55 protein-coding genes (2 of these 55 cut by a window edge) are annotated in these 54,793 nt (G+C 68.7%); 34 read left to right on the forward strand and 21 right to left on the reverse strand.

Going from position 1 to position 54,793, the window contains the following annotated elements:
• The 4 genes from BM345_RS12890 to BM345_RS12905 all read left to right on the forward strand — a co-directional run.
• Positions 1-560, forward strand: partial view of an ABC transporter substrate-binding protein gene (locus BM345_RS12890; protein WP_093380041.1) — the 3' portion only. Its footprint begins 271 nt before the window's first position; the window shows 560 of its 831 coding nt (coding positions 272-831); its start codon lies off the left edge, out of view; the stop codon is at positions 558-560.
• Positions 561-591: 31 nt separating this feature from the next.
• Positions 592-1,314, forward strand: a complete 723-nt coding sequence (locus BM345_RS12895) for an amino acid ABC transporter permease (RefSeq protein ID WP_093380043.1) — start codon at positions 592-594, stop codon at positions 1,312-1,314.
• A gap of 10 nt (positions 1,315-1,324) precedes the next feature.
• Positions 1,325-2,779: a dihydropyrimidinase gene (gene hydA, locus BM345_RS12900; RefSeq protein ID WP_093380046.1), complete on the forward strand. Its 1,455-nt coding sequence runs from the start codon at positions 1,325-1,327 to the stop codon at positions 2,777-2,779.
• A gap of 68 nt (positions 2,780-2,847) precedes the next feature.
• Positions 2,848-3,534 carry a GntR family transcriptional regulator gene (locus BM345_RS12905; protein ID WP_093380205.1) on the forward strand — a complete coding sequence of 229 codons (687 nt, stop codon included), beginning with the start codon at positions 2,848-2,850 and terminating at the stop codon, positions 3,532-3,534.
• Here BM345_RS12905 and BM345_RS12910 read toward each other — a convergent pair.
• The 4 genes from BM345_RS12910 to BM345_RS12925 all read right to left on the reverse strand — a co-directional run bounded on the left by BM345_RS12910 (position 3,524) and on the right by BM345_RS12925 (position 7,705).
• Entirely contained in the window at positions 3,524-4,945 is a 1,422-nt protein-coding gene (locus BM345_RS12910; protein WP_093380048.1) for an MFS transporter, read from the reverse strand. The genes BM345_RS12905 and BM345_RS12910 overlap by 11 nt on opposite strands.
• Before the next feature lie 19 nt (positions 4,946-4,964).
• Positions 4,965-6,560: an OpgD/OpgG family glucan biosynthesis protein gene (locus tag BM345_RS12915; protein ID WP_093380049.1), complete on the reverse strand. Its 1,596-nt coding sequence runs from the start codon at positions 6,558-6,560 to the stop codon at positions 4,965-4,967.
• Between the two features lie 81 nt (positions 6,561-6,641).
• Entirely contained in the window at positions 6,642-7,145 is a 504-nt protein-coding gene (locus BM345_RS12920; RefSeq protein WP_093380051.1) for a Crp/Fnr family transcriptional regulator, read from the reverse strand.
• A gap of 59 nt (positions 7,146-7,204) precedes the next feature.
• Complete coding sequence (locus BM345_RS12925) at positions 7,205-7,705, reverse strand: hypothetical protein (RefSeq protein ID WP_093380052.1); 501 nt, start codon at positions 7,703-7,705, stop codon at positions 7,205-7,207.
• A gap of 194 nt (positions 7,706-7,899) precedes the next feature.
• Here BM345_RS12925 and BM345_RS12930 point away from each other — a divergent pair, with 194 nt between their 5' ends.
• Together BM345_RS12930 and BM345_RS12935 are read left to right on the forward strand one after the other, a co-directional pair.
• Positions 7,900-8,268 carry an ArsR/SmtB family transcription factor gene (locus BM345_RS12930; protein ID WP_093380054.1) on the forward strand — a complete coding sequence of 123 codons (369 nt, stop codon included), beginning with the start codon at positions 7,900-7,902 and terminating at the stop codon, positions 8,266-8,268.
• The gene (locus BM345_RS12935; RefSeq protein WP_093380055.1) at positions 8,243-8,740 is read left to right on the forward strand and encodes an SRPBCC family protein; all 498 of its coding nucleotides are present in this window, start codon (positions 8,243-8,245) and stop codon (positions 8,738-8,740) included. The genes BM345_RS12930 and BM345_RS12935 overlap by 26 nt, the downstream gene beginning before the upstream one ends.
• Positions 8,741-8,747: 7 nt before the next feature.
• On the opposite strand, the gene BM345_RS12940 is transcribed toward BM345_RS12935, so the two are convergent.
• The 3 genes from BM345_RS12940 to BM345_RS12950 are packed head-to-tail and all read right to left on the reverse strand — an operon-like array spanning position 8,748 to position 11,189.
• Positions 8,748-9,584: an urease accessory protein UreD gene (locus tag BM345_RS12940; protein ID WP_093380057.1), complete on the reverse strand. Its 837-nt coding sequence runs from the start codon at positions 9,582-9,584 to the stop codon at positions 8,748-8,750.
• Positions 9,585-9,602: 18 nt separating this feature from the next.
• On the reverse strand, positions 9,603-10,106 hold the full coding sequence (locus BM345_RS12945) for a nucleoside deaminase (RefSeq protein ID WP_093380058.1): 504 nt from the start codon (positions 10,104-10,106) through the stop codon (positions 9,603-9,605).
• 57 nt (positions 10,107-10,163) lie between these two features.
• A complete protein-coding gene (locus tag BM345_RS12950; RefSeq protein WP_093380060.1) occupies positions 10,164-11,189 on the reverse strand; it encodes a Bug family tripartite tricarboxylate transporter substrate binding protein in 1,026 nt (341 codons plus the stop codon).
• Between the two features lie 121 nt (positions 11,190-11,310).
• Between BM345_RS12950 and BM345_RS12955 the strand changes: the two genes are divergently transcribed.
• The 5 genes from BM345_RS12955 to BM345_RS12975 all read left to right on the forward strand — a co-directional run bounded on the left by BM345_RS12955 (position 11,311) and on the right by BM345_RS12975 (position 14,710).
• Entirely contained in the window at positions 11,311-11,562 is a 252-nt protein-coding gene (locus tag BM345_RS12955) for a DUF3297 family protein (protein ID WP_093380062.1), read from the forward strand.
• A gap of 49 nt (positions 11,563-11,611) precedes the next feature.
• A complete protein-coding gene (locus BM345_RS12960) occupies positions 11,612-12,223 on the forward strand; it encodes a sulfite oxidase-like oxidoreductase (RefSeq protein ID WP_093380063.1) in 612 nt (203 codons plus the stop codon).
• Entirely contained in the window at positions 12,220-12,960 is a 741-nt protein-coding gene (locus BM345_RS12965; RefSeq protein WP_217653982.1) for an FAD-binding oxidoreductase, read from the forward strand. Before BM345_RS12960 ends, BM345_RS12965 begins: the two co-directional genes overlap by 4 nt.
• Before the next feature lie 27 nt (positions 12,961-12,987).
• Positions 12,988-13,386 carry an OsmC family protein gene (locus BM345_RS12970; RefSeq protein WP_093380065.1) on the forward strand — a complete coding sequence of 133 codons (399 nt, stop codon included), beginning with the start codon at positions 12,988-12,990 and terminating at the stop codon, positions 13,384-13,386.
• A 187-nt stretch (positions 13,387-13,573) separates the two neighbouring features.
• Positions 13,574-14,710, forward strand: a complete 1,137-nt coding sequence (locus BM345_RS12975) for an ABC transporter substrate-binding protein (RefSeq protein WP_093380067.1) — start codon at positions 13,574-13,576, stop codon at positions 14,708-14,710.
• 6 nt (positions 14,711-14,716) lie between these two features.
• Here the strand turns inward: BM345_RS12975 and BM345_RS12980 are convergent, their stop codons facing one another.
• Entirely contained in the window at positions 14,717-15,502 is a 786-nt protein-coding gene (locus BM345_RS12980; RefSeq protein ID WP_093380068.1) for an IclR family transcriptional regulator domain-containing protein, read from the reverse strand.
• A 167-nt stretch (positions 15,503-15,669) separates the two neighbouring features.
• On the opposite strand from BM345_RS12980, the gene BM345_RS12985 reads away from it, so the two are divergent.
• From BM345_RS12985 to BM345_RS13045, 13 genes are all read left to right on the forward strand, one after another.
• A complete protein-coding gene (locus BM345_RS12985; protein ID WP_093380070.1) occupies positions 15,670-16,590 on the forward strand; it encodes a shikimate dehydrogenase family protein in 921 nt (306 codons plus the stop codon).
• A gap of 37 nt (positions 16,591-16,627) precedes the next feature.
• Positions 16,628-17,812 (forward strand): ABC transporter substrate-binding protein, encoded by a 1,185-nt coding sequence (locus tag BM345_RS12990; protein ID WP_254789711.1) that lies wholly within the window; start codon positions 16,628-16,630, stop codon positions 17,810-17,812.
• Positions 17,813-17,819: 7 nt separating this feature from the next.
• Complete coding sequence (locus BM345_RS12995) at positions 17,820-18,695, forward strand: branched-chain amino acid ABC transporter permease (protein ID WP_093380071.1); 876 nt, start codon at positions 17,820-17,822, stop codon at positions 18,693-18,695.
• Positions 18,692-19,687 carry a branched-chain amino acid ABC transporter permease gene (locus BM345_RS13000; RefSeq protein WP_093380073.1) on the forward strand — a complete coding sequence of 332 codons (996 nt, stop codon included), beginning with the start codon at positions 18,692-18,694 and terminating at the stop codon, positions 19,685-19,687. Before BM345_RS12995 ends, BM345_RS13000 begins: the two co-directional genes overlap by 4 nt.
• A 61-nt stretch (positions 19,688-19,748) precedes the next feature.
• A complete protein-coding gene (locus BM345_RS13005) occupies positions 19,749-20,498 on the forward strand; it encodes an ABC transporter ATP-binding protein (RefSeq protein WP_093380074.1) in 750 nt (249 codons plus the stop codon).
• Position 20,499: 1 nt separating this feature from the next.
• Positions 20,500-21,237, forward strand: coding sequence for an ABC transporter ATP-binding protein (locus tag BM345_RS13010; RefSeq protein ID WP_093380076.1), 738 nt, complete (start codon positions 20,500-20,502; stop codon positions 21,235-21,237).
• 35 nt (positions 21,238-21,272) lie between these two features.
• Entirely contained in the window at positions 21,273-22,496 is a 1,224-nt protein-coding gene (gene pcaB / locus BM345_RS13015) for a 3-carboxy-cis,cis-muconate cycloisomerase (protein ID WP_093380077.1), read from the forward strand.
• Positions 22,493-22,927 carry a carboxymuconolactone decarboxylase family protein gene (locus BM345_RS13020; protein WP_093380079.1) on the forward strand — a complete coding sequence of 145 codons (435 nt, stop codon included), beginning with the start codon at positions 22,493-22,495 and terminating at the stop codon, positions 22,925-22,927. Before pcaB ends, BM345_RS13020 begins: the two co-directional genes overlap by 4 nt.
• Positions 22,924-24,141: an MFS transporter gene (locus BM345_RS13025; protein WP_093380080.1), complete on the forward strand. Its 1,218-nt coding sequence runs from the start codon at positions 22,924-22,926 to the stop codon at positions 24,139-24,141. The genes BM345_RS13020 and BM345_RS13025 overlap by 4 nt, the downstream gene beginning before the upstream one ends.
• The gene (locus BM345_RS13030; protein WP_093380082.1) at positions 24,138-24,905 is read left to right on the forward strand and encodes an alpha/beta fold hydrolase; all 768 of its coding nucleotides are present in this window, start codon (positions 24,138-24,140) and stop codon (positions 24,903-24,905) included. Before BM345_RS13025 ends, BM345_RS13030 begins: the two co-directional genes overlap by 4 nt.
• Positions 24,906-25,117: 212 nt before the next feature.
• A complete protein-coding gene (locus BM345_RS13035; protein ID WP_093380083.1) occupies positions 25,118-25,813 on the forward strand; it encodes a DsbA family oxidoreductase in 696 nt (231 codons plus the stop codon).
• Between the two features lie 4 nt (positions 25,814-25,817).
• Positions 25,818-26,882 carry an NAD(P)H-dependent flavin oxidoreductase gene (locus BM345_RS13040; RefSeq protein ID WP_093380085.1) on the forward strand — a complete coding sequence of 355 codons (1,065 nt, stop codon included), beginning with the start codon at positions 25,818-25,820 and terminating at the stop codon, positions 26,880-26,882.
• 27 nt (positions 26,883-26,909) lie between these two features.
• Entirely contained in the window at positions 26,910-27,818 is a 909-nt protein-coding gene (locus tag BM345_RS13045; RefSeq protein WP_175544987.1) for a DUF3014 domain-containing protein, read from the forward strand.
• 74 nt (positions 27,819-27,892) lie between these two features.
• Here BM345_RS13045 and selD read toward each other — a convergent pair whose 3' ends face one another.
• Positions 27,893-28,957, reverse strand: coding sequence for a selenide, water dikinase SelD (selD, locus tag BM345_RS13050; protein ID WP_093380088.1), 1,065 nt, complete (start codon positions 28,955-28,957; stop codon positions 27,893-27,895).
• Positions 28,958-29,041: 84 nt separating this feature from the next.
• Between selD and mnmH the strand changes: the two genes are divergently transcribed.
• The gene (gene mnmH / locus BM345_RS13055) at positions 29,042-30,088 is read left to right on the forward strand and encodes a tRNA 2-selenouridine(34) synthase MnmH (protein ID WP_093380089.1); all 1,047 of its coding nucleotides are present in this window, start codon (positions 29,042-29,044) and stop codon (positions 30,086-30,088) included.
• A 12-nt stretch (positions 30,089-30,100) separates the two neighbouring features.
• Here the strand turns inward: mnmH and BM345_RS13060 are convergent, their stop codons facing one another.
• The 3 genes from BM345_RS13060 to BM345_RS13070 all read right to left on the reverse strand — a co-directional run bounded on the left by BM345_RS13060 (position 30,101) and on the right by BM345_RS13070 (position 32,283).
• On the reverse strand, positions 30,101-31,015 hold the full coding sequence (locus BM345_RS13060) for a dienelactone hydrolase family protein (RefSeq protein WP_093380091.1): 915 nt from the start codon (positions 31,013-31,015) through the stop codon (positions 30,101-30,103).
• Positions 31,016-31,404: 389 nt separating this feature from the next.
• Positions 31,405-31,953, reverse strand: coding sequence for a CinA family protein (locus BM345_RS13065; RefSeq protein ID WP_093380092.1), 549 nt, complete (start codon positions 31,951-31,953; stop codon positions 31,405-31,407).
• A gap of 66 nt (positions 31,954-32,019) precedes the next feature.
• On the reverse strand, positions 32,020-32,283 hold the full coding sequence (locus tag BM345_RS13070; RefSeq protein WP_093380094.1) for a VF530 family protein: 264 nt from the start codon (positions 32,281-32,283) through the stop codon (positions 32,020-32,022).
• Between the two features lie 140 nt (positions 32,284-32,423).
• Between BM345_RS13070 and BM345_RS13075 the strand changes: the two genes are divergently transcribed.
• Complete coding sequence (locus tag BM345_RS13075) at positions 32,424-33,602, forward strand: amylo-alpha-1,6-glucosidase (protein WP_093380096.1); 1,179 nt, start codon at positions 32,424-32,426, stop codon at positions 33,600-33,602.
• 7 nt (positions 33,603-33,609) lie between these two features.
• Here the strand turns inward: BM345_RS13075 and BM345_RS13080 are convergent, their stop codons facing one another.
• From BM345_RS13080 to BM345_RS13095, 4 genes are all read right to left on the reverse strand, one after another.
• Positions 33,610-34,602 (reverse strand): Bug family tripartite tricarboxylate transporter substrate binding protein, encoded by a 993-nt coding sequence (locus BM345_RS13080; RefSeq protein ID WP_093380210.1) that lies wholly within the window; start codon positions 34,600-34,602, stop codon positions 33,610-33,612.
• 56 nt (positions 34,603-34,658) lie between these two features.
• Positions 34,659-35,885 carry an acyl-CoA dehydrogenase family protein gene (locus tag BM345_RS13085; RefSeq protein ID WP_093380097.1) on the reverse strand — a complete coding sequence of 409 codons (1,227 nt, stop codon included), beginning with the start codon at positions 35,883-35,885 and terminating at the stop codon, positions 34,659-34,661.
• 1 nt (position 35,886) lies between these two features.
• On the reverse strand, positions 35,887-37,476 hold the full coding sequence (locus BM345_RS13090) for an AMP-binding protein (RefSeq protein WP_093380099.1): 1,590 nt from the start codon (positions 37,474-37,476) through the stop codon (positions 35,887-35,889).
• A 539-nt stretch (positions 37,477-38,015) separates the two neighbouring features.
• Positions 38,016-38,363, reverse strand: a complete 348-nt coding sequence (locus tag BM345_RS13095) for an RNA recognition motif domain-containing protein (RefSeq protein WP_093380100.1) — start codon at positions 38,361-38,363, stop codon at positions 38,016-38,018.
• Between the two features lie 632 nt (positions 38,364-38,995).
• On the opposite strand from BM345_RS13095, the gene BM345_RS13105 reads away from it, so the two are divergent.
• Complete coding sequence (locus BM345_RS13105) at positions 38,996-40,087, forward strand: zinc-binding metallopeptidase family protein (protein WP_093380103.1); 1,092 nt, start codon at positions 38,996-38,998, stop codon at positions 40,085-40,087.
• A gap of 164 nt (positions 40,088-40,251) precedes the next feature.
• On the opposite strand, the gene BM345_RS13110 is transcribed toward BM345_RS13105, so the two are convergent.
• Both BM345_RS13110 and BM345_RS13115 read right to left on the reverse strand, forming a co-directional pair.
• Complete coding sequence (locus BM345_RS13110) at positions 40,252-41,256, reverse strand: LysR family transcriptional regulator (protein WP_093380211.1); 1,005 nt, start codon at positions 41,254-41,256, stop codon at positions 40,252-40,254.
• A 32-nt stretch (positions 41,257-41,288) separates the two neighbouring features.
• Positions 41,289-41,630, reverse strand: a complete 342-nt coding sequence (locus BM345_RS13115) for a PRC-barrel domain-containing protein (protein WP_093380105.1) — start codon at positions 41,628-41,630, stop codon at positions 41,289-41,291.
• 298 nt (positions 41,631-41,928) lie between these two features.
• Here BM345_RS13115 and BM345_RS13120 point away from each other — a divergent pair, with 298 nt between their 5' ends.
• The 4 genes from BM345_RS13120 (at position 41,929) to BM345_RS13135 (ending at position 47,536) form a co-directional block, all read left to right on the forward strand.
• The gene (locus BM345_RS13120; RefSeq protein WP_254789712.1) at positions 41,929-43,269 is read left to right on the forward strand and encodes an MFS transporter; all 1,341 of its coding nucleotides are present in this window, start codon (positions 41,929-41,931) and stop codon (positions 43,267-43,269) included.
• 81 nt (positions 43,270-43,350) lie between these two features.
• Positions 43,351-44,769 carry an FAD-binding oxidoreductase gene (locus tag BM345_RS13125; RefSeq protein WP_093380214.1) on the forward strand — a complete coding sequence of 473 codons (1,419 nt, stop codon included), beginning with the start codon at positions 43,351-43,353 and terminating at the stop codon, positions 44,767-44,769.
• Positions 44,770-44,815: 46 nt separating this feature from the next.
• Complete coding sequence (locus tag BM345_RS13130; RefSeq protein ID WP_093380106.1) at positions 44,816-46,444, forward strand: tannase/feruloyl esterase family alpha/beta hydrolase; 1,629 nt, start codon at positions 44,816-44,818, stop codon at positions 46,442-46,444.
• 111 nt (positions 46,445-46,555) lie between these two features.
• Positions 46,556-47,536 carry a LysR substrate-binding domain-containing protein gene (locus BM345_RS13135; RefSeq protein WP_093380108.1) on the forward strand — a complete coding sequence of 327 codons (981 nt, stop codon included), beginning with the start codon at positions 46,556-46,558 and terminating at the stop codon, positions 47,534-47,536.
• Positions 47,537-47,551: 15 nt separating this feature from the next.
• Here BM345_RS13135 and BM345_RS13140 read toward each other — a convergent pair whose 3' ends face one another.
• On the reverse strand, positions 47,552-49,729 hold the full coding sequence (locus tag BM345_RS13140; RefSeq protein ID WP_093380109.1) for a hypothetical protein: 2,178 nt from the start codon (positions 49,727-49,729) through the stop codon (positions 47,552-47,554).
• A 161-nt stretch (positions 49,730-49,890) separates the two neighbouring features.
• Between BM345_RS13140 and BM345_RS13145 the strand changes: the two genes are divergently transcribed.
• Positions 49,891-50,268: a DUF6632 domain-containing protein gene (locus BM345_RS13145; RefSeq protein ID WP_175544989.1), complete on the forward strand. Its 378-nt coding sequence runs from the start codon at positions 49,891-49,893 to the stop codon at positions 50,266-50,268.
• Here BM345_RS13145 and BM345_RS13150 read toward each other — a convergent pair.
• The gene (locus tag BM345_RS13150; RefSeq protein ID WP_093380111.1) at positions 50,243-51,817 is read right to left on the reverse strand and encodes a sensor histidine kinase; all 1,575 of its coding nucleotides are present in this window, start codon (positions 51,815-51,817) and stop codon (positions 50,243-50,245) included. The two genes, BM345_RS13145 and BM345_RS13150, sit on opposite strands and share 26 nt — an antisense overlap.
• A 339-nt stretch (positions 51,818-52,156) precedes the next feature.
• Between BM345_RS13150 and BM345_RS13155 the strand changes: the two genes are divergently transcribed.
• Positions 52,157-52,723 (forward strand): hypothetical protein, encoded by a 567-nt coding sequence (locus BM345_RS13155; protein ID WP_093380112.1) that lies wholly within the window; start codon positions 52,157-52,159, stop codon positions 52,721-52,723.
• Positions 52,724-52,805: 82 nt separating this feature from the next.
• On the opposite strand, the gene BM345_RS13160 is transcribed toward BM345_RS13155, so the two are convergent.
• Positions 52,806-53,711 (reverse strand): LysR family transcriptional regulator, encoded by a 906-nt coding sequence (locus tag BM345_RS13160; RefSeq protein ID WP_093380114.1) that lies wholly within the window; start codon positions 53,709-53,711, stop codon positions 52,806-52,808.
• Between the two features lie 135 nt (positions 53,712-53,846).
• Here BM345_RS13160 and BM345_RS13165 point away from each other — a divergent pair, with 135 nt between their 5' ends.
• Positions 53,847-54,793: the 5' end (the start) of a 3-hydroxyacyl-CoA dehydrogenase NAD-binding domain-containing protein gene (locus BM345_RS13165; RefSeq protein ID WP_093380115.1), read on the forward strand. Its footprint extends 1,177 nt past the window's final position; only the first 947 of its 2,124 coding nucleotides appear in the window; it begins with the start codon at positions 53,847-53,849; its stop codon lies beyond the right edge, outside the window.

Below are 54,793 nucleotides of genomic sequence, written 5' to 3' on the forward strand. Positions count from 1 at the left end.
TTCCCGGCCTGCAGGCCGGTCGCTGGGACGTGATCAACACCGGCATCTTCTATACCGAAGAGCGCGCCAAGCTGATGCAGATGCTGATCTACGAGGACCAGGCCATCAGCATCAGCACGAGCCGCGGCAACCCCCTGAAGATCGCCAAGCCCGAGGACCTGTCGGGCAAGAGCATCGGTGTGGAGATTGGCGGCTTCGAGGAGCGCAAGGCGCGCGAGCTCGACAAGCAGCTCACCGACAAGGGCCTCAAGGGGCTGACCATCCGCACCTTCGAGAACTTCGCGATGGCGTTCCAGTCCCTGCGGGCGGGGCAGGTCGACGTGGCGCTCTCGATCGACTCCACGGGCGCCGAGTACCAGAAGCGCGGCGAGTTCGAGCGTGTGCTGCACGGGCTTTTCCCGACGCCCGTTGCCCTGGCGACGAAGAACCGCGAGCTGGCCGACGCCATGGCGAAGGCGCTCAACGACATGAAGGCCGACGGCAGTTTCCAGAAGCTATTCGACCAGTACGGCGTCAAGGCCATCGACGGTGCCGTGGCCGTGAAGGGCCCGGCGGGCTGATCGCGGGCGCGAACGCAAGCAAGGACATTCCATGGGACAAGGCTGGAGCTGGTCGGGATTCGCCGACTACCTGTTCAACCCCTATCTGCTGAGTGGCGCCGTGACCACCCTGTGGCTCACCCTGGTGGCCATCGCGGGCGGCCTGGTGGTCGGCGGCGCGCTGGCGCTGGCTCGTCTGTCCAGCCACCGCTGGCTGTCGGCGCCGGCCCACTTCTACATCTGGGTATTCCGCGGCACGCCGCTGCTGGTCCAACTCATCATCATCTACACCGGCCTGCCCCAACTGGGGATGAAGCTGTCGGTGATCGAGTCGGCGCTGGTGGGACTGATCCTCAACGAGGCCGCCTACCTGGCCGAGATCATCCGCGGCGGCATCCAGTCGATTTCAGTGGGCCAGACCAACGCCGCGCGCGCGGTGGGCTTCAGCAGCGCGCAGACCATGCGCTACATCGTGCTGCCGCAGGCCATGCGCCTGATCGTGCCGACGCTGGGCAACAGCATCAACGGCCTGCTCAAGACGACCTCCATCACCTCGGTCATCTCGATGGAGGAGTTGCTGCGGCGCACCCAGGTGCTGATCCAGGAAAAATTCATGGTGCTCGAACTGTTCCTGGTTGCTGCCATCTACTACCTGCTGATGACCAGCGCCTGGGACTTCGTCCAGCGCCGCATCGAACGCCACTACGGCCGTGCCTACGGCAGCAACAGCGAGCCCATGTCAGCGCCGGTCGAAGCGGCACTCGAACAGCGATGAAGGAATGCCGATGAGCAAATACGACCTGATCATCCGCAATGCCGACATCGCCACGGTGGGTGACCGCTACCGGGCCGACATCGGCGTGCGCGACGGGCGCATCAGCGCCATCGCCCAAGGCCTGGAAGGCCAGGCCGTCCGGGAGCTCGATGCCGGCGGGCGGCTGGTGACGCCCGGTGGAGTGGACGGCCATTGCCACTTCGACCAACCCACCAGCGACGGTTCGCGATTCGCGGACGACTTCTTCACCGGCACGCGCTCGGCCGCCTGCGGCGGCACCACCACCGTGCTGCCCTTTGCCGCACAGCAGCGGGGCCACAGCCTGCAGGAAGCGGTGGACGACTACCACCGCCGCGCGGAGGGCAAGGCGGTGATCGACTATGCCTTCCACCTGATCGTCTCCGACGCCACGCGAGACGTGACACAGCGCGAGCTGCCGGCGCTGATCGAGAAGGGCTACACATCCTTCAAGATCTACATGACCTACGACGACATGAAGCTGGACGACCGGCAGGTCATCGAGGTGCTGGCCGCCGCCCGCAAGCACGGCGCGATGACCATGATCCACGCGGAGAACAGCGACTGCATCGCCTGGCTGACCGAGCAGCTGCTCGACGCCGGCCTGACCGCGCCCCGCTACCACGCGAGTTCGCGACCCATGGCAGTGGAGCGTGAGGCCACGCACCGTGCCATCGCACTGGCTGAACTGGTGGACACGCCGATCCTGATCGTCCACGTGTCCGGCCGCGAGGCGGTCGAGCAGATCCACTGGGCGCGCGGGCGCGGCCTGCCCATCCATGCGGAAACCTGTCCGCAGTACCTTTTCCTGAGTGCCGAGGATCTGGGCATCGACGACGCAGACCCGATGCACGGCGCACGCTGCATCTGCAGCCCGCCGCCGCGCGACAAGGCGAACCAGCCCTTCATCTGGAACGGGCTTGCCAGCGGCCTCTTCAGCATCGTGTCGTCGGACCACGCACCCTTCAACATGAACGGTCCCGACGGCAAGCGGGTGGCGGGCGAGAACGCCTCCTTCGACCGGATTCCCAACGGCATACCGGGCGTGGAAACCCGGCTGCCGCTGCTCATGAGCGAAGGCGTGCTGGCCGGGCGCATCGACGTGCATCGCTTCGTCGAGCTCACCGCCACCAATCCGTCGCGCCTGTACGGCCTGTATCCCCGCAAGGGCACGATCGCCGTGGGCAGCGATGCGGACCTGGTGATCTGGGACGTGTTCGGCGAAGGCGAGGAAAGGACCATCGAGAACGCGATGCTGCACCATGCCGCCGACTACACGCCCTACGAAGGCATGAAGCTGCGGGCCTGGCCGGCTGTGACCGTCTCGCGTGGCCGCGTGGTGTGGAAGGACGGCGAATTCCAGGCCGAGCCGGGCAGCGGCGCCTTCCTGCCTTGCCTGAGGCCGCGCGCGCCGAATGCGGGCAATCCACTGCAGAAATGGATTTGAGCCCGGCGCTTCGCACCTGGCGGGCCTGCTAAGCTTTTGCCGCCCTCGTGCCTTTCGCCTACCTCCGCATGCCAAGCCTTCCCAGTCCGGCGCAACCCGCCACCATCACCATCGCACCCCTGGAGGTGCGTTCGACCAGCCTGGCCGAGCAAGCGTACGACAGGCTGCGTACGCTCATCCTTGATCGGCAGATCTCTGCAGGCAGTCCCCTCCAGGAGGCGCGGCTGGCCGAGGAACTGCGTATCTCACGCACGCCCATGCGCGAGGCGCTGGTGCGCCTGGCTGGGGAGGGCCTGTTGGTGCGGCGCGATGCACGCTCCTATGCGGTCCGTGCGCTGGGTACCAAGGAATATTTCGACTGCATGCGCGCCCGCGAGGTCATCGAGTGCGAGTGCATAGCGCTCGCCGCCTCCAAGATCACGGACGCGCAGATCGACGAACTGGAGGCCGACATCCGAGCCCTCCATGATGGCGAGCACAGCGAGATCGAGCATTTCCACCTTGACGACCGCTTTCACCTGGTGATTGCCAGTGCAAGCGGGAACGTGGTGTTCCCCCGATTGGTGGAGGAACTGCGTGTGAACGCGCGGCTTTTCCGGCTGCACAGCCCCCTGCACCGGCAGCGCGAGAACCATGACGAGCACGGCGAGATCGTCGAGGCGCTGCGTGCGAGGGACGCGGATCGGGCGCGCGCTGCCATGCGCGCCCACCTGCGCAGCCTGCAGGAAGACGTGCGGCGAGCTCTCATCGAGTAAGGGGCGGCGCGATCTCCTCCAACGGCTTTCGCTCCGCATCCACCGCGAAACGCAGCGCAATGAGCCCGGCGCCCACCACCAGCACCGCGCCGATCGCGTAGCCCGCCGCCACCGCGCCCTTGCTGCCGGTCTCGATCAGCGCGCCGAACAGCCAGGGCGCCGCGAAGCCGCCGGCGCCCGTGCCCACCGCGTAGAAGATGGCGATGGCCAGCGCGCGCATCTCCAGCGGAAAGACCTCGCTCACCGTCAGGTAGGCCGAGCTCGCGGCGGCCGAGGCCAGGAAGAACACCGCCGACCAGCACAGCGCCTGGCTGCGCGCGTCCAGCCAGCCTTGCATGAAGGCCCAGCCGGTGATCGCCAGGCCGATGCCCGACAGCACATAGGTCAGCGCAATCATCCGCCGCCGCCCGACGCTGTCGAACAGCGGCCCCAGCAGCAGCGGCCCCAGCACGTTCCCCAATGCGAAGGGAAAGATGTAGAGCGCCACCTTCGAATCCGCCACGCCATGGAATCGCGTGAGCACCAGCGCGTAGGTGAAGAAGATGGCGTTGTAGAAGAAGGCCTGCGAGATCATCAGCGCCAGCACCACCAGGCTGCGCCGCGGATAGACGTGCAGCAGCACATGCATGACCTCGCGCGCCGTCGGTGTCCTGCGGGTGCTGCGTGTCGCGCTCGCCGCCGTGGCCGCGGGTTCGGCCAGCGCGCCGTGCTCCCGCCGCACCTGCGCCTCGATGTCGTCCACGATGCGCAAGGCCTCTTCCGGCCGTCCGTGCATCGCGAGCCAGCGGGGGCTTTCCGGCACGTCGCGCCGCACCAGCAGGATGGCCACGGCCAGCACCGCGCCCAGGCCGAAGCAGGCGCGCCAGCCCCACTCGGGGCCGAGCACCCTGGCATCCAGCAGCACCAGGCTCAGGCCCGCGCCCAGTGCGGCGCCCAGCCAGAAGCTGCCGTTGATCGCCAGGTTCACCCGCCCGCGCACCCGCGCCGGGATCAGCTCGTCGATGGCCGAGTTGATGGCCGCGTACTCGCCACCGATGCCCAGGCCGGTGGCGAAGCGGCACAGCGCGAAGAATGCGAAGTTGGGCGAGAAGGCGGTGGCGAAGGTGGCGCAGGCGTAGAGCACCAGCGTCAGCAGGAAGAGCTTCTTGCGCCCCAGCCGGTCGGCCAGCCGTCCGAAGAGCAGGGCGCCCACCACCGCGCCGCCCACGTACAGCGAGGCGCTGGCGCCCACCTGCGTGGCGCTCAAGGCCAGCGTGTCGCCGCGCTCCAGCACGCCGCCTAGCGAGCCCACCAGCGTGACCTCCAGCCCGTCCAGCACCCAGGCCACACCCAGCGCGATGACCACGCGCCAGTGCCAGCGCGACCAGGGCAGGCGGTCCAGCCTCGCGGGGATGTCGTCGCCGGCGCTCACGTCGCTCGCACCGCCAGGGTCAGACCTTACGGTCTTCCAGCCCTGGCGGCACCCATTCGTAGAGCCAGGTCTCGCTCAGGCTTTGATCGCCCATCTTCAGGTACAGGCGCACGGTGATCGGGTCGAGGCTCTCGCCGGGCACGACGTCGAACATGGCACGCGCACCCCTGACCGAAGCCAGCGGGCGGACAGACTTGACCTCGGCGCGGCCGCTGCTGAGCGTGATGACCGGCTCCACCTTGGCCTTGCCCCAGTCCAGCCGCGCAAGCGGGCCGCCGGCGAAGTCGACGGCGAAGCGCCAGGCGTAGTACTCGCGCTTCTTGCCCACCACGCCGCCGATGCCGGTGCGCGTGGCCACGCAGGTCGCCAGCGGCGATTGCATGTGCGGCTTGCTGCCCCAGTACAGGCGGTAGCCGAACAGCGCCTCCTGCCCCGGCTGCAGCTTCTGCGCGGGGTTCCAGAAGGCCACGATGTTGTCCAGCGTCTCGTCCACCGTGGGGATCTGCACCAGCTGCACCGCGCCGTCGCCCCAGTCGCCCTTGGGTTCCACCCACAGGCTGGGGCGCCGGTCGTAGAACACGCCGTCGTCCTGGTAGTGGTCGAAGTCGCGGTCGCGCTGCAGCAGCCCGAAGCCCAGCGGGTTGCGGTCCCCGAAGGAATTGAAGCTGAGCTTCGCCGGGTTGGTGAGCGGCCGCCAGATCCATTCGCCCTTGCCGCTGTGCATCGACAGGCCGTCGGAGTCGTGGATCTCGGGCCGCCAGTCGGTGGCCATGCGGCGGTCGTTCTCTCCGACCTGGTACATGCTGGTGCAGGGCGCGATGCCCAGCCGCTCGATGGCCTTGCGCGGATAGAGCGCGCAGTCGATGTCCATCAGCAGCGGCTCGCCCGGCGTGATCGCGAAGCGGTAGGCACCGGCCACGCTGGGCGAGTCGAGCAGCGCGTAGACCACCACGGTGGACGACTTGGGGTCGGGCGCCTCGAAGTAGAAGTCGGTGAAATCCGGAAACTCTTCCTCGCGCTGCTGCAGCGCGGTGTCGATCGCCAGGCCGCGGGCGGAGAGGCCGTACTGCCCCTGCGCGCCCACCGCGCGGAAATAGCTCGCACCCAGGAAGGCCGCCACATCGCTCTTGAAGTTGTCGCGGCGCGAGTTCACCCGAAAGCCGGCGAAGCCCAGGTCTCGCGGCTGCTTCGCGCCGTCCAGGCCGCTCTTGCCGTAGTCGAACATGGCGGGGTCGTAGGCCAGTTCCTGTGCCTTGCCGCCCGTCACCTCGAACATCCGCACCGGGCGCTTGTAGTACAGGCCCAGGTGGAACAGGCCGATGCGGAACTGCAGCTTGCGGTCGTTCCACACCGTGTGGTCGGGCTTGAAGCGGATGGCCTGGTACTGGTCCCAGTCGAGCGCCGCGACCTCTGGCGGCAGCGCCTTTCCGTGTGCTTCGTAGGGACGCGAGGCCACGTTGCTTGCCACGCCCTTGAGCCAAGCGAAATCGAAGGGGCGCGCATCGCCCAGCGGCGTGAGGCCGGCGGCACGCGCGGCCGGCGAGATGGACGCGACGCCCGCCAGGCCGGAAGCCATCAGGGCCCCGGCCGCTCCCAGCAGGGTTCGTCTGTGCATGCGGGAAAAGTCTAGGCATCACCCTGCGTTCCCCCTGTCGGACGGCAGGCCAAGCCATCCGCCCATTTCCTCCACAGCGCGCTACACGCGGCGCAGGATGCCCTCGACGATCGCGCGCTCGGGCGCCGTGCTGGCGCTGAAGAGCAGGTCGAAGGTGCGGCGCAGGCGGCGGCTCAGCTCGCGCGCAATGTTCATCTGCAGCAGCGCGAACTGGCTGGCGTCGTGCTCGAAGAAATCGTGCAGCAGGTCCGTGCCCATCTCCAGCGCCGTGCAGTCTTCCAACGCGAGGATCGAGGCGCTGCGCTTGCCCAGGTCCAGCAGGGCCATCTCGCCGAAGCAGTCGCCCTGGCCGAGCTCGCGCAGCTGCACCTGGTGGTCGTTCCAGTAGCGCTGCACCGAAACGCGGCCGCGCAGCAGCACGAACAGGCCGGTGGCTACGTCGCCTTCCTTCGCGATGTAGCTGCCCGCCGCATGCTCGCGGATGCGCGCTCGTGCCAGCAGGAAGTACAGCGCCTCGTCGTTGACGCCGCCGAAGATGGCCATCTGCTGCAAGGCTTCGCATAGCAAGGTGTTGTCCTGCTGCATCGCGGCTCCCTTGTCGTCTCCGTATGGGCCGGCCAGTGTAGGCCTGCCGCGCCGTTTTGCTAGTGCGGCAGGCGAACCAGCAGGGCCACGCCGAGCAAGGCGATGATGATCGCCAGGATGATCCACACGAGGGGCGAGTGTCGCTTGGCCTTCGTCTGCTGCTGCAGGGCCTCGAGCCGGCCGGGCAGGGTGCTGGCCTCCTCGATGGCATGGTCGGGGTCGAAGCGCCTGTCGGTCTGGATCGCCTCCAGCTGCCGCCGCAACTGGTCTGAATCGTTCACGTCGTCGTGGCCCTGCAGCTTCTCGCCGCGCAGGCGCCGGCAATAGGCCACGAACACGCGGCCTTGCGCCGTGATGCCGATGTCCTCGCCGACCATCGCGAGGATGCCGTGGTCGATCAGCGCGTCGAAGCCGCGCCGCACGGCAGGACGCTCGTGCACCGGCACGCGCAATTGCAGGCCGGTGCGCGAAGTGCGGTTCGCGTTGGTCTCGACGCAGCGCTGCCGCACCAGCGTCACCAGCACGGCGGCAAACGTCGCGCGCTCGGTCAATGCTTCCATCTCGCGGTTTCTAGAGGCGGCTGTGTCCATCGCAGAGGGTGCCGGCAAGCCGGCTTCTCGGAGAAACGATTCTGTCAAAGGCAGCCCGCGAAAGATGTGTCCGAATGCATTCGCGGCGTCGGAGAAGGGCGCATTGACAAGCAGGCATTCGCTTATTACATTGCCGGTCAGCTATATATCTCTTTAGCTATCCAATGCGTCCTGATCCGCTGAGCCAGGCCTTTTCCGCGCTGGCCGACCCCACCCGGCGCGCCATCCTGGCGCGGCTTGCCGCTGGCGAAGCCACGGTGAACGAACTGGCCGAGCCCTTCGACATGACCCAGCCCTCCATCTCCAAGCATCTCAAGGTGCTGGAGCGGGCCGGCCTGATCTCGCGAAGCCGCGCCGCGCAGACGCGGCCCTGCCGGCTGGAGCCGGCGCCGCTCAAGAAGGTTGCCCAGTGGGTCGAAAGCTACCAGCAGCTGTGGGGAGACAGCTTCGATCAGCTCGACGCCTTCCTGCAGTCCACCTCCACCCCCGCCCGCAAAGGAAAGACCCATGTCAGAAAGACCAAGCAAGTCTGAGTTCCGCATCTCTCGGCGCTTCGCGCAGCCCCTGGCGCGTGTCTGGCAGGCCTGGAGCACGGCCGAGCAGTTCCAGATGTGGTGGGGCCCCAAGGGCTGCCGCATCGACCTGCGCCACTTTGAGCTGCGGCCCGGCGGCTTCGTGCACTACGCGATGAACTTCCCCCAGGGGCCGGCCATGTGGGGGCGCTTCGCCATCCGAGAGGTGGTGCCGCGCGAGCGTCTGGTGTGGCTCAACTCCTTCTCCAACGAGCGCTGCGGCATCGCCCGCGCACCCTTCAGCGAGCGCTGCCCGCTGGAGATACAGAACACCGCCACTTTCGTGGAAGAAGACCGGGCCACCGTGCTCACGCTGCGGGCGCAGCCCTTCGGCGAGTTGGACGACGAGCGCGCCTATTTCGAGGAACTGCAGCCCTCCATGAACGAAGGGTACGGCGGCACCCTCGATGCGCTCGAGGCGCACCTGAAGTAGGGCGCGGTTACATCGCCCAGATGCGCGGCGTGCTGGCAGGCATCTGCCACAGCGCGGCGCGCCACGCCTGCCACACCTGCCGCAGCAGCTGCATCGCCGGCTCCACCACCGGGGCCAGCACGCGCAGCACGATCACCTCCTCGTGCGGGCTGGTTACGCCCGCCGCCACCTGAGCACCGACCGATTCGGCGATGGCGCGCGCGGTGTCCAGCGCCGCCTCGCGCCGGGCCCGTTCGATAGGCGAGCCGGACACGAAGAAGAGCGACGCCAGGCAGCGCTGCCCCGCCAGGCCGAGCGGGCTGGCAAGCAGCCGCGTGTCCGCCGCGTCGATGCGACCGCGCTCCAGCCACACGCCCGGCACCTCGATGTGCTGCAGCAGGCTGCCGCGCTCGAAGGGCTGGCCGGCGCCGGGCAGGCCCAGCGCCGTCACGTCCCAGCCGATGAGTTCGGCGCCGGGCGCGGCCTCGATGCGCAGGCGGTTCTCTGCGCGGCAGGCGCTGTAGCAGATGGCTTCCAGCGGCAGCCATTCCAGGCGCGCGCCCTCGTCGAGCACCAGCCGCGTGCGCTGCACCGCAAGCTCGCCCTCGCTGCGATAGAAGCGGCTCGCGCCCGGCGTGGTGATGAGGCCGTGGCTGCCCCGCTGCGCATGCACGCCGATGTCCAGCGTGTCACCGCCCACCAGGCCGCCGGGCGGATGGATCAGCACGTTGTGGCAAACGGTGCCGCCCTCGGGGTAGAGGCTTTGCAGGATGCGCAGCGGCCCGTCGTGGCTGAAGCGGGCGATGCTGCGTTGAGTGGCCTCATCGCGCTGGTAGCGCAGGTCAAGCCGGGCGTGCCAGGACATCAGTGCTCATCTTCGGGTTCATTCCTTCCACGCGCCGATGTGGGCCGCCGCGGCTTCGTCGACCAGGGCGGGGCCGATGCATTCGATGGTGTGCGGCGAGGCGTCGAACACGTCGCGGCAGGACAGCTGCGCATCGCGCTGCTCGCCACGCTCGCCGCGGTACACGCGAAGGCGCTCGGCGTCGATGCCGTACACCACGCGGCCGATGGCCGACCAGAAGATCGCGCCGGCGCACATCACGCAGGGTTCGGACGAGGAGTAGATGGTGGACCGGGCCAGCACGTCGCGCGGCACCTTGCGCGCGCCCAGCAGGCGGATGGCGTTGGTCTCGGCGTGGCCGGTGCAGTCGCCCGTCTCGGTGCTGTCGCAGTAGGCCTCGGCCAGCACCTCGCCGGCCTCGGAGACCACCACCGCACCGAAGGGCCGGTTGCCGCGCCGGCGCCCGGCGTGCGACCAGACGATGGCCTTGCGCAGGTAGCGGCCATCGCGCTCATCGAGGTTGTTTTCTTCTGGAAAGCTCATGCACCGCAATCATGCACGAGCCGTGCCACCTCCCCATTGCGGGGCGGCGGGCAGGCTTCACTCGGCGCGGATGTCGTTGTTCTTCACCACCTCGCCCAGGAGCTTGTAGTTGTCGCGCGTCATCGCGCCCAGCTGCTCGGGCGTGCCGCCGCCGGGTTCGTCGCCCCGGTCGGCAATGGTCTTGAGCACCTTCGGGTCCTTCAGCGCCGCGTTGGCGGCCGTGTTGACCTTGCGCACGATGTCGGGGTTCAGCCCCGCCGGCCCGTACATGCCGATGAAGGAGATCACCTGGAAGTCCTTGATGCCGCGCTCGGTGGCCGTCGGAATGTCGGGGAAGGCCGGGATGCGCTTGGGCCCGGTGGCCATCAGCGCCTTGAGCTGCCCCGACTTGACGAAGGGCGCCACCACCGAGGCCGCGTCGAACATGCAGGGAATGCGCCCGGCCACCAGGTCGGTCATGGCCGGACCGCTTCCCTTGTAGGGGACGTGGCTCATCTTGGGCTTGCCGATGCGCTCGCGGAACAGCTCCATGGTGGTCTGCACCAGGCTGCCGGGGCCGCCCGAGGCGTAGTCGACGATCTTGCCTTCCTTGTCCTGCTGCTTGACCCAGGCGATGAATTCCTCCACCGTCTTCACCGGCAGGCTGGTCGGCACCACCAGCAGCAGGCCCGATGTCAGCAGCAGGCCGATGGGCGTGAGCTTGAGCGGGTCGGCCACCGGCGTGTTGCGGTAGGTGTGCGGGTTGAGCACCATGTTGCTGCCGTTGCCCACCAGAAGCCGGTAGCCGTCGGGCGCCGACTTGGCGATGTAGTCGGTGGCGATGTTGCCGTTCACCCCGGGCTTGTTGTCGATCACCACGCTCTGCCCCAGGCTCTGCTGCATGGCGGCGGTGAGGATGCGGCCGGCGAAATCGGTCTGTCCGCCGGGCGGGTAGCCCACCACCAGCGTCACCGGTTTGGTGGGCCAGGCGTCCTGGGCGAGCGCCAGCTCGGGGATGAGGGCCGCGGTCATGCCGCCCATGCCCAGTTGCCGCAGCACGCCGCGCCGCGAAAGAGAGAGCGCCGTGTCTTCGTCCAAAGCCATCGCGTGTCTCCCTCCGGCAAAAGCCGGGTGGCGCATCATAGGAGCGTGCTGCGGGGCCCACAAGCGGTCCTATCATCGGGCGTTCTGCGGGCCGCCGTGCCTGCGCTTCAAGACCTGTTCCATGACCGAAACGACGCCCCAGCCACCCCTTCCCGACCACCTGTCCATCGACCCGCGCAGCCCGCACCACGTGGCGGCCATCTTCGAGCACGACATCGGCATCCGCTTCAACGGCAAGGAGCGCCACGACGTCGAGGAATACTGCGTCAGCGAAGGCTGGATCAAGGTGCCCGCCGGCAAGACGCTGGACCGCAAGGGCAACCCGCTGATGATCAAGCTCAAGGGCGCGGTCGAGCCCTTCTACCGCAGCTGAGGCTTGGCGCCTCGGCCTCGCGTTCCAAACACTGCAAGGAGCCGCACGCATGGCCAACCGAGGATTTACCGGCCGGCGCCCCGGCGCCGCCACCGCCAGCCGGCTGCCGCCGGGCCAGTACCTGACCGAGGACTTCCCGGTCCTGGCCAAGGGGCCCACGCCGCGGGTCGAGCTTTCGCAATGGCGCTTCACGCTGTACGACGGCCCGCGCCCGCTGGCGGCCTGGAGCTGGGATGAATTCAACCAGCTGCCGCGCACCCGCTGGCAAGGCGACATCCACTGCGTCACCAAGTGGTCGAAGTTCGACACGCAGTGGCAAGGCGTCGCCATCGACGACCTCTTCGCCGCCGCCGGACTGGCCGCGCCGCCCACGCCCTGGCTGCTGGCCTTGAGCAGCGACGACTACGACACCAACGTGCCGCTGGCCGACCTGGCGGGCGGCCGTGCCATGGTCGCCACGCATTTCGACGGCCAGCCGCTGCATCCCGAGCACGGTGGGCCGGCGCGCCTGCTGGTGCCGCACCTGTACTTCTGGAAGAGCGCCAAGTGGCTGCGCGGCCTGCGCTTCACGCAGCGCGACGAGGCCGGCTTCTGGGAGCTGCGCGGCTACCACATGTACGGCGACCCGTGGAAGCAGCAGCGCTTCTCGGACGACCCGTGAGCGGCGCCGCCGCTTCGCCCTGGCACGAGGCGCGCATCGAGCGCATCGCGCCGATCACGCCGCGCATCGTCAGCGTGATGCTCGCAGCACCGCTCGCGCGCCCGGTCGCGGGGCAGCACGTGGACGTGAAGCTGAGCGCGGAGGACGGCTACAGCGCGCAGCGCAGCTACTCCATCGCCTCGGCGCCTTCGGCGCCGCACATCGAGCTCATCATCGAGAAGCTGGACGAGGGCGAGGTCTCGCCCTACTTCCACGAGGTGGCACAGGCCGGCGACACGCTGGAGTTGCGCGGTCCGCTGGGCGGTCACTTCATCTGGCGACCGCAGGACGGCGGGCCGCTGCTGCTGGTGGCCGGCGGCTCGGGCATCGCGCCGCTCATGGCCATGGTGCGCGACTGGCGCGAAGCGGGTGGCACCACGCCGCTCATGCTGGTGTATTCGGCGCGCACCTGGGCCGAGCTCGCCTTTGCCGACGAGCTGGAGCAGCTTCAGGCGCAGATGCCGCAGCGCTTTCTCTTCGTGGCCGCCACCACGCGCGGGGCGCCTCGCCGCGAGGGCGACCTGGGGCGCCGGCTGGATGCCGTGCAATTGCAGGATCTGCAGGCCCGCTGGGGCCAGGTGCCGCGCCACGTCTTCGTATGCGGCTCCAACCGCTTCGTCGAGGCCGCCGCCGACGGGCTGCTGGCCGCGAACGTGCCCGCCGGCGCGATTCGCACCGAGCGCTACGGCGGTGCCTGAAATCGAACATCAACCCAAGGAGCACAAATGACCGTCACCGTTCGCCGCGACGACCCGTCCGGCACCCGCCACCGCGTCCAGATCCGCCAGCACAGCTTCACGATCGACGCCTCCGTCGCCGGCGGCGGCAAGGACGAAGGGCCGACGCCGCATGACCTGTACGACGCCTCGCTGGCCTCGTGCAAGGCGCTGACCGTGCTGCTCTACGCGCAGCGCAAGAACATGCCGCTGGAGGACATCGAGGTGCAGGTGGAGCGCGACGACAGCCAGGAGCGCCAGGGCACCTACAAGCTCAAGGCCTCGCTCAAGCTGGTCGGCCCGCTCGACGAGGTGCAGCGCGCCGAACTGCTGCGCGTGGCCGGCAAGTGCCCGGTGCACAAGCTCATGACCGAGGTGAAGACCGAGGTCGAGACTGTGCTGGCCTGAAGGCAGCAGCCGCGCAACGCGGCAACTGCGGATGGTTCGCGTGGCAGTGGTGCAGGGCGCGAGTACTTTCGAGGGAAGGGGCGCCCCTGATGGGAATCGTCTCGAAATTACATAAAGATACAGATGGCGCTACCCGATCGCTGGTGGCCGCCTGACTCGCACTGACACCACCCACGGAGGGATTCGGATGAAGGCCTTGCTGCTGCGCGCCCGCGGGCGATCGATCGTCACCACCGCGCTTCTGGCCATGGCCGCGCAGGCCGCCGTGGCTGCGCCCATCGTCGTGGGGCAGGTGGCGCCGCTGTCCGGACCCGAGGCGCGGCAGGGCCGGGCCTACGGCGCCGGCATGCAGCTGTACTTCGACGCGGTGAACAAGGATGGCGGCGTCAACGGCCACACCTTCACCCTGGTGCGCAAGGACGACCTGGGCCAGCCGGCCGAGACGCTGGCCCTCACGCGCAAGCTGGTGGCCGAGGACAAGCCGCTGGTGCTGGCCGGCTACTTCGGCAGCCGCAACATCTCCGACCTGGTGGCCTCGGGCCTGCTGGACAACGAGCGCCTGGCGCTGGTGGGCTACCGCAGCGCCGAGATCCGCGATGACATGCCCATGCTCTACAACGTGCGCGCCGGCCTGCGCGACGAGCTGGCGCGCATCACCACGCACCTGGCCACCGTGGGCATCCGCAAGCTGGGCCTGTTCTACGAGGACGGCCCCAATGCGCAGGCGCTGGTCGCCGCCGCCGACGCCGCGGCAAAGAAGGTGGACGCCACCATCGTCAAGCGCGCCTCCTACGCGGCCAACAGCACCAAGGTGGCCGATGCGGCCGAGCAGTTCATCGAGGCCAAGCCGCAGGCAATCATCATGGTCTCCAGCGGCGCGGCGGCCGGCGCCTTCATCGAGGCCTACCGCAGCGGTGGCGGCACCGCGCAGCTGCTCGCCCATTCGGGCACCGAGCTGGAGCAGCTCTCGCAGCGCCTGGGCGAGGAGCAGATGGCCGGCGTGGTGATCGCGCAGGTCACCCCCAGCCCCTACAAGATCAACGGCCGGCTCACCAAGGAGTTCGCCGACAGCGCGAAGGCGCAGAAGCTGGACACGCCGGTGAGCTACGCGATGATGGAAGGCTATATCGCCGCCCGCGTCATTGTGGAAGCGGTGCGCCGCCAGGGCGCGCGGCCCACGCGCGAAGGCATGGCGACCGCACTCAACGGAATGGACAGCCTGGACCTGGGCGGCTACAGCCTGGCCTTCAAGCCCACGCAGCGCACCGGCTCGCGCTACGTGGAGCTGTCCATCGTGAACAGCACCGGAAAGATCCGGCAGTAAGCAGCGCTAGATCAGGTTGCGCATCGCCTGCGCGGTCTCGCGCAGCACGGGCAGCACGCGTGCCACGGCGTCTTCGCTCGGCTCGTGTCCCATGGGCATGGTGATGTTGAGCGCGCCCACCAGGTCGCCACGGCGGTCGCGCAGCGGCACCGCGATGCCGCGCGAGTTCAGGTCCAGCTGCTGCTCCGACAGCGCCCAGCCCTGGGCGCGGATGCGCGCCAGTTCCAGCTTCATGCGCTCCTTGCTGGAAATGGTGTGCGAGGTGAACACCGCCAGCTCGTGCGAGGCCAGCCAGTGGGCCTGCTCCTCGTCGGTGCGCAGGGCCAGCATCAGCATGCCCGAGGCCGTGACCTGCGCCGGCACGCGCGCGCCCAGCACGTAGCCGGTGCTCATGCTGCGGTTGGGGCCGTTGCGCGCGATGTAGACCACCTCGTCGCCGTCCATCACCGACAGGTAGGCGATCTCGTGCGTGCCCGCGGCCACCCGCTGCAGGAAAGGCTGAACGATGCGCGGCAGGCGCGCCGATTCCAGGTACGACTGGCCCAGGCGCAGCACGCGAGGCGTCAGCCAGAAGAGCTTGCCGTCGGTGGCCACATAACCCATGTGCTGCAGCGTCAGCAGGTAGCGGCGCGCTGCAGTGCGGGTCATGCCGGTACGCTGGCCGGCCTGGCTGGCGGTCATGCGGGGGTTGGCGTCGTCGAAGGCCTCGATGACGCTCACGCCGCGCTCCAGGCCGGCGATCCAGTCGCGCTTGTCCAGGCCTGGCGGCGGTTGCTTTTCGTCCACGATCATGGGGCGCAATGCTAGGTCATTCCCTGGAAGCGCTCAATCGGCGCACATCGCTGTTCGATGATCGATCGTTTGCTCGATTTCAGGCTTGGCATCGATCGAGGTGCGGCTACAGTGCGAGGCTGCCAGAAAGCCGCCGAACGATAGTCGAACAGCGCAGGACCCCCTCAATGCACTCCATCCAAGGCTCCACCGACCTGTACCTGATGCCGGGCGACCCGGTCACCAACGTGCGCGTGCCGCGCATGTTCAACGCGGTGTTCGAGCGCTTCGGCATCGACGCGGTGATGGTGCCGGCGCGGGTGCCGGTGCGCGACCTGGCGGTGTTCCTCAAGGCCAGCTTCCTGGCGAAGAACGTGCGCGGCATGGTGATCGCGCCGCCGCACAAGCCGCTGGTGACCACGCTGCTGGACGGCTGCGGTCTGCTGGGCCGCGTGGCCGGCTCGGTGAACATCGTGCGCCGCACCGACAGCGGCGAACTGGAAGGCGACCTCTTCGACGGCGAAGGCTTCACCAGCGCGCTGGAGTACTTCCACATTCCCTACCGCGGCAAGCGCGTGCTGATCCTGGGCGCAGGCGTGACCGGCGCCGCCATGGGCGTGGCCCTGGCCGACGGCGGCACGGTCGACGGCGCCGAGCACGTGGCCTTCTACGACCCGGTGGCCGGCAAGGCCGCGGGGCTGGCGGCGCAACTGAATGCCTTCTTCGATGCCACCGTGGTGGCGGTGGATTCCAGCGACCCGGCCGGCTACGACCTGGTGGTCAACGCCTCGCAGAGCGGCCTGGGGGCGGACGATTCGCTGCCCTGCGACGTGGCCCGCATCGAGCCGCACGCGGCCGTCTTCGACGTGCTGCTGCGCGGCCAGCCCACGCCCTTCGTGCGGGCGGTGCGCGCCCGCGGCGTGCACGCGCAGCCGGGCTTCGAGATGCTGATCCAGCAGATTCCCTACTACCTCGACTACTACGGCTACACCGAGGCGGCGCAGGGCGTGCGCGATGACTTCGGCTTCCTGCGCGACCTGGTGTATCCGGCAGCGCTGGCCGAGGAAGCGCGCAACCCGCAGCGCTACCGAACGTCGAGCGTTGCCTGAAAAAGCTTTCCCATTCCAACGACGAGGAGACATGCAAATGATGAAGACGATGATGAAGAACACGATGGCCCGCCGACGACTGCTGAGCCAGGCCCTGGTGCTCGGTGCCCTGGCAGGGGGCGCGGGCGGTGCCTGGGCCCAGCAGACCATCAAGATCGCCAACATCGTCGAGCTCTCGGGCGGTGGCGCCACCGCCGGCACCAACTTCAAGAACGGCGTGGAGCTGGCCGTGAAGGAGATCAATGCATCGGGCGGCATCCTGGGCAAGAAGATCGAGTCGACCACCAGCGACACGCAGAGCAACCCCGGCATCGCCAAGGGCCTGACGCAGAAGGCCATCGACGACGACGTGTTCGCCATCTTCGGCCCGGTGTTCTCCGGCTCGATCATGGTCAGCATGGCCGAGAGCCGCCGCGCCGAGGTGCCCAACTTCACCGGCGGCGAGGCCGCGGCCATCACCGAGCAGGGCAACAAGTACGTGTTCCGCACCAGCTTCACGCAGGCCACGGCCATGCCCAAGCTGGCGCGCTACATCGACCAGAAGATGAAGGTGAAGACGCTGGCCGTCATCTACGTCAACAACGACTTCGGCAAGGGCGGGCTCGATTCGATCAAGAAGGCGCTGGCCGCCACGCCGGTGAAGGTGGCCGCCGAGATCTCCACCGAGCCGGGCCAGATCGACTTCGCCGCCGCGGTGCTGCGCGCCAAGCAGAGCAACGCGGACGCGCTCTTTGCCTACAGCAACGAGGAAGAGTCGGCGCGCCTCCTGCGCGAGCTGCGCAAGCAGGGCTATGCCAAGCCCATCGTGGGCGAGACCACGCTCACCGGCCAGAAGGTGATCGACCTGGCCGGCGACGCGGCCAACGGCGCCATCGCGCATGTGGGACTCACGGTGGATGCGCCCAGCCCGGCCATCCGCGCCTTCCGTGCCAAGTTCGAGAAGGAATACAAGTACGTGTCGGACCACAACGGCATGAAGGGCTACTCGGGCGTGTACCTGCTCAAGGCCGCCATCGAGAAGACCGGCAAGCTCGATGCGAAGGCAGTGGCACAGGCCCTGCACGGCCTGAAGGTGACGGCGGCCCAGCAGCCCGGCGTGCTGATGGACGTGTCCATCGACGGCAAGGGCGACCTGGACCGCGAAAGCTTCATCGTCGAGGTGAAGAACGGCAAGCAGGAAGTGATCGCCACCGTGCCGGCCTTGGGCGCCGCCGCGAAGTAGGGGGCGCATGACCGACTTGCTCCAGCTGGTGCTCAGCGGCCTGGCCACGGGCAGCATCTATGCGCTGGCGGCCCTGGGCTTCACGCTGCTGTGGCAGGCCAGCGGCACCATCAACTTCGCCCAGGGCGAGTTCGTGATGCTGCCGGCCTTCGCCATGCTGGCCTGCATGTCCTTCGGCGCGCCGCTGGGCATCGCCTTCGTGCTCACGGTGCTGCTGGCGGTGGTGGTGCTGGGATGGGGCTTCAAGCGCGGCGTGGTCGACCCGCTGCTGCGCTTCGGGATGATGCCCATCGTGGTGGCCACCATCGGCCTGTCGATCGCGATGCGCAATGGCGTGCGCGCGGGCTTCAGTGCCGAGGCGCATCCTTTCCCGAGCCTCTTTGCCGACAGGATCTTCAACGTCGCGGGCGTGACCGTCACGCTGGCCGACATCGGGACCTTCGCGCTGGCGGTGGCGATCGTGCTGGCCACGCAGGCTTTTCTCTCGCGCACCGTCACCGGCCGCGCGATGCAGGCGGTGGCGCAGAACACCGAGAGCGCGCAGGTGCTGGGCATCGACGTGCCGCGCATGGTCTTCTACACCTTCGCCATCAATGCCACGCTGGCGGTGGCGGCGGCGCTGCTGGTCACGCCCACCTACCTCGCCAAGTTCGACATGGGCGAGGGCCTGGGCACCAAGGCTTTCTTCGCGGCCATCATCGGCGGCTTCAACAACTCGCGCGGCGCGCTGGTGGGCGGGCTGATCGTGGGCGTGGCGGAAAACCTGGCCTCGGCCTACATCTCGCCGGCCTACAAAGACGCGGTGGCGCTGCTCATCTTCATGGTGGTGATCCTGTTCAAGCCGCAGGGGTTGCTGGGCCGAAAAGAGGAGCGCAAGGTATGAAGGCGCGCCATCTCGTTTTCGCGGCGGTCGCCGCGGCAGCGCTGCTCACCGTGCCGCACTTCCTCAAGAACTACGGCATCTACCTGCTGAGCTACTGGCTGGTCTACATCATCGCCACCATGGGGCTGAACCTGACGGTGGGCTACGCGGGGCAGAAGTCGCTGGGCCACGCGGCCTTCTTCGGCATCGGCGCCTACACGGTGGCGATCCTGATGAAGGCGGGCGCGAGTTTCTGGCTGGGGCTGCCTGCCGCCGCGCTGCTGTGCTTCGCGGTGGGGCTGGTGCTGGGCTTTCCGGCGCTGCGGGTGCAGACCATCTACCTGGCCTTCGCCACGCTGGGCTTCAACACGGCGGTTTGGCTGATTTTGCGCAACGAGGAGTGGCTCACCGGCGGCACCTTCGGCATCAACAACATCGCGCGGCCCGAGCTGTTCGGCATTCCGCTGGAGGGCAACCACGCCTACTACCACCTGGTGCTGGCGATCACGGTCGTGATGGGCCTGCTGCTGTGGGGCTTGCTGCGCTCGCCCTGGGGCAAGGCTTTCACCGCGCTGCGCGACAACTCCATCCGTGCCGAGAGCCTGGGCGTCAGCGTGCGCGGCTACACCTTGCTGTCCTTCGCCATCGGCGCGGCCTACGCGGGCGTGGCGGGCGGGCTGTTCGCCTCGCTGGTGGGCTTCATCGAGCCGGCCCCCTTCACCGTGGCGGCGTCGATCATGATGTACCTCATGGTGGTGGTGGGTGGCTCGGGCTACTTCCTCGGGCCGGTGCTCGGTGCCGCCGTCGGCGTGGTGTTGCCCGAGTGGCTGCGCGACGTGCCGGGCGTAGCCAACTGGTACCTGCCGGCCTTCGGCGCAGCGGTGGTGCTGCTGATGGTGTGGCTGCCCGACGGGCTGCTGTCCATTCCCGATCGCCTCAGGGCCCGGCGTGAAGCGCGCGAAGCCTCAGCTGCGCGAAGCGCGGCTGCGACGCGGCAGGAGGTGTCGGCATGAGCACCCGCACGGCCACGCCGAAGGCTGCTCGCACCGCAGCCCGCGAGGCGGAGGTTTCAGAATGAGCGCGGCACCGCTGCTCAAGGTCACGGACTTGCGCAAGTCCTACGGCGCCATCCGCGCCGTGGACGGCGTGAGCTTCGAGGTGCGCCCCGGCGAGATCTTCGGCGTCATCGGGCCGAACGGCTCGGGCAAGACCACCCTGTTCAACAGCATGCTGGGCCAGATCCGCCCCGACGCCGGCCGCATCGAGCTGCAGGGCGAGGACGTGACGCAGCTGGGCCCGCTGCAGCTCAACCGCCGCGGCGTGGGCCGCACCTTCCAGACGCTGCAGGTGTTCGGCAAGATGAGCGTGCGCGACAACCTCATCGTGGCTGCGCAGGAACACCAGGGCTCGATGCTGCGGCGCCTGTTCATGCCCGGCGACAGCGGGCTGGGCGCGAAGGCCGATGCACTCATCGCGCAGTTCCGCATCGGCCACGTGGCCCACAAGAAGGCGGGGCAGCTGTCCTATGGCCAGCAGAAGCTGGTCGACATCGGCATGGCCTTCATGAGCGAGCCCGAGCTGGTGCTGCTCGACGAGCCCTGCGCGGGCGTCAACCCGAGCCTGGTGGGCGGGCTGTCGCGCCTGCTCAAGGAACTCAACGCCAGCCGCCGTGGCAGCTTCGTGGTGATCGAGCACAACATGGACTTCGTCATGGACCTGTGCCACCGCATCATGGTGATGGTGGAAGGCAAGGTGATGGCCATCGGCACGCCGGCCGAGATCCGCGCCAACAAGCAGGTGCTGGACGCCTACCTCGGGAGCTGAGATGGACGCAGCAGATTCGTACATCCGCTTCGAAGGCGTGCTGGCCGGCTACAAGGACTTCATGGTCCTCAACGAGCTGAGCTTCTCGGCCCGGCGCGGCGCCATCACGCTGCTGCTGGGCCCCAACGGCGCGGGCAAGTCGACGGTGCTCAAGACGCTCTTCGGGCTGCTCAAGCCGAAGGCGGGGCGCATCCTGCTGGGCGGCGAGGACATCACCGGCGCCACGCAGAAGGCCTTGCTCGCGCGCGGTGTGGCCTTCGTGCCGCAGGGGCGCAATCTCTTCGGCCAGCTCACCGTGTGGCAGAACCTGGAACTGGGCGGCATCACGCTGGGCATGAAGGCCACGCACGAGCGCATCCCGCAGGTGCTGTCGCTCTTTCCGCGCGTGAAGGAGCGCATGCACAGCATGGCTTCCTCGCTCTCGGGCGGCGAGCAGAAGCAGCTGGAGGTGGGCCGCGCGCTGCTGCTCGCGCCCAAGGTGCTGCTGATCGACGAGCCTTCCATCGGCCTCTCGCCGCTGGTGGTGCGGGACGTGTTCCGCCTGCTGCGCCGCCTGGCCGACGAGGGCACCACGGTGCTGATGGTGGAGCAGAACGTGAAGAGCGCCCTCAAGTACGCCGACGAGGCCATCGCGCTCGAATCGGGCCGGCTGGTGCTGCAGCGCAAGGCCGAAGACCTGCTGGCCGACCCGGACATCGAGCGCCTCTTCCTCGGCGGAGCCGTGGCCGCCTCGTCCTGAGGCAGGACAGACATCAATTTCAGGGATGAACCGACATGAGTGTTTTTGAAGGCTTTCTTTCCACGCCGGAGGTGCTCGACGCCTTCAGCGACCATCGCTTCGTCGACGCCATGCTGCGCTTCGAGGCGGCGCTGGCGCGCGCGCAGGCGCAGCTGGGGCTGATCCCCGAGTCGGCGGCGCACTCCATCGTCGGCAGCTGCAAGGTGGAGCTCTTCGACGTGGCCAAGATCCTGCGCGAGAGCGGGCGGGCCGGCAGCGTCGCCATTCCGCTGGTCAAGAGCCTGAAGGAGGCGGTGGGGCTGTTCAACGCCGAGGCGGTGCCCTTCGTGCATTTCGGCAGCACCAGCCAGGACGTGATCGACAGCGCGATGGCGCTGGTCACGCGCGATGCGGTGCGGCTGGTCGATGCCGACCTGGGCAAGGCCATCGAGGCGCTGCTGCAGCACGCGGTGCGGCATGCGGAAACGCCGGTGCTGGCGCGCACGCTGATGCAGCCGGCCTCGGTCACCAGCTTCGGCCTGAAGTGCGCCAACTGGGCGGCGCCGCTGGTGCGCAGCCGCGCACGCATCGCAACCGCCGCGCACCATGCGCTCAAGCTGCAGCTGGGCGGCGCCGTCGGCACGCTGGCGCAGATGAAGGGGCAGGGCGCGCAGCTGCGCCAGCACGTGGCGCAGGCCCTGGGCCTGGCCGATGCCGGCATCGCCTGGCACACGCAGCGCGACGAATGGGTGGCCCTGGGCTGCGAGCTGGCCATCGTGGTCGGCAGCCTGGGCAAGATCGCCACCGACATCGCGCTGATGGGCCAGTACGAGGTGGGTGAGCTGGCCGAGCCCACCGAGCCCGGCCGCGGCGGCTCGTCCGCCATGCCGCACAAGCGCAACCCGGTCGCCTCGATGGTGGCGCTGGCCGCCTCGCAGCGCGCGCCGCAGCGCGTGGCGGCGCTGCTGGCCACCATGCCGCAGCAGCACGAGCGCGCGCTGGGCGCCTGGCAGGCAGAGCTGGCCGAGTGGCCGCAGCTGCTCATGAGCACGCACGGCAGCGTCCGCGCCATGGCGGGCGCCTTGCCCGGCCTGCAGGTGGATGCAGCCAGCATGCTGGCCAACATCGAGCACCTGCGCGCCGAGCTGCCGCGCGAAGCCGCCGACGAATGGTTCGACCCGGCGCTGGCGAAGAACGCCGGCACCCTTGCCCTGGCGCAGGTCGATGCACTGCGTGCATCCGCCGCTGCCACAACCACATCCAAGGAATCTGTCCGATGACCACTACCCCGAAGAACGAGGACCAGCCGGCGAGCGACTACGACGCCGGCATGATCAACCGCCGCCGCGTGCTGGGCGATGCCTGGGTCGACAAGTCCCTGGCCAACCGCAACGGCTTCAACAGCGAGTTCCAGGAACTCATCACCCGCCACGCCTGGAACGACATCTGGGGCCGCCCCGCGCTGGGCGACAAGACGCGCCGCTTCATGGTGCTGTCGATGCTGCTGGGCGTGAAGGCCTTCGAGGAATTCGTGATGCACGTGCGTGCCGCGCTGGACGGCCCGCCCGAGTCGCGCCTGACGCCCGAGGACATCAAGGAAATCATCATGATGTCGGCCATCTACGTGGGCGTGCCCGCAGCCAACCATGCCTTTGGCCTGGCCACGGCCGTGCTCAAGGAAAAAGGCCTTCTGACGGACGCGCCTGCGTGACGCCTGCGACAGCCTCGCCGCTGAGTTTCGCGCTGCTGCTGCCGCTCTTGCTGGCCGCGCAGCCGGTGGCCACCGACAGCTACCTGCCCGCGCTGCCCGCGATTGCGGGCGCGCTCGGCTCGGCCAGTTCCAGCCTGACCATGTTCGTGCTGGCCTTCGGCATCGCGCAGATCCCGGTTGGGAGCCTTGCGGACCGCATCGGCCGCCGGCCGGTGCTGCTCGGCGGCCTGGCCTTGTACGTGGTGGCGGCGCTGGTGGGCGCCCTCGCCGTGAGCGCCACCATGCTGGCCTGTGTGCGCGCGGTGCAGGGTGCAGCCATGGCTGCCATCCTGGTGTGCTCGCGCGCGGCGGTGCGCGACCTGTATCCGGCGCATGAAGGCATGCACGTGATGGCTCGCGGCCTGACGGGCCTGGGCTTCGTCGCGCTGATCGCGCCGGTGCTGGGCGCCTTCGTCGTGCAGTGGGCCGGCTGGCGCTGGGTGCTGGTGCTGATGGCGGTCTACGGCGCGGTGTTGCTGGCCATGTGCTGGCATTCCTTCGGCGAGACACGCGTGCCGCAGGCCGGGGGCCAGCCGGCTGCCAAGGGCGGGGTGCGCGAGGTCTTCGCCAGCCGAAGCTTTCGGGTGTGGACCAGCGTGTCGGCGGCCAGCTATGGCGGCATCTTCTGCTTCCTGCTGCTCTCGCCCCTGGTCTACATCGGCTACCTGGGGCTGGAGCCGGCGCTGTACGGCTGGATTCCATCCTTCGGCTCGGCCATCTACATCTGCGCCACCACGGCCTGCCGGCGCCTGCTGTACCGCTGGGGGCCGCTGCGCACGGTGCGGCTGGGCGCTTCGCTCAGCGTCACCGGCGCGCTCATCCAGGCCTTGGGCGCCTGGCAGCTGCCCGAGAGCGCCTGGCCGCTGATGCTGGGCCATGCCTTCTACAGCATGGGCCACGGCATCCATCAACCCTGCGGGCAGGCGGGTGCCGTGGGCGAGCTGCCGCAGCTGGCCGGCCGCGCGGTATCGTGGTCGGGATTCACCATGATGGCGGTGGCCTTCTGCGTGGGGCAAGTCGCCTCGCGTTTCATGGAGGCGCCCTACGTCCACGGCGCCTGGCCGATGGTGGTGCCCATGCTGCTGGCGGCAGCCACGCTGCTGCTGATCGCCTTCCTCTGGCTGCCGCGGGTATTGCAGCAGCCACACCAGACACACAAGGAGAAACAGACATGATCCACCTCAACCTCGTTCGCGAAGGGCAGGGCCCGGTCGTCGTGCTGAGCCACGCGCTGGGCTGCGACCTGCACATGTGGGACGGCGTGGCGCCGCTGCTGGCACGCGACTTCACCGTGCTGCGCTACGACCACCGCAACCACGGCCGCTCCGACGTGGTGGACGGCGCGCTGAGCATGCAGACGCTGGCGCAGGACGCGGCCGACCTGATCGCGCGCGAAGCCGGCGGCAAGCCGGTGCATTTCGTCGGCCTGTCGATGGGCGGCATGACCGCGCAGGCGCTGGCCGTGGCACGGCCGGAACTGCTGGCCAGCGTGGTGATCGCGAATTCGTCTTCCTACTACCCCGACCGCGCGCCCTGGCAGGCCCGCGTCGAGACGGTGCAGGCCCAGGGCGTGGCCGCCATTGCCACCGGCGCGGTGGCCCGCTGGCTGACGCCCGAGTTCGCCGCCACGTCCGATGGCGCGGCGCTGGCCAAGAAGCTGCACGACACCTTGATCGCCACCGACGCGGCCGGCTACATCGCCGCCTGCCAGGGCGTGGCCGCCATCGACTTCCGGGAGAGCAACCGGAAGATCGGCCGGCCCACGCTGGTGATCGCCGGCGCGCGCGACGAGGCCACGCCGCCGGCCATGTCCGAGGCGATGGTGCAGGCCATTCCCGGCGCGAAGCTGGGAATGATCGAGGCGGCGCACCTGAGCGCCGTCGAGCGCCCGGATGAATTCGCCGAGCTGCTCAAGGACTTCTACGCCGCTACCCGATAGGCACCCGCGCCGGGCCCGCCCGCGGAACCTGCTTCACCGGGCTCGCAGTGCGTGCCAGCCCCCGCACCGCGGAACCGGCTTTGCCAGGCCGCAGGTGCGGTCCCCTCCTCGGGAGGTGGCGAATTACACGCAGCGAAGCGGAGTGAAAAGCCGGGAGGCCTCAAATACCCGCGCTCTGGCCGCGCCTGCCTGACGGGGGGAGAATGCGCGCCATGAGCACCCCCACCCCCAACACACCCCGTCAGCTGCGCATCGATTTCGTCTCCGACGTCTCCTGTCCCTGGTGCGCGGTCGGCCTTGGCGCGCTGGAGCAAGCGATGGCGAGCGTATCGCCCGAGATCGAGGTCGAGCTGCATTTCCAGCCCTTCGAGCTGAACCCCGACATGCCGCGCGAAGGCCAGGACTCGGTCGAGCACCTGGTTGAAAAGTACGGCATCGACGAGGCGCAGGTGAAGGCCAACGGCGATCGCATCCGCGAGCGCGGCGCCACGGTAGGCTTCGACTTCGACATGGCGCGGCGCAAGCGCGTGTGGAACACCTTCGACGCCCACCGCCTGCTGCATTGGGCCGAGGAAACGGACGTGGAAAAGCAGCGCGCTCTGAAGAAGTCGCTCTTCAAGGCCTACTTCACCGACGGCCTCAATCCTTCCGACCCCGAACTGCTGGTGCGCCTGGCCGGCGAAGCGGGGCTGGATGCGCAGCGCGCGCGCGAGATCCTGGCGGGCGACGAATTCGACGCGGCCACCCGCGCCCGCGAGCGCCTCTACACCGGTGCGGGCATCCACTCCGTGCCGGCGATCATCATCGACAACCAGCACCTGATCTCGGGCGGCCAGCCGGCCGAGATCTTCGAGCGCGCGCTGCGCCAGATCGCCGGCGCTGCGCCGCAGCAGACGGCCGAGGCCTGAGGCCATGCCTGCGCCATCGATCGCCCAGTTGCTGGGAACCCAGCTTCCCCTGATCCAGGCGCCCATGGCCGGCGCCCAAGGCAGCGCGATGGCCATCGCGGCGAGCAATGCCGGCGCCCTGGGCTCCCTGCCCTGCGCCATGCTCTCGGCCGATGCCATGCGCGCCGAACTGGAGGCCGTCCGCTCGGCCACCGGCGGCAGGCCCTTCAACGTCAACTTCTTCGCCCACCACGCGCCCACGCCCGATGCGCAGCGCGAGGCCGCGTGGCGCAAGGCCCTGGCGCCTTACTACGCCGAGTTCGGCATCGACCCCGCGGGCATCGCGGGCGGCGCAGGCCGCAACCCGTTCAGCGATGCGGCCGCCGACGTGCTGGAGGACTTCAAGCCCGCGGTGGTGAGCTTCCACTTCGGCCTGCCCTCGGAAGACCTGCTGGCCCGCGTGCGCAAGTGGGGTTCCAAGGTGCTGAGCTCGGCCACCACCGTGGAAGAGGCCCAGTGGCTGGCCGCGCGCGGCGTGGACGCGGTGATCGCCCAGGGCTTGGAAGCGGGCGGGCACCGCGGCCATTTCCTGTCGCACGACCTCAGCCGCCAGATGGGCACCTTCGCGCTTCTGCCGCAGATCCTCAAGGCGGTGAAGCTGCCGGTGATCGCCGCGGGCGGCATCGTGGACGCGGCCACCATCCGCTCTGCCATGGCCATGGGCGCGGCCGGCGTGCAGGTGGGCACTGCCTACCTGTTGTGCCCCGAGGCGACCCTCAGCGCGCCGCATCGCGCGGCCCTCTCGGGCAGCGACGCGGCGCACCGCCACACGGCGCTGACCAACCTGTTCACCGGCCGGCCGGCGCGCGGCATCATGAACCGCGTGATGCGCGAGCTGGGCCCGATCAGCGATGCGCCGCCGGAGTTTCCGCTGGCCACCGCGGCCTTCGCGCCGATCCGCGCCAAGGCAGAAAGTCAGGGCAGCGGGGATTTTTCTCCGCTATGGTCGGGTCAGAACGCAAGCGGCTGCAAGGCCATCGGCGCGGAGGAACTCACGCGTGAGTTGGCCGCAGCCTTCCAGAGCCCATGACACCTGAGAGGAAAGGATTTCGTCGACATGCCTGAGCGCGAGGACCCCAGAGACTTCAGACCCGTTCGCGAATCCTCGGTCTGGACGGCCGTCATCCTGGTGGTGGTGCTGCTGGGCGCCGGCGCCCTGTGGTGGCGCTGGTCGCAGACGCAGGCGCCGGTGCAGCCGGTGGCCGTCACCACGCAGCCCGACACCCCCGCGGCGGCGCCCGTGGATGCGCCGCCGCCTGCGCAGCCCGAGCAGGTGGCACCGCTCAACCCCATCGACACCCCGCCCGATCCGGCGCTGCCGCAGCTGTCCGATTCCGACGCCAGGGTCACGGCCGCGCTGAACCAACTGCTGGGTGCCAGGAGCGTCACCAGCTTCCTGAACGTGGACGGCTTCGTGCGCCGCTTCGTGGCCACGGTGGACAACCTGCCTCGCGAGCATGCGCCCTCGCGCGTGTGGCCGGTGCAGCCGGTGGGCCAGCGCTTCGCCACCGGCGGTGCCGGCGACAACACGGCCATCGCCCTGGACAACGGCCAGCGCTACACGCCGCTGGTGCTGCTGTCCGAGAACGTCGACCCGGCCGCAGCGGCCACCGTCTACTTCAAGCTCTACCCGCTGTTCCAGCAGGCCTTCGAGGAGCTGGGCTACCCGGGCAAGTACTTCAACGACCGCCTGGTCGCCGTCATCGACCACCTGCTGGCCGCGCCCGAGCCCGAGGGGCCGGTGAAGGTGAAGATGGTCGAGGTCAAGAGCGACACGCCCATGGCCCGGCCCTTGGTGCACTACGAGTTCACCGACCCGCAGCTCGAGGCCATGTCGGCCGGCCAGAAGATGATGGTGCGCACGGGCCTGGTCAACGAGCGACGCCTGAAGACGCGGCTCAAGGCCTTCCGCGCCCAGATCGTCGCCGGCTCGCCGGCCACGCCGGCCGTGTCGCAGAAGAAGTAGGCCCGCGGCCGCAAGCGGCCGCATTGCGCAGGCGCACTGCCGCGCCACGTGTGCGGGCTCTCAGTCGGCCAATTTCAGCCGGCCGAGAAGCGCAGACGCGCCGCGCCGGCTGCCGGTGCGGTCTTTTCCATGTGGCCGATGAGCGCCGCCTGCTCGAAGCCCGCGCCGGCGAAGGCGCTCAGCACCGCATCCACCGCGTCGGGCGCGCAGCTCACCAGGAGCCCGCCGCTGGTCTGCGGGTCTGACACCATGGCGCGCTGCCACTCGGGCGCGGCGGCGGGCCAGTCGACCTCGCTGCCATAGCCGCCCCAGTTGCGCCCCGAGGCGCCGGTGACGATGCCCTGGGCCGCGAAGCCGGCCGCCACCTCGATGAGCGGCAGGCGAGCGAGCGACACCTCGGCCGAAAGATCGGCACCGCGGCACATCTCCAGCAGATGGCCCGCCAGGCCGAAGCCCGTCACGTCGGTCATGCCGTGCACCGCGTCCATGGCGGCCAGCTCGCTGCCCACCTTGTTGAGCCTGGTGGTGTGGCGCAGCATCTGCGCATAGCCCTCGTCGCCCAGCACGCCCTTCTTGAGCGCAGCCGACAAGATGCCCACGCCCAGCGGCTTGCCCAGCACCAGCGCGTCGCCAGGCTTTGCATCCGAATTGCGGCGCACGCGCGAGGGGTGCACCAGGCCCAGCCCCACCAGGCCGTAGATGGGCTCCAGCACGTCGATGCTGTGGCCGCCCGCAATGGGGATGCCCGCCTCGCGGCAGATGCTGGCGCCGCCTTCGAGCACCCGGCCGATCACGTCGGGCGGCAGCTTGGCGATGGGCATGCCCACCAGCGCCAGCGCCAGGATGGGAGTGCCGCCCATGGCGTAGATGTCGGACAGCGCGTTGGTGGCGGCGATGCGGCCGAAGTCGAAGGGGTCGTCGACGATGGGGGTGAAGAAGTCGGTGGTGGCCACCAGCGCCTGCTGGTCGTTGAGCTGGTAGACGGCGGCGTCGTCGGCCGTCTCGGTGCCCACCAGCAACTGGGGCGGCACCAGGCCTTGCGGGGCGCGTGCCAGAATCTCCGACAGCAGGCCGGGGGCGATCTTGCAGCCGCAGCCGCCGCCGTGCGAGAAAGAAGTGAGAGCGATCGGATTCGTCATGAAAGTAGAGCAAGCCCGTTTTTGCAGGGCCTTCGATTTTGCATTGGATGCGCCAGGCGCAGCAGCGTGCGGGGTGATCGAGGAATGAGCCATAACGCACCCGTGCGCGTGCCCGACATGCACGCCTTCGACACCCTCATCGACGCGCGCTCGCCCGCGGAGTTCGCGCTCGACCACGTGCCCGGCGCCATCAACTGCCCGGTGCTGGACGACGAGGAGCGCCGCATCGTCGGCACGCTGTACAAGCAGCAGGGCGCCTTCGAGGCCCGGCGCGTGGGCGGCGCCATGGTGGCGGCCAACCTGGCGCGCCACCTGCGTGAGCGCTTCGCCGACCGGCCGGCCCACTGGAAGCCCCTGGTCTACTGCTGGCGCGGCGGCCTGCGCAGCGGTTCCATGGTGACCTGGCTGCGCCTGGTGGGCTGGGACGCGCAGCAGCTGGCCGGCGGCTACAAGAGCTTTCGCCGCCACGTCATCTCGCAGATCGACGCGTTGTGCCCGCGCCTGGACCTGCGCGTGATCTGCGGCGCCACCGGCAGCGCCAAGACCCGCGTGCTGCAGGCCCTCGCCGCGCAGGGCGAGCAGGTGCTGGACCTGGAGGAGGCCGCCTGCCACAAGGGCTCGCTGCTGGGCGGCCTGCCCGGCGTGCCGCAGCCTTCGCAGAAGAACTTCGAGACGCAGATCGCCACGCGCATGGAGGGCTTCGACCTGGCGCGGCCGGTCTACGTGGAAGGCGAGAGCCCGCGCATCGGCAAGCTCTCGCTGCCGCTCACGCTGGTGGCGCGCATGCGCGAGGCACCGGTGATCGAAGTCGCGGCCACGCCGCCCGCGCGACTGGCCTACCTGCTGCGCGACTACGCCTACCTGGGCGACGAGCGCGAGGTCCTGGCCACGCAACTGGGCAAGCTCAAGGAGATGCAGGGCAAGGAGACGGTGGCGCGCTGGCAGGAATGGGCGCTGGCCGGCGAGCTCGCGCCGCTCTTCGAGGAGCTGATGTCGCTGCACTACGACCCGCACTACCAGCGCTCGCAGGAGCGGCACTTTCGCGCCTGGGGCGAGCGCCGCAGCGTCGAGGCACAGGACCTGGACGAGGCGGGCATCGAGTCTCTCGCCGGCCGGATCCGGGCCCTCTGAGCCGGCCGCGCTTCAGGCGGCGCTGCCCAGGTTCGCCCTGAAGAACTCCACCGTGCGCGACCACGCCAGCTTCGCTGCGGCCGCGTCGTAGCGCGGCGTGGTGTCGTTGTTGAAGCCGTGCTGCGTGCCCGGGTACTGGTACTCGGTGAAGCGCACGCCGGCCGCCTTCAACGCGGCCTCGTACGCCGGCCACGCGGCGTTGATGCGCTCGTCCACCTCGGCACGCTGCACCAGCAGCGGTGTCTTCACCTTGGCTGCCTCCGACGGATCGGGCGTGTTGCCGTAGAAGGGCACCCCGGCCGCCAGGTCGGGCATGCGCAGCGCCAGCTGGTGCACCATGCCGCCGCCCCAGCAGAAGCCCACCGCGCCGATCTTCCCGGTGGTGTCGGGCCGGGCCCTGAGCCAGTTCACCGCCGCCACGAAGTCCTCGCGTGCCTTGCCCTGGTCCAGCTTGGCGAACGCGGCACGCGCATCGTCTTCGTTGCCGGGGTAGCCGCCCAGGGGCGTGAGCGCATCGGGCGCGAAGGCCATGAAGCCGTCCAGCGCGAGGCGGCGCGCGATGTCCTCGATGTGAGGGTTCAAGCCCCGGTTCTCGTGGATCACCAGCACAGCGGGAAGCTTCGTGGTTCCGGCGCTCGCGGGCCGTGCCAGGTAGCCCTTCATCGTGCCGCTGCCGCTGGGCGAGGGAAAGCTCGGGCGCTCGGTCTTCAGCCGCGAATCTTCCGCCGGCACCTGCTGGCCTGCCGCGAAGTTGGGGCTGAGCGCGGCCAGCAGGCCCGCGGCCGTCATGCCGGCCTTGGCGAACTTCTGCGCCTGCGAGAGAAAGCCGCGCCGGTCGAGGCCGCCGTGCACGTAGGCATCGAAAAGAATGAGCAGGTCCTGGTCGAAATCGGCTGCGGTGAGTCGCCGGGGCAGGGGTTCGTGCATGAGGCAATGCTCCTTTCGGTGGGGCCTGGGCCGTTGGAAAGCACCCAGCTTGACACAGCCCGATGCCGCGTCCGCACTGGTCCGACTTGGGCCCCTTCAATGTCCCTAGTTTTCCCTGTTGATACCTTCAACTAGGAATGCGTGCTGCTGGACCTGGGCTTCCAGGCACCGGGTGCGTAGCTGCTGGGTCGAATTCCCCGTGGGTGCGGCAGCAAGCCCTCCCAGGAAGCCCAGGCGCTTGCGCGCGATCTTCGTGCGCTGGCCGACAAGTACCGCAACCTTGCGCTCGCCGCAAAGGATGTCGCAGGCCCTGGAGCCGCCCAGAATTGACGGGGTCCCGAAGGTGCCAGGCCCAACGCCGACCCACCCAGAGTCAGTCGTCCGCGCCTTCAGACTTCGGGGTGTTCGCCAGCAACCAGGCCCTGACCGGAACCCGCTCGCAGCACCTCGTGAAAAAGCTGGAGCAGGTGGCGCGCGAACAGGTCCATGTTCGCGGCCCGGTCGGCAGTCCCTGTTTCGATGGTCCTGGCCATGGATGCCGCGCCGACGACCGCAAGGCACACGCGACCAGGGGGGTCTCCGTACGGGCTGGCAGAAGGGCCCGAGGCGCCGCTCTCGGTGAGCCCCCAGCTCGCGCGGTGACTGCCCCGCATCCTGCCGGCGACCAGCAGGGCATAGGGCTCGGTTTCCCCGCGCATGCCCGCGAGATCCTCTGCGGTCAGGCCCAGCAGTGCCCGACCCGCTCGCCTCGAATAGACGACGGCACCGCCGAGGTAGAAGGCCGATGCCCCGGCTATCGCGAGAAGCGATGCGGACACGAGTCCGCCCGCAGAGGACTCGACGACCGCGACCGACTCCCTTCGCTCGCGCAGGGATGCGCCCACGCGATCCGCAAGGACTGCCAGTGGTGGAAGGTCGGACCTCGGAAGATCATTCATGGCTGTGCCTGCAATCTGAATCGATGTGGGCGGCGGTGCGACGCGCCCCCACTGTGCGCTTGCGGCTCACTCGGCGCGGCGGTTCATCCGCTTTTCTTCCCGCAGCATGAAGAGATAGAGCCCTTCCACCTTCTCCCGCGCCCAGGGCGTCTTGCGCAGGAACTTCAGGCTGGACTTGACGCTGGGGTCGTGCGTGAAGCAGCGCACCGGTATGCGCTGCGCGAGGTCGGCCCAGCCGTAGCGGGCTTCGAGCGCGCAGACGATGGCTTCCAGCGTCATGCCGTGCAGGGGGTTTCTCGGCTGGTCGGCTGGGGGCGAGGCTTTTTGCATCGGTGAATTCTGCCCCCTGTTCGACCGCGGTATCGGGATCGCATGCCAGTAACAGCGCCGACTCTTAATATCTGCTCAAGACGCGAGTGTTTTGTTCATCACCTCTCCTTAACATGAGGGGCCATCCGCGACTCCGACCCATGACCGAATCCCGCGCACCAGCGCTTGCATCGCGTTGCACCGAAGCTTCCCTCGCGTTGCTCGAGCGCAACCTCTCGCCCCACGGCATCCTGGCCGCCAGCCGCACCGAGGCCGCTGTGGCGCGGCGCTACACGCGCATCTTTGGACGCGACGCGGCGATCTGCGTGATGGCCATGTGCGGCAGCGGCGTACCCGCGTTGGAAGAGGGCGCGGTGGCCAGCCTCGATGCGCTGGCCGCGCAGCAGGCGGGCAACGGCCAGATCCCGAAGTACGTGGACCCGGAAGGCCGCGATGCCGACTTCTGGTACCTGGGCTGCATCGACGCGACGCTGTGGTGGCTGATCGCGGTGGACCACGTGCGGCGCCACGGCAAGGTGGGCGCCACGCACTGGGAGCCGCAGGTGCGCCTGGCCCTCCAGTGGCTGCTGGCGCAGGAGCACCAGCACTTCCGGCTGCTGCAGCAGAACGAGGCCAGCGACTGGGCGGACATCATGCCGCGCTCGGGCTACGTGCTCTACACCAATGCGCTGTGGTTCGAGGTCAAGCGCCGCTTCGCGTTGACGCATGCGGAGGAGACGCGGCATCACTTCAACCACCTCTTCAATCCCTTCCAGCGCGACCTGCCCGAGTACCACCGCGCACGCCTGTTGCGCCACTACGCGCGGCGCGGCCGGCGCGACCCGGGGCTGTACCTGAGCTTCGTCAACCTGTCCTTCGTGGGCGACGAAGGCGACGTCTTCGGCAACGTGCTGGCGGTGCTCTGCGGCCTGGCCGACGAGGCCACGTCGCACCGCATCGCGCACACCATCGGGTCATCGCAGGCCGACGAGCCCTGGCCGGTGCGCGTCACGCTGCACCCGATGCCGCCCAGCCACGACCTGTGGCGTGCCTACATGGGCCGGCACCAGCAGAACCTGGTGCACCAGTACCACAACGGCGGCCTGTGGCCCTTCGTCGGCGGCTTCTGGGTGATGGCCCTGGCGCAGCTGGGCCTGCGCGAGCAGGCCGAAGCCGCGCTGGAGCGGCTGGCACAGGCCAACGCGCAGGGCGACTGGCGCTTCACCGAGTGGTTCCACGGCAAGACGCTGGCGCCCATGGGCATGGCCGGCCAGAGCTGGAACGCCGCGACCTTTCTGCTCGCGCAGCGCGCGCTGCAAGGGCAGGGCGCGACCTGGTGACGCGAGGCTACATCGCCTCGAGGCCCACCTTCTTCATCATGGCCTCGGTGAAGGCCATTTCCTGCTTGAAGCCCTGCACGAAGGCGGCCGAGTCCTGCATGTCGACCAGCCCGCCCTGCTGCTGAAGCAGCGCGATGGTCTTGGGCTGCGCCAGCGCCTGCTGGAAGGCCGCGCGGATGCGCTCCACGATCGCGTCCGGCGTGCCGGTGGGCACCGAGATGCCGCCCCACGAAGTGAGCTGCGCGCCCTTGATGCCTTGCTCGGCCAGCGTGGGCACTTCGGGCAGCACGGGGTTGCGTTTCGCGCCCGCGACTGCCAGCGGGCGAAGCTGGCCGCTCTGGATCAGCGGATAGGCCACGCTGAAGATGGGCGCGCCGAAAGTCACCTGGTCCCCGATCACCGCATTCACCAGTTCCGACGCGCCCTTGTAGGGCACGTGCATGGCCTGCGCGCCGGCCGCGCTCAGCATCATCTCCACGCCCAGGTGCGAAGGCGTTCCCACGCCGCCGGAGGCGTAGTTCATCTGCCCCTTCTGCGCCTTCACCTGTGCAAGCAGGTCCTGCATGCTGCGGATGCTCGACTTGCCGCTCACCACCACCACGATGTCGCTGCTGGCCAGCCGCATGATGTGGCGGAAGTCCTTCAGTGCGTCGTAGCCCGGGTTCTTGTACATGTGCATGTTGGCCGCCATGGGCGCGGCCGAGTAGATCCACATGTAGCCGTCCGGCGGCGCCTTGGCCACCACGCGCGCGCCGATGTTGCCGGCCGCGCCGGCGCGGTTGTCGATGATCACCGGCTGGCCCAGGATGGGGCCCACCGCCTCGGCCAGGATGCGCGTGGTGGTGTCCGGCCCGGTGCCGGCCAGGTAGGGCACCACCCACTTGATCGGGCGGTTGGGGTAGGGCTCCTGCGCCAGCGCGAGGCGCGGCGATGCGAAGGGGAGCAGCGTGGCGGCCAGGACGCCGTGGCGCAGCAGCGCGCGGCGGGTGATGTCGTTCATGTCCATGTCTCCGGGAATCTGGTTGTAGTGGGAATCGAAAGGCCACGCGGCCCGCGCTATCGCACTGCGTCGCCCAGCAGCTCCTTGGCGATGGTGTTCTTCTGGATCTCGCTGGTGCCCGTCAGCACGCGGTACATGCGCAGCATGCGGAACAGGAACTCCACGCGCCGGCCCTGCACGATGCCTTCGCCGCCGTGCACCTGCACCGCGCAATCGGCCACGCGGAAGGCGGTTTCGGAGCAGAAGAGCTTGGCCATCGAGGCCTCGGCACGCGCCTCGGCGCCGGCGTCGATCTGGCGGGCCGTGCCGATCATCAGCGCACGCGCCGCGGCCAGCTCGGTCGCGGCCTCGGCCAGCATGTGCTGGATGGCCTGGAACTGCCCGATGGCGCGGCCGAACTGCTTGCGCTGCATGGCGTAGTCGCGCGCATCGCGCAGCGCCACCGTGGCCAGGCCCACCATCGCGGGGCAGTGCAGCAGCCGGTTGACCGTGATGCGTCCCAGCGCCAGCGCCAGGCCGCGGCCGGGCTCGCCGATGAGGTGGGTGGCCGGCACGCGCGCGCCTTCCAGCACGATGTCGCCGGTGCTGCTCTGGCCGGCCATGGTCTTGTAGCCCGACTCGACCCGCACGCCGGGCGCCTTCAGGTCCACGAAGAAGGCCGTCACCTCGCGCCCCTGCGCCGGGTCGGTGGCGGTGGAGGCCATCAGCACCGCGTAGTCGGCGAAGGGCGAGCCCGAGATGAAGCGCTTGCGGCCGGTGATGACGAAGTCCTCGCCGTCGCGCACCGCCTGCGTCTGCACCGCACCGGCGTCTGACCCGGCCTCGGCCTCGGTCAGCGCGAAGCAGATGGCCTTGTCGGCCTGCGCCACCGGTAGGATGAACTTGCGCATCTGCTCCGGCGTCGCCTGGCGGGCGAGGGCGCCCACGCGCGGCGGGCCGCTCAGTTCGCCGAACACGTGCGGCGCGAAGGGCGAGCCGCTGGCGTAGATGGCTTCCTTGATGAGCACGTGCTCCAGCACCGACAGGCCCAGGCCGCCCATCTTCTCGGGCAGCGTCATGCCGTAGAAGCCCAGTTCTTGCGAGCGTCGCCACACGCGCTGCAGCAGCTCCCGGGGGGCGCCGTGCTCGTGGTCGACATGGTGCTCGCGCGCCAGGTCGGCCAGCTCGCCGTGCAGGTAGGCCTGCACGCGTTCGATGATTTCCTTCGCGCGCTCGCTGCCTTCGAAGGGGCCGGCGAAGAAGGGCGCCGGAATCGGAGTGTTGGAGGTGGTCGTTGCGTCCATGTCAGTTCACCATGCGGTCCTGTCCGGCCCAGTAGGGCGCCTGCACGGCCTTGCGCATCACCTTGCCGTTGGGGTTCTTCGGAAGCTGCGTCACGAACTCGATGTGGCGCGGCCGCTTGAAGCCGGCCAGCCGTTCGCCGCAGAAAGCGTCGATGGGGCGCGCGTCCGCCGGGCGGCCGGGCTTGAGCACCACGTGCGCCGCCACTGCCTCGCCCCACTTGTCGTCGGGAATGGCGAACACGCAGGCGTCCTGCACCGCCTCGTGCTGGTAGAGCACCGCCTCCACCTCGGAGGGGTACACGTTGAAACCTCCGCTGATGACCATGTCCTTCTTGCGGTCGACGATGTAGACGAAGCCCTGCTCGTCCATGCGCGCCAGGTCGCCGGTGTGGTAGCAGCCGTTCTTGAGCACCTCGGCCGTGAGCTCGGGCGCGCGCCAGTAGCCGGCGAACACGTCCTCGCCGCCGACCACGATCTCGCCGATCTCGCCGGTGGCCACGGGGTGGCCCGCGTCGTCGAGGATCTGCACGTCGCACTCCAGCAGCGGACGGCCGCAGGAGGCCAGGCGCTCGGGCCTAGCGGCGCGGGCCTGCAGGTGGTCGGCCACCGTGAGGGCGCACACGCCCGAGGTGGTCTCGCCGGCGCCGTAGCCCTGCGACAGCACCGGGCCGAACACGTCCATGGCCCGCAGGATGCGCGCCGGCGCCATCGGCGCCGCGCCATAGCCCAGGCGCAGCAGGTCGGGAAGCGGGCGGTACTGGCCCTCCAGCTCACCCAGCAGCATGTTGATCATGGTGGGCACCATGAAGGTGTGGGTCACGCGGTCGGCGCGCATGTCGGCGATGAAGCGCGCGGGCTCGAAGCTGTCGAACAGGCGGATGGTCACGCCGCAGCACAGCGCCGGCACCAGTTGCATGCCCGAGGCGTGCGTGATCGGACCCACCAGGCCCAGCACGTGGCCTTCGTTCATGCCTTCCGAGCGCAGCAGGAACTTGCGCAGCTGCGCCAGCCGGTTGCCGAAGGTCTGCATGGCTGCCTTCAGCACGCCCGAGGAGCCCGAGGTGTAGTGCAGCACCGCCACTTCGTCGGCCGTGACGGCCATCGGCGTGAAGGCGTCGCTGGCGTGGGCCAGGGCGTCCTCGTAGGAGCCGCCTTCGGCGGCCGCGTCTTCCACCAGCAGAAGCTGCGGCATGGCGCTGCGCATGTGCGGGCGGAAGGCCTCGACGCGGGCGGCCGTGGTGACGATCACCGCGGCATCGCTGTTGGCGGCGATCTCGCCGACCTCGGCCGGCGACAGGCGCGCGTTGAAGGGCGCCTTGATGAGCCCGGCCTTGTAGCAGGCCAGCTCGACCTCGACGATCTCGGGCCGGTTGGGCAGGTAGATGCCCACGCGATCGCCGCGCAAGAGGCCCAGGCCCAGCAGCGCGTTGGCCAGGCGGTTGGAGCGCTGCTCCAGCTCGGCGTAGGTGATGCTGCGCGTGGCCGTCCTGACGGCGATGCGCGGCGCGTAGGCGCGGGCGGACCGCGACACCAGGGCGCCGACGTTGGCGACCGGGCGCGCGGCTGCGCTGGGGAATTCGAAGGTGGTGATGTCTGTCTCCTGAAGCTGCTCGGCGCCCCTTGCCGCTGCTCTGGTCCTGCGGTCGGATGGGGCTTGAGCCGACTGTTCCAGAAGGCGGGGTATCAGGGAAATACCGTTTGTTGATGCTGGGGGATCAACGGAATTGATGCCTCTGTACCCTGACCACGGGGACTGCTGCGGCGCGCCAGTTGGGAACAGGCCGCGCTATCCCGATCGGGGGTGCCGGCAGCGGGCGATCACTCGCACCTGATTCGTTGAACGCAACAGCCCGCTTAACGTGCTGTAGGCCCGCGCCGTGTTGAACGGCATTGGCATCAAGGGCACCTACGCAAAGTCCAGCACCTTCGACAGGGTAGGGCAGGGTGGATTGCCCGCTGTGCGGCAGTATTCAGTCATTCGCACCAACGGGGCTGAAGACCGGACGGTCAACCGCGTCGCCCGAAGCGCGCGAGCACCGACCAGCACTCGGTTGGGGCGCCTCCAGAAGTATCTGGAACAAACGAAAAAAAACCGGCCAAAGAGCCGGTTCTTCTGAGGCCTCACTGAGCTCAGTAGCGTCCGCCACCGTAGCCGCCGTTGCCATAGCCAACGTCCGAGCGTTTGCCAGCATAGCCAGCCGCGCTATAGCCACCTGAGCCGCCACCTTGTTCGCGAGGACGCGCCAGGTTCACGACAATCGCCCGCCCATCGACGGACACGCCGTTCAGACCGTTGATGGCAGCTTGGGCGGCTTCGGCAGACGCCATTTCCACAAAGGCGAAGCCCTTGGAGCGGCCAGTTTCACGGTCCAGCATGACCTTGGCCGAAGACACGCCGCCAAATTCGGCAAAGTTGCTCTCGAGGCTGGTGCCCGTCACAGAATAGGGAAGGTTTCCCACGTAGATTTTGACGCTCATGAAAGAGCCTTTCTGAATGAAGGGGCGCGTCGAATGTCGCGCCAGTGGAGACGGGTGTGCGATCGATGGGATGCGCACTGGAGGATGGAACTGCAGCGACGTGACCGTCAGCACGCAAGGCCGTGAGGCATCGAGGTCTGGAGCCAGCCCTGGGTGACTGCCAGAAGTCTGGCGGCCTCCCGCGAAGCAAAGGTGTTGCTCAAGCGAAATACTCGGCAGACGCTGCCGGTATCCTGGACCAGGAAGGAGGCGCGAAATCGGCCGCAGTCGGTCTGTTGGGTCGCGGGCGAAACGACGTACTCGCCCATGGAAATGCCGATTTTTGGAATCTAGTTCATTCGGGAACCGCAAGTTGAAGAACCTGCGTGAGCTGGGAAGAAATCAGTTGGCGGCAGCTCTACAGCCAACAGGCGACAAAGTCGCATCACACCCTGCTGTCGGCGTTCAACTGGACAGGGCGATGGGCAAGACGCGAGACGTTCATGCCGGAAGCTCCTATCATATCACGAACATTCATTTAAATCGTCCTATTTATTCTCTTTCGTGCTAAACGACGCGATGTCCTGAAGCGCGCCGCGGCACTCGGCAAGGCTCAAGGCGCTGAAGCAACATGAGCCACCTGGGATAACAGCATGAAACAGATGCTTTGCTCGAACTGCGGCAATCGCGTCTTCTTCGAAAATCTGACTTGCGAGACCTGTGGGTCAACGCTTGGCTACGCGCCGGACGAGCAACTGATGCTCGCCTTCGAAGTCTCAGGCGAAGACGTATGGCGCAGGTTGGGCAAGCCGGGAGCCGAGTACAAGTCCTGCGTGAATCGCAAGACGGGCGTGTGCAATTGGGTGCTGCCCACAGCCAGCGTGCACCAGCACTGCGTGTCGTGTCGCACCACGCACACGATTCCCGAACTCTCCAAGCCCGAGAACCAGCGGTACTGGGCCGCACTTGAACAGGCCAAGCGGCGCCTTTTCTACACCTTGATCGAACTGGTGCTGCCAACGCCCAACAAGCTGGAGGATCCAGCCAATGGGCTTTCCTTTGAGTTTCTCGAACAAGTGGACCCGCAGCGGCGCGTGCTCACGGGGCACGACGACGGAGTCATCACGCTCAATATCGCTGAGGCCGACGATGCACGTCGCGAGCACATCCGGCTGGCGATGCATGAGCCCTACCGAACGCTGCTGGGCCACTTCCGGCACGAAATTGGCCACTACTTTTGGGACAGGCTGGTGCGAGATACGCCGTGGATCGACGAATATCGATCCCTTTTTGGAGATGAGCGCGCCGACTACTCTGAGGCTCTGAAGAAATACTACGCGTCCCCGGTGGCGGACTGGCCGCAGCGCTTCATCAGCGTTTACGCCAGCTCACACCCGTGGGAAGACTGGGCGGAGACTTGGGCTCACTATCTCCACATGATCGACGGTTTGGAAACCGCGGCCGCTTGGGGGACGCGACTCGACCTGGCCTTGCCCTGCGGGCCGCCGCTTAGCGTTCAGAAACTGGATCTGAAAGCGCAGTCCATCCGGAACGCCGTTGTCGAGCAATGGCTGCCGGTCTCCCAGTTCATCAATGCCATGGATCGCAGTCTAGGCGCACATGACAGCTATCCGTTCATCGTGGTGCCGCCGGTGATCGAGAAGCTCGACTTCATCCATCGGGTGGTAAGCGCTGGGAGCTCTGGAAGCGTTCCGATGAACTTCCTGCCGCGCCGCGGCACTTAGCGTCGACAACAGAATGCGGAAGACGGGTCAGTTCCATCGCGAAACAAGTCTACGTCGATGGCCGTTGCCCTCTCCAGGTCCCGCTCGCACCGCAGATGGCGTCTCCCTGGGAGCGCAATCCGATCTACGCGACGCTGCATGAGTCTTCGTACGCCGACTGCGCGCTAGCCGCCGCCCAGCCACTCGGCTTCCCAGGTGCCGTTGCCGATCATCTCCCGCACCTGCTGCACCAGCGCATCCACCACTACCTGCGCCGCCGCTTCCACCGGGCGGCCGGCAGGGGTGGCGAGCGAGTAGCTGCGATGCAGCTCGGGCCGCACCACGCGCGCCACCACCCAGCCGGGCCGCGGTGGCGGCTGGTCGTGCAGTGCACAGGCGGGCGTGAAGGTGAAGCCTGCGCCGTTGATGTAGAGCGAGCGCAGCACGCGCGTGGAATCCTGCTCGTGCGCGATGTTCAGCGCCAGGCCCCGCTCGGCCGCCGCATCTTCCACGCTGCGCCGGATGGCGAAGCGGCGCGACTGCAGCACCAGCGGCTGCGCGATGGCGTCGCCGAAATCGATCTCCGGCCGCGGTGAAAAGGTAGCTGCCGCACCGGCACCTCTTCTGCTGCCGGCCTTCTTCGGCTGGCGCAGCAGGCGGCCCACCGTGCCATCCGAGTCCTGGCCGCAGAAGTACATGGACTCGCGAACCAGGGGGCGGCACTGCAAACCCTCCACCTGCGGCGCGTCGACCAGCAGGCCCACGTCGGCCCTGCGGTCGACCATGGCCTTCTTCACCATCAGGCTGAGGTCGTCCAGCGCGAACACGCGGATGCGCGGATGCGACTGCTTGAGCCGCGCCAGCACCGGGCCCATGAGCAGCGAGGCCAGCAGGAAGGGCAAGGCGACGGTGACCGACCCCTCAGGGCCCTGGGGCAGGCGCTGGATGCGCTCGCGCACCGCGTCCGCATCGCTCAGCAGCCGGCGCGCGTCCTCGTAGAGCTGCACGCCGGCGGGCGTGGGTGTGACGCCCGCATGCGAGCGGTCGAAGAGCTGCGCGCCCAACTCCGCCTCCAGCTTCTTGATCTGGGCCGTGAGCGCGGGCTGCGCGATGTAGAGGCTGCCGGCGGCGCGCGAGAGGCTGCCTGCCTCCAGCACGGTGATGAAGTAACGCAGCGTGCGCAGGTCCATGCCGGGCATTGTCCGGCATGCTGCGCCCGAGTTCAGACGCCGTAGTAGCGGTTCAGCACCGACGAATACGAGTCGTCATAGGCGGGGATATTGTCCTGGGCGTACTTGGGCGCGCCTTCGAGTTGCGGCGTCGACAGCGGCACCACGTAGCCTTCCAGGCCGGTGTCGTAGGTCAGCAGGCGCCATGGAATCGGATAGCGGTCGGTGCCGATGCCCAGGAAGCCGCCGAACTCCATCACCGCATAGCGGACCTGACCCGAGATCTTGTCGATCATCAGGTCGTCGATGGTGCCGAGCTTGTCGCCGTCCCGGTTGTAGACGCTGGTGCCCTCCACGCGCTCGGAGGAGATGACGGAATTGAGGGGCATGTCCATGGGGTGCTCCGTGAGTGTTCCGCGATCCACGAATCGGACCGCGCTTGCAGGCATCGTTGCGCGGCGGTCGCCTCGTGCGAATCGGCTTGCTGCCCATGCGCCTGTAGGCCGGTTCGTTCAAGGTCATGGAGGCCGTTGCCCACAGATGGGCAGAGGAAGTCGAAGGGGCCATCTCGATCGGAGATAGCACCCTCTTCAATCCATATGAATGTTGCGCGTTAACCCGCTGCAGCGGCGACAGGGCCGGCCACGACCATCGACGCACTTCCCCGCAACGACCCACGAACACGAGAGACACATGACAACGACACGTGCCATTCCCACGCTGCAGCATCCGCAGCACCACGGCGCCACCACCGCCGACACGCACGGCGCCGACGCTGTCTACCGCAAGGTGAGCTGGCGGTTGATCCCGCTGCTCTTCCTCTGCTACATCGTTGCCTACCTGGACCGCGTCAACGTGGGCTTCGCCAAGCTGCAGATGCAGGGCGACCTGCAGCTGAGCGAGGCGGTCTACGGCCTGGGCGCCGGCATCTTCTTCGTGGGCTACTTCCTCTTCGAGGTGCCCAGCAACGTGATCCTGCACCGCGTGGGCGCGCGCCGCTGGATCGCCCGCATCATGGTCACCTGGGGGCTGCTGTCGGCGGCCACCATGTTCGTGAACTCGCCCACCTCCTTCTACGTGATCCGCTTCCTGCTGGGCGCGGCCGAGGCGGGCTTCTTCCCCGGCATCATCCTGTACCTCACCTACTGGTACCCGGCGGCGCGGCGCGGCAAGGCGACCTCGCTGTTCCTGGCGGCCATCCCATTCGCCGGCATCCTGGGCGGCCCCCTGTCGGGCTGGATCCTGCAGGGCATGGCGGGCGTCAACGGCTGGGCCGGCTGGCAGTGGCTCTTCCTGCTGCAGGGCCTGCCCACGGTGGCGCTGGGCGTGGTGGTGTGGCGCCGGCTGGACGACCGCGTCAAGGACGCCGCCTGGCTCAGCGCCGCCGAGCGCGAACTCGTTGCCCGCGAGGTCGCGGCCGATGGTGCCGGCAAGGCCGAGCCGCGCCTGCTGAGCGTGCTGGGCAACGGCCGCGTGTGGCTGCTGGCGCTGGTGTACTTCTGCTTCGTCTCGGGGCTCTACGGCATCTCCTTCTGGCTGCCGAGCATCATCAAGTCGATCGGCGTGAAGGGCGCGCTGGACATCGGACTGCTCAGCGCCATCCCGTGGACCTTCGGCGTGGTGGCGATGTACCTGGTGGCCCGCAGCGCCGACCGACGGCTCGAATACCGCTGGCACTGCGCGGTGGCCGCGGTCGTGGGCGCCCTCGGCCTGGTGGCCAGCGTGGCCTTCCACGGCAACGCCGCGCTGGCGATGGCCGGGCTGACGCTGGCCACCATGGGCATCATGGCCACGCTGCCCATCTTCTGGGGCATGCCCACCGCCTTCCTGGGCGGCGCGGCGGCGGCGGCCGGCATCGCCTTCATCAACTCCTTCGGCAACCTGTCGGGCTTCTCGGCTCCCTACCTCATCGGCCTCATCAAGGACGCGACGCAGAGCACCGACGCGGGCCTGCACATGCTGGCGGCGCTGCTTGTCGTCGGTGCGGTCCTGGTGCTCTTCGTCCGCCCGGCCGAGCGCATGCCACGGTCCTGAGCGACCCGCCCCGCGGCACCCCTGCGTGCCGCTCTTTCTTCTCCCGAACCGATCTTGAAAGAGGACCTCATGGAAGCGGTCATGAACGATGCTGCGCGCGTGAAGGCGCAGACCCCGCGCCGACGCGCACCCTCGGCCGCGCTGCTGGAGCGGCTGCGCCAGCGCTTCGGCGAGCGCCTGTCCACCAGCCAGGCCACCTTGCTGCAGCACGGCAGCGACGAGTCCTCCTACTTGCCGCAGCCGCCCGACGCCGTGGTCTACGTGCAAGGCAGCGAGGAGGCGGCCTTCGTGGTGCGCCAGTGCGCGGCCGAGCGCGTGCCGGTCATCGGCTTCGGCACCGGCTCCTCGGTGGAGGGCCACGTGCTGGCGGTGCAGGGCGGCGTGTGCGTGGACTTCTCGCAGATGAACCAGGTGCTGGCCATCCGCCCCAACGATCTCACGGCCACGGTGCAGGCCGGCGTCACGCGCGGCCAGCTCAATGCGGCGCTGGCGGGCAGCGGCTTCTTCTTTTCGGTGGACCCGGGCGCCGATGCATCCATCGGCGGCATGGTCGCCACCGCCGCGTCCGGAACCAACACCGTGCGCTACGGCACCATGCGCGACAACCTGGTGAGCCTGACGGTGGTGACGGCCGACGGCGAGGTGGTGCGAACCGCCTCGCGGGCCCGAAAGAGTTCGGCGGGGTACAACCTCACGCAGCTGTACTGCGGCTGCGAAGGCACGCTGGGCCTCATCTGCGAAGTGACGGTGCGCCTGCACCCGCACCCCGAGGCCTGCGCGGCGGCGGTGGTGAGCTTCCCGACGGTGCGCGACGCGGTCGACAGCGTGATCGATGCGATCCAGCTGGGCGTGCCGCTGGCGCGCGCCGAGATGCTGGACGCGCTCACGCTGCGTGCCGTCAACGCCCACAGCCGCACCACGCTGCCCGAGAGCCCCACGCTGTTCCTGGAGTTCTGCGGCAGCAAGGCGCAGATCGATGCACAGGCCGAGTTGATGCGCGAGGTCGTGGACAGCCACGGCGGCGGCGCCTTCGAATGGGCGCTGCGCCCCGAAGAGCGCTCGCGCCTGTGGACGCCGCGCCACCATGCCTACTTCGCCTGCCTGCAACTCAAGGCCGGCAGCCGCAGCCTCACCACCGATGCCTGCGTGCCGCTGTCGGAGCTGGCGGCCTGCATCGACGAGACGCAGGCGGACGTGGCGGCGCACGGACTGCTGGCACCCATCTTCGGCCACGTGGGCGACGGCAACTTCCACTGCCTGGTGCTGGTGGACCCCGAGGACCCGGCGCAGAACGAGGCGGCCGAGGCCTTCAGCCGCCGCCTGGTGCAGCGCTCCCTGGACCATGGCGGCACCTCCACCGGCGAGCACGGCGTGGGCCTGCACAAGATGCGCTACCTCGAGGACGAGCACGGTACGCCCGGCGTGGCCTTGATGCGCGCCATCAAGAAGGCGCTGGACCCGCACGACATCTTCAACCCCGGCAAGGTCGTCACGCCCTGAGCCGGCGCGTCATCCGCAACTACACACAACACGACAGGAGACCCCGATGAACAAAGCTGCATCTCGACGGGCCACCGGCGGCAGCGTCCGCCAGGCATTCGCCACCGCCGCGGCGGTGGCCCTTCTGGCCGGCTGCGGTGGCGGAGGCGGGCATGCGCCGGCGCCCGCACCGGCACCAGCACCGGCGCCGCCCCCGGTGTCGCTCTCCGACAAGTGCCCCACGCTGAAGGGCGGGACGCTGGCCGCGGGCGCGGTGGTCATCGAGGACGCGCGTCTGGTGCCAGCGCAGGCGCCGCAGCCCGAGTACTGCGTGCTCAGCGCGCGCTTCGACAACTCCACGCTGCGCTTCGAGGCCAAGCTGCCGACCGAGGGCTGGAACGGCAAGCTCGCCTTCCTGGGCGGCGGCGGCTTCGACGGCCAGTTCCCCAAGGCCACCGACCTGCAGTTCAGCCCCTCCATCTTCAGCGAGCGCTACGCCACCATCGGCACCAACGGCGGCTACGACTACGGCGGCCCACCCGACGCGGGCTACTTCGCCGCCAGGTTCGCGCTGGACGACGCGAAGCTGCTGGACTTCACGCAGCAGTCAGAGCACAAGTCGCTGCCGCCGGGCAAGGAGCTCATCAGCCGCTTCTTCGGCACCGGGCCCTCGCACAGCTACTTCGAGGGCTGCTCGATGGGCGGGCACGATGCGCTGATGGAAGCGCAGCGCTTTCCCGAGGATTTCGACGGCATCGTGGCGCGCGCGCCGGCCGGCAACATCATGGGCCTGTTCATCCAGTTCAATCGCATCTCCAAGCAGGTGCGCACGCCCGCCAACACGCTGAATGCCGCCAAGCAGAAACTGCTGGCCGACGCGGTGCTGGCCCAGTGCGACGGGCAGGACGGACTGGTCGACGGCATCGTCTCCAAGCCGGGCGCCTGCACCTTCGACGCCACCGCCTTGCGCTGCCCGGCGGGTGCGGACACCGGCGACAGCTGCCTGTCGGATGCGCAGGTTGCCACGGTGAACACCATCACCTCGCCGGTCGCCACCTCGGGCGGAGAGTGGTCGCATCCGGGCTACAACTTCGGCCTGGAGGACCAGCCCAAGGGTTGGGGCGAGTACATCTGGCCGGTGGCGGCCCTGGGCGGCAACTCCATCCAGGGCATGTTCTCCGACGGCTTCCTGCGCTCCTTCATCACCCGCGACGCGGCCTACGACACGCTGGCCTGGAACCCCGACCAGTGGCTGCCGCGCCTGGCGCAAGTGGGCGCGCTGTTCAGCGCGAACGACCCGGACCTGTCCAGGCTCAACGCGCGCGGCGCCAAGCTGATCCTGTGGAACGGCACCAACGACACCTCGGTGAGCGCGAAGGACACCGCACGCTACTACGACAGTGTGCGCAGCACGCTGGGCGCGGCGCGCACGGATGATTCGGTGGAGCTCTTCCTCGCGCCCGGCGTGGGCCACTGCTACGGCGGCGCCGGGCCCGACCGCGTGGACCTGCTCAAGGCCATGGCCACCTGGGTGGAGAAGGGTGTGCCGGCCTCTTCGCAGAACCTGCAGCACCGCAAGCTCGACGCATCCGGCGCGACCACCATGGCACGGCCCATGTGCAAGTACCCGTCCTATGCGCGCTACAAGGGCAACGGCGACGTGAACGCGGCCCAGAGCTACGAGTGCGTGAACTGAAGCCAGGCATTCGGCGCGTCTCCTGCGCGCCGAAGGCCGCGGCCTAGAATTGTCTACGCCCCGTGCCGCAACGCCCAGCTTGCGGCGCGGGGCGGCCGGAGACACCCCTGGATGGAACTGCGCCAGTTCAAGTATTTCGTGGCCATTGCGGATTGCGGCAGCCTGTCGCGCGCGGCCCAGCAACTCTACGTGGCGCAGTCGGCGCTGAGCAAGCAGATGGCCGAACTCGAGGCCGAGCTGCAGACGCAGCTGCTGCTGCGAAGCCGCAACGGCGTGGCCATGACCGAGGCCGGCAAGATCTTCTACGAGTACGCCCAAGGCATCACCAAGCAGGTCAACGATGCGCGGGCCGCGGTGCATGCCGCCGCGCACACGGTCACCGGCACGGTGGTCGCAGCGTTGCCGCAGAGCGTGTCGCCCATGATCGCGTTGCCGCTCATGCGGGCCGCGGCGCGCCGCTATCCCGAGGTGGTGCTGCACCTCAACGAGGAGCTCACCGGCAACATGGCCGACCAGCTGCTGCGCGGCCGGGTCGACGTCGCGGTGTTCTCGCCCACCATGCCCAAGGAGGACATCGCCTTCACGCCGGTGATCGAGGAAGACTTCGTGCTGCTCGAATCGGCGCAGAGCGCGCAGCCGCTGCCGCCGGGCGAACTCAGCGTGGCGCAGGCCATGGCCCGTCCGCTGGTCTGGCCGGCCAATGCGCATGGCCACTGCACCCGCTGGCTGGTGGATGCGGCGCTGGAGGCTGCCGGCCATCCGCCGGCGCGCGTGGCCGCCGAGATCAACTCGGTCTATACGCTCAAGGCGGCGGTGGAGGCCGGGCTGGGCCCGACCATCATGCCGCTGGGCCTGGCGCAGCGCGAGGTGTCGGAAGGCCGGCTGATCGCGCACCGCGTAGCTTTACCCGCCATGCACCGCGTGCTGGGGCTTTGCGTGTCGGTGCACCTGCCCACCAGCAACGCCAAGCGCGCGATGTGCAACCTCATTGCCGAGGTGATGCGTGGCCTGGCGGACAGCGGAGAGTGGGAGGGCGCGCGGGCCACTCCCGCCCCCGCGCCTGCGCCTGCTCGCCCGGTCACGGCGCGCTGAGCCGGCGGCGGCGCCTCAGCTGCCTTCTGCCACGGGCGTGTGCTGCAAGGCCGGCGGGAGCCGGCCATCGAGCAGGTCCAGCTGCCAGGCCAGGACGGCCACCACCGCCACCAGCGCGACGGCGGCCAGCGCGCCCGCCATGCCGCTGCGTTCCGCAAAGGGGTCGTGCAGCACGCGTGCCGCGTGGCGCGGGATGTGCGCGGTTTTCGACAGCGAGGCGCCCAGCCGCGTGTTGACCTTCATGCGGCCGTTGATGGCCCAGCCGCTGGCGTCCAGGATCGGCCCCAGGCTGCGCTGGCGCAGCTTGAGCCAGGCGATCATCATGCTCGGCCCCGAGATGGCCAGCACCATGCCGAAGATGGCGATGGGAATCCATTGCCCCAGGTCGACGAACTTGCTGAACAGGGCCACCAGCACCGCGCTGATGCTGCCCATCGCCACGCCGATAGCGGCCACGGTGCCCACGTCGATGCGGGTGCCGGGCAGCCGGGCCAGGGTGGTGGCCGGTGCCGGCGCCGCGCCGGCCACGGCGGGCGCCTTGCCGGCATTCGCCAGGCTGGTGGCCAGCGTGCCCAGCGAGTCCTGCGCCTTGGCGTCGCTCGCGGCGGCGCGCTTGGCGGCCTGCTCTTCCACCACCCGCACGAACTTCTTGTAGGGCGTGAAGAAGGCCTGCGCGACGCTGGTCGGGTTCTCGATGAGCCGGGTGATGGTGGCGTCCCAGTCGCGGCCCTGCCGGTCGTAGAAGACCCCGTTGCGGCCGGTGAAGAGAAAGTCCACGCCGCCGGCCGTGAAGGCCGCCACGATGTGCATTTTCTCGGCGCCGCGCCGGCACTCGCAGTAGGCCAGGCAGGTCTTCGCCAGCCCGGCCAGCACCGCATGCTGCTTGACGTCGTCCACGCGCACCGTCAGGTCGCAGCTGCGGCTGTCGAGGTAGAGCGTGCCGGCCTGGAAGATCGCGCCTTCGCGGTGGTAGAAGGCCTTGAACGAAACGAAATTTTCGAGCAGCTGGAGCAGGTCGCGCTTCAGGCGCAGCAGCTTCTCCAGCTCGCGCAGGCGGGTGTTGTGCGCTTCCGCCTTCTCGTCTTCGTCGATGAGCGCCATCACCGCCGCCTGCGTGTCGAAGAGCGCGTGGATCGCTGCGCTGTCGAGGCCGGAAAGCTTCGATGCCGGCTTGGCGGCCAGCCAACTGCGGCAAGGTTCCACCTGTTGCTTGAGCGCGTTCCACCCGGCCTCGTCGAGCTGCTCGGCCGCTTCGGAAACCAGCGGTGCCACGGCCTTGCGGCGCAACGCGGCCATCGCTTCCGCCCAGGCCGGGTTCACCCCTGCGCCCAGCGGAAGCGAGCGGCCCGGCGTGACCGGTGCCAGCGGCAGCGAGGCGATGCGCGCGCTGCGCAGCGACAGCGCCTCGTCCGCCATCTCCTCGTAGGCCTCGGGCGAGGCGTTGAGGGCCTGCACGGCCTGGATGTCGTAGGCCGCCAGCCGGCAGCGTGCGAAGAAATCGTCGACCTTCTCGCGCACCGCCTCCACCGCCTCGGCGGCCTCGAGCATGGTGCCGCCGCTGCACAGCGCGCTGCCGTCGCCGGACATCCAGCGCCGCAGCGCCTGCGCATCCTCGAAGAAGGCCAGCGCGCGCGCACGGTCGATGCCGGCGTGGCCGTTGCGGTCCTGCACGCTGCCCTGCGTGTCGATGATGCGTTGCAGCGTCGCCCGCACGGCCGCATCGCCGGTGATGTCAGGCGTCACGATGCCGTCGCCGTTGAAGCGCATCGCCGCCACCGCCTCGTCGCGTTTCATGACGTCTGCCAGCGTGATGACCCGGGCGTCCTGCTTGTGCAGCAGGCCCAGCAGGTGCTGCGCCTCCGCGCCCAGCGACCAGCCGTGGTCTTCCGGCTCGCAGAAGGCGTCCAGTGCAATGCCGTCGCCGGCCTGCATCAGCTCGTCGGGGTCCTTCAGGCGCGCGCAGGCCCACTCGCAGGCGGCGATCAGCTCGGGCGGGCGGATGCGGCCGTCGTGGTCGGTATCGATCAGGTCGAGGGTGCGCGGGTCGATCTCGACGCCGCGGGTCGGGCAGGCCAGGGCCACCCAGAGCTTCTGGTCGAGTTCACCGATGTGTGCGATGTCGGCGCCGTTGCGGATCAGGACCTGGTCGACGCCGCCGGCGCGGAAAAACTTGAACGGATGTACTTTGTGCATCCCTCGCTAGTCTTTGCCAGGATCGAAGTCCCCGGCGTAGGCCTAGGTAGCATGCGGGCGCAGGCGTTTTCGGGCAGGGATGCCGCGGGCGGCTGCGTGTTTTGCCTTGATGGCCGCAGAATGCTGGCGCCGGGATGGTTCCTGACGCCCAAGGAGCGCGCATGAAGAACGAAGGACGCATTGGCATGCTGCAGGTCGCGCTGGTCCTCTTCGGACTCACGTGCCTGTCGCTGTATCCGCTCATCATGGTGTGGCCCTCGGGCTGGGCATGGCATGTGGGTCACTCGGACTACCTGCTGATGATGGTGGGCATCTATGCCACGCTGGGTGTCTTCCTGATAAGGGCGGCGCGCGACCCCCTGGCGAACCTGAGCCTGATCTGGTTCACCGTGTGGTCGAGCGTGGTGCACGGGGGAATCATGGCGGTCCAGGCGATCACGCAGGCGGAACAGCGCAGCCACCTCCTTGGAGATGTTCCCGCCTTGCTGTTCGCGGCGGCCGTGCTCGCTCTGCTCACCCCGCGCCAGGCGGCGGCATGACGAGTGCGCGCGGGGCGCCTGGCTGATCGGCCTCCAGTAGCAGGCGGAACACCGTGCCATGCCCGGGCCGCGAGCGCACGCTCACCCGTGCGTGCAGCGCGTGCGCCAGCCGCGCGACGATCGACAGGCCCAGGCCCAGTCCTTCGTGGTTTTCCGACGGACCCTGCACCTTGTAGAACTCGGTGAAGATCTTGCGCAGCTCGCCCGGCTCGATGCCGAAGCCCTGGTCCCACACTTCGACCGCGACGTGCCGGCCCCGATGCCTCGCGCTGATCAGCACCTTCCTGCCCGGCTCGGTGTACTTGATGGCGTTGGAGACGATGTTGCCGATCAGCCGTCTCACCAGCATCGGGTCGCTCGTGAGCCTGCGCTGCACCGTGCGCATCCGCAGCGTGACGCCCCTGGAGCGGGCCAGCGACTCGAACTGGTCGCGCAGGTCGCGCATCACTTCCGCGATGTCCATGCGCTCCGCGCGCGGCTGCAGCTGCTCGTTGTCCATGCGCGCCAGGTCGAAGAGCGATTCGAAAAGGCGCCCCACCGCTGCCGCGGCCCGCAGCACCTTGGGCAGCACGATCTCCTGGTCGGACGGGACTTCCTTCAGGTGCTCGGCAAAGAGGGACAGGGCGACCACCGGCTGGCGCATGTCGTGGGCGGCCGTGGCGATGAAGCGGTTCTTGATGCGCACTGCCTCCTCGGCCTCGCGCTGCCGGTCGGCCAGGGTGTCAATGAGCGCCTGCTTGTAGAACTCCAGCTCGAAGTTGGTGCGTGCGTTCGATTGCACGCGCCGCGCAACGAAGAGCACCAGCACCCACTGCACGACTGGAAACGCCAGGAACCACGACTCGTAGTGCCGGTGCTCCATGTCGTGGGACAGCCCCGTGTGCGGCCCCAGGATGCGGAACAGGACACAGGCCAGCACCGTGGCGAAGAGCCCGTTGACATAGGCGGTGACGCGCGGCGGATCGAAGGCGAGGCTGTGGATCGGCAACGTGACCGCCACGGCCAGGATCAGCCAGCAGGCGAACTGAAGGCTGGCCGGGATGCGGCCGAAGAAAAGCAGCACCGAGGTGCCCAGCACCATGCCGCTGAGGGCCGCCATGGCGGTCATCTGCCGCGAGTACGCCTGCTGGGCCGGACCGGTCAGCGGGTGGCGGCGATGCCGCGTGCTGCGCAGCAGCCGCCAGCCGCCCACGGCCGCGCGAAGCGCCAGCCACGCGGCCAGTTCCACCGCAGGCACATAGCGCCAGAAGATGGCCGCCAGCACCAGCGTGACGCAAAGGGCCAGCACCTGGCGCAGGCCGTAGTCCAGCGCGAAGGTCTTGCTGAACTGGCCATTGACATAGGCCTCGCGCTCCTTGCGAAGCAGCAGCGACTCCTCGCTCTCGGCGGCCGCCTCGTCCAGCGGTTGAGCCCAGGCCGTCTCGGCGTCGTCGCTTGGCGCGGCCGTCGTGTTTCGGCTTTTTGGCGAAGCGCCGACGCCGTCACGCTGCCCGCGAAGCTGGCCGAAGAAGGAGGGCCGCGGCCCTTCTGCCCAGTTTTCTTGAACCATTCAACCCACTATCCGTCGAACTCGCTGAGCACCCAGACCGATGTGTGCACTGCGCCTGCCGGCCTTGACCGGGTGCCATGGCGCATGGTCGCCATCAATTGCAGAAGGACGAAGAGAAGAACCCGATGAAGCATGTAGGCCGAATCCGACACAACGCCCGCCCGTGCTGCGCAGCGAGTCTGGTGCCGCGCGGCCCCGGACCATGCCGCGAAACAGCGTCAGCTTCCCCCGTTGTTCGGCAGATCGCGCCAAGGCGCCTCAGCGAGAATCGGCTTCCGACTTCTGCTTGCTGCGGCGCCGTTCGCAGCCCCTGTGCACCAAGGACCGTCTTCGCGCTCGATGTCTCCTGAAAAGCTCCGCATCTGCGGCCCGGACGGGGCCTACCGTTCAGGCGAGGCCATCCTGGTCCAGGACGGCGCGTTGTTCCTCGGAACGATCGAGGCGCCGGAACTCAGCCGCGACGGCAAGAGCGTCCACTTCGGCCGCTTCCTGCCTTCGCCAGCGGTGCGCACAGAGGACCGCCACTTCGCGCCGCTGCTGCTGCTGGAAGTGATGGCTTTCATCGCGGAGCACTTCGCGGCCGTCGAGACCATCCGCTTCACGCTGACGCGGCAGGTCGAGATGCATGGCGACGGCCTCAAGGTCGCGCTCTCGCGCCTGGCCCTGCTGGAGCGCATCGGGGCAGCCAATCTGCAGATGACTCCGACGCCGGACGCGTCCATCCCCGGCAACTTCGTGGTGCAGGGCGTGTGGGAATACAACGGACCCAACCTTGCCTCGCTGACCCTGGAACTGGCCGCGCAGCGCCTGGACTACTTCCGGCAGCGCGCCGAGTTGGTGGCCGCGCAGCCGACGATCGCAGGCCGCTGGCGGCGCTGGAGATGGTGGCGCAGCACCGCGAGCTGAAACTCCGCCGACCGTTGCTGTGCCGAGTAGCCAGCCTGGGTCGGCCGGGTCGGCGCCACGTCGCAGATCCGACCGGGCGATGTCACTCCCTGCGCCGGCCCGCCTCCTTGGCGCGCGCGAGCATGAAGTCGATGAAGGTGGTGATCGCCTTCGTGCGGTGCCGCCCCGGCATGTAGAGCATGTACATGCGCGAGCCGAAGATGGACAGGCGCCACTCCGCCAGTGCAGCCACCACCTCGCCTTCGCGCAGCTCGTTCTCGAACACGTAGTCGGGCACGATGCCCACGCCCAGGCTGGCGAGGATGGACTGGCGCAGGAAGAGGAAGTTTTCCGAGATGATGGTGGGCTCCAGCAGCACCTCGTGCCGCTCCGAATCCAGGTAGGCCGACACGCGCAGCTGCCGCCCCTGCACCGCCGAGGTGATGAGCGGCACGTGGCGCAGCTCCTCCAGCCGCGCCGGCAGGCCATGCTCGCGCACCCAGGCGCTGCTGGCGCAGGCCACGTAGCGCACCGAGCCCATGTCGCGCGCTACCAGGTTCTGCGGCGGCTCGGACATCACGCGCACCGCGATGTCCACTTCCTCGCGCATCAGGTCTTCCACGCGGTTCTCGAACATCACGTCCAGCACGATGCCCGGATGCCTGCGCTTGAACTCCACCAGCCAGTCGGACATGACCAGCTGCCCGTAGCCGCTGGGCACCGACAGCCGCACGCGCCCCTGCAGGCTATGGCCCAGCGAAGCCACCGACTCGTTGGCCGCCATCAGCTCGTTGCGGATGGTGCGGCCGTGCTCGTACAGCCGCAGGCCGATCTCGGTGGGCTCGATGCGCCGAGTCGTGCGGCGCAGCAGCTCCTGCCCCAGGCTGCGCTCGAACTGCGCCAGCCGCTGGCTCACGTTGGCCCGGCTCATGTGCAGGCGCCGCGCCGCTTCGCTGAGGTTGCCCGCCTCGACGATCTCGACGAGCAGGGAAAGGGAATTGAGGTCCATCGGTTTCGGGCTTGGTCCATCCACTGTCAATCTGTAGTTGACAGTCTGTCAACCAGATGGGCAATTGTCTATCAGTTGTTATCGAATCAGAATCGAGACGGCCCCATGGCGGGTCGATCAAGGAGACGCTTTCCCATGACCACCCCTTCCACGTCCACCGTGGTTCGCAGCGCCCGCCAGGGCGATGTGCTGTGCATCACCATCGACAACCCGCCCGTCAACGCGATCTCGTCGGCCGTGCGCCGGGGACTGAAGGAGGCCGTCGAGGCCGCCGATGCGGACGCCGCCGTCAAGGCCATCCTGATCGTGGGCGAGGGCGCCAACTTCGTGGCCGGGGCGGACATCCGCGAATTCGGCCAGGCGCCGCAGCCGCCCTCGCTGCCCGAGGTGTGCAACCGCATCGAGGACTGCAGCAAGCCCGTGGTCGCCGCCATCCGCGGTGCGGCCCTGGGTGGCGGCCTGGAGATCGCGCTGGGCGCGCACTACCGCGTCGCCTTGCACGACGCCAAGCTGGGCCTGCCCGAAGTGCAACTGGGCCTGATGCCCGGCGCCGGCGGCACCGTGCGCGCACCACGCCTCGCGGGCGCGCAGGCCGCGCTGGAGCTGATGCTCAGCGGCCTCCACATCAAGGCCAAGGAAGCCCTGTCCCTGAAGCTGGTCGGTCGCCTGGCCGAGGGCGAGGACGCGCTGGCCGCGGGCCTGGCCTACGCCAATGAACTGCTGGCGCAAGGGGCCGGCGTGCGCCGCACCCGCGACGCGCAGGGCCTGGCCGACCGTGCCGCCGCGCAGGCCGCCATCGATGCCGCCCGTGCCGACACCGCGAAGAAGTCGCGCGGCCTGTTCTCGCCGATCAAGATCGTCGAAGCCGTGCAGAACAACCTGGACAAGCCTTTCGAGGAAGCCGTGAAGCTGGAGCGCGAGGCCTTCCTGGCCTGCATCGACAGCCCGCAGCGTGCCGGCCTCATCCACGCCTTCTTCGCCGAGCGCGAAGTGGCCAAGGTGCCCGAGGCCAAGGCCGCGCAGCCGCGTGCGCTCAACAGCGTGGGCATCGTCGGCGGCGGCACCATGGGCGCCGGCATCGC

Origin of the sequence: Variovorax sp. OV329, from assembly GCF_900114785.1 — a bacterium.
Taxonomy (GTDB): Bacteria; Pseudomonadota; Gammaproteobacteria; order Burkholderiales; family Burkholderiaceae_C; genus Variovorax.

What these genes read in the sequence shown, in the direction of transcription:
- BM345_RS12895 (WP_093380043.1), top strand. Translation starts at nt 592, where the DNA reads ATGGGACAAGGCTGGAGCTGGTCGGGATTCGCCGACTACCTGTTCAAC.
- hydA (WP_093380046.1), top strand. Translation starts at nt 1,325, where the DNA reads ATGAGCAAATACGACCTGATCATCCGCAATGCCGACATCGCCACGGTG.
- BM345_RS12905 (WP_093380205.1), top strand. Translation starts at nt 2,848, where the DNA reads ATGCCAAGCCTTCCCAGTCCGGCGCAACCCGCCACCATCACCATCGCA.
- BM345_RS12915 (WP_093380049.1), bottom strand. Translation starts at nt 6,560, where the DNA reads ATGCACAGACGAACCCTGCTGGGAGCGGCCGGGGCCCTGATGGCTTCC.
- BM345_RS12920 (WP_093380051.1), bottom strand. Translation starts at nt 7,145, where the DNA reads ATGCAGCAGGACAACACCTTGCTATGCGAAGCCTTGCAGCAGATGGCC.
- BM345_RS12925 (WP_093380052.1), bottom strand. Translation starts at nt 7,705, where the DNA reads ATGGAAGCATTGACCGAGCGCGCGACGTTTGCCGCCGTGCTGGTGACG.
- BM345_RS12930 (WP_093380054.1), top strand. Translation starts at nt 7,900, where the DNA reads ATGCGTCCTGATCCGCTGAGCCAGGCCTTTTCCGCGCTGGCCGACCCC.
- BM345_RS12935 (WP_093380055.1), top strand. Translation starts at nt 8,243, where the DNA reads ATGTCAGAAAGACCAAGCAAGTCTGAGTTCCGCATCTCTCGGCGCTTC.
- BM345_RS12940 (WP_093380057.1), bottom strand. Translation starts at nt 9,584, where the DNA reads ATGTCCTGGCACGCCCGGCTTGACCTGCGCTACCAGCGCGATGAGGCC.
- BM345_RS12945 (WP_093380058.1), bottom strand. Translation starts at nt 10,106, where the DNA reads ATGAGCTTTCCAGAAGAAAACAACCTCGATGAGCGCGATGGCCGCTAC.
- BM345_RS12950 (WP_093380060.1), bottom strand. Translation starts at nt 11,189, where the DNA reads ATGGCTTTGGACGAAGACACGGCGCTCTCTCTTTCGCGGCGCGGCGTG.
- BM345_RS12955 (WP_093380062.1), top strand. Translation starts at nt 11,311, where the DNA reads ATGACCGAAACGACGCCCCAGCCACCCCTTCCCGACCACCTGTCCATC.
- BM345_RS12960 (WP_093380063.1), top strand. Translation starts at nt 11,612, where the DNA reads ATGGCCAACCGAGGATTTACCGGCCGGCGCCCCGGCGCCGCCACCGCC.
- BM345_RS12970 (WP_093380065.1), top strand. Translation starts at nt 12,988, where the DNA reads ATGACCGTCACCGTTCGCCGCGACGACCCGTCCGGCACCCGCCACCGC.
- BM345_RS12975 (WP_093380067.1), top strand. Translation starts at nt 13,574, where the DNA reads ATGAAGGCCTTGCTGCTGCGCGCCCGCGGGCGATCGATCGTCACCACC.
- BM345_RS12980 (WP_093380068.1), bottom strand. Translation starts at nt 15,502, where the DNA reads ATGATCGTGGACGAAAAGCAACCGCCGCCAGGCCTGGACAAGCGCGAC.
- BM345_RS12985 (WP_093380070.1), top strand. Translation starts at nt 15,670, where the DNA reads ATGCACTCCATCCAAGGCTCCACCGACCTGTACCTGATGCCGGGCGAC.
- BM345_RS12990 (WP_254789711.1), top strand. Translation starts at nt 16,628, where the DNA reads ATGATGAAGACGATGATGAAGAACACGATGGCCCGCCGACGACTGCTG.
- BM345_RS12995 (WP_093380071.1), top strand. Translation starts at nt 17,820, where the DNA reads ATGACCGACTTGCTCCAGCTGGTGCTCAGCGGCCTGGCCACGGGCAGC.
- BM345_RS13000 (WP_093380073.1), top strand. Translation starts at nt 18,692, where the DNA reads ATGAAGGCGCGCCATCTCGTTTTCGCGGCGGTCGCCGCGGCAGCGCTG.
- BM345_RS13005 (WP_093380074.1), top strand. Translation starts at nt 19,749, where the DNA reads ATGAGCGCGGCACCGCTGCTCAAGGTCACGGACTTGCGCAAGTCCTAC.
- BM345_RS13010 (WP_093380076.1), top strand. Translation starts at nt 20,500, where the DNA reads ATGGACGCAGCAGATTCGTACATCCGCTTCGAAGGCGTGCTGGCCGGC.
- pcaB (WP_093380077.1), top strand. Translation starts at nt 21,273, where the DNA reads ATGAGTGTTTTTGAAGGCTTTCTTTCCACGCCGGAGGTGCTCGACGCC.
- BM345_RS13020 (WP_093380079.1), top strand. Translation starts at nt 22,493, where the DNA reads ATGACCACTACCCCGAAGAACGAGGACCAGCCGGCGAGCGACTACGAC.
- BM345_RS13030 (WP_093380082.1), top strand. Translation starts at nt 24,138, where the DNA reads ATGATCCACCTCAACCTCGTTCGCGAAGGGCAGGGCCCGGTCGTCGTG.
- BM345_RS13035 (WP_093380083.1), top strand. Translation starts at nt 25,118, where the DNA reads ATGAGCACCCCCACCCCCAACACACCCCGTCAGCTGCGCATCGATTTC.
- BM345_RS13040 (WP_093380085.1), top strand. Translation starts at nt 25,818, where the DNA reads ATGCCTGCGCCATCGATCGCCCAGTTGCTGGGAACCCAGCTTCCCCTG.
- BM345_RS13045 (WP_175544987.1), top strand. Translation starts at nt 26,910, where the DNA reads ATGCCTGAGCGCGAGGACCCCAGAGACTTCAGACCCGTTCGCGAATCC.
- selD (WP_093380088.1), bottom strand. Translation starts at nt 28,957, where the DNA reads ATGACGAATCCGATCGCTCTCACTTCTTTCTCGCACGGCGGCGGCTGC.
- mnmH (WP_093380089.1), top strand. Translation starts at nt 29,042, where the DNA reads ATGAGCCATAACGCACCCGTGCGCGTGCCCGACATGCACGCCTTCGAC.
- BM345_RS13060 (WP_093380091.1), bottom strand. Translation starts at nt 31,015, where the DNA reads ATGCACGAACCCCTGCCCCGGCGACTCACCGCAGCCGATTTCGACCAG.
- BM345_RS13065 (WP_093380092.1), bottom strand. Translation starts at nt 31,953, where the DNA reads ATGAATGATCTTCCGAGGTCCGACCTTCCACCACTGGCAGTCCTTGCG.
- BM345_RS13070 (WP_093380094.1), bottom strand. Translation starts at nt 32,283, where the DNA reads ATGCAAAAAGCCTCGCCCCCAGCCGACCAGCCGAGAAACCCCCTGCAC.
- BM345_RS13075 (WP_093380096.1), top strand. Translation starts at nt 32,424, where the DNA reads ATGACCGAATCCCGCGCACCAGCGCTTGCATCGCGTTGCACCGAAGCT.
- BM345_RS13080 (WP_093380210.1), bottom strand. Translation starts at nt 34,602, where the DNA reads ATGAACGACATCACCCGCCGCGCGCTGCTGCGCCACGGCGTCCTGGCC.
- BM345_RS13085 (WP_093380097.1), bottom strand. Translation starts at nt 35,885, where the DNA reads ATGGACGCAACGACCACCTCCAACACTCCGATTCCGGCGCCCTTCTTC.
- BM345_RS13095 (WP_093380100.1), bottom strand. Translation starts at nt 38,363, where the DNA reads ATGAGCGTCAAAATCTACGTGGGAAACCTTCCCTATTCTGTGACGGGC.
- BM345_RS13105 (WP_093380103.1), top strand. Translation starts at nt 38,996, where the DNA reads ATGAAACAGATGCTTTGCTCGAACTGCGGCAATCGCGTCTTCTTCGAA.
- BM345_RS13110 (WP_093380211.1), bottom strand. Translation starts at nt 41,256, where the DNA reads ATGGACCTGCGCACGCTGCGTTACTTCATCACCGTGCTGGAGGCAGGC.
- BM345_RS13115 (WP_093380105.1), bottom strand. Translation starts at nt 41,630, where the DNA reads ATGGACATGCCCCTCAATTCCGTCATCTCCTCCGAGCGCGTGGAGGGC.
- BM345_RS13120 (WP_254789712.1), top strand. Translation starts at nt 41,929, where the DNA reads ATGACAACGACACGTGCCATTCCCACGCTGCAGCATCCGCAGCACCAC.
- BM345_RS13125 (WP_093380214.1), top strand. Translation starts at nt 43,351, where the DNA reads ATGAACGATGCTGCGCGCGTGAAGGCGCAGACCCCGCGCCGACGCGCA.
- BM345_RS13130 (WP_093380106.1), top strand. Translation starts at nt 44,816, where the DNA reads ATGAACAAAGCTGCATCTCGACGGGCCACCGGCGGCAGCGTCCGCCAG.
- BM345_RS13135 (WP_093380108.1), top strand. Translation starts at nt 46,556, where the DNA reads ATGGAACTGCGCCAGTTCAAGTATTTCGTGGCCATTGCGGATTGCGGC.
- BM345_RS13140 (WP_093380109.1), bottom strand. Translation starts at nt 49,729, where the DNA reads ATGCACAAAGTACATCCGTTCAAGTTTTTCCGCGCCGGCGGCGTCGAC.
- BM345_RS13145 (WP_175544989.1), top strand. Translation starts at nt 49,891, where the DNA reads ATGAAGAACGAAGGACGCATTGGCATGCTGCAGGTCGCGCTGGTCCTC.
- BM345_RS13150 (WP_093380111.1), bottom strand. Translation starts at nt 51,817, where the DNA reads ATGGTTCAAGAAAACTGGGCAGAAGGGCCGCGGCCCTCCTTCTTCGGC.
- BM345_RS13155 (WP_093380112.1), top strand. Translation starts at nt 52,157, where the DNA reads ATGTCTCCTGAAAAGCTCCGCATCTGCGGCCCGGACGGGGCCTACCGT.
- BM345_RS13160 (WP_093380114.1), bottom strand. Translation starts at nt 53,711, where the DNA reads ATGGACCTCAATTCCCTTTCCCTGCTCGTCGAGATCGTCGAGGCGGGC.